The organism is Fulvimonas sp. R45 (assembly GCF_030504985.1).
In the GTDB taxonomy this organism is placed as follows: Bacteria; Pseudomonadota; Gammaproteobacteria; order Xanthomonadales; family Rhodanobacteraceae; genus Rhodanobacter_A.
The window spans coordinates 1-46,897 of sequence record NZ_JASERU010000023.1 but is presented as its reverse complement, the minus strand read 5'-3'; the positions used below and the strand labels follow the sequence as shown (position 1 = coordinate 46,897).

47 protein-coding genes, 1 tRNA gene, 1 pseudogene and 1 riboswitch are annotated in these 46,897 nt (G+C 69.9%); of the genes and pseudogenes, 27 read left to right on the top strand and 22 right to left on the bottom strand.

All coding sequences use genetic code 11. The features are described 5' to 3' along the window. Positions 1–228: 228 nt before the first annotated feature. Entirely contained in the window at positions 229–1,413 is a 1,185-nt protein-coding gene (gene pncB / locus QMK61_RS15965) for a nicotinate phosphoribosyltransferase (protein ID WP_302073226.1), read from the top strand. Between the two features lie 145 nt (positions 1,414–1,558). Here the strand turns inward: pncB and QMK61_RS15960 are convergent, their stop codons facing one another. From QMK61_RS15960 to QMK61_RS15950, 3 genes are all read right to left on the bottom strand, one after another. Further along, positions 1,559–2,362 (bottom strand): MetQ/NlpA family ABC transporter substrate-binding protein, encoded by an 804-nt coding sequence (locus QMK61_RS15960; protein WP_302073225.1) that lies wholly within the window; start codon positions 2,360–2,362, stop codon positions 1,559–1,561. A 64-nt stretch (positions 2,363–2,426) separates the two neighbouring features. Next, entirely contained in the window at positions 2,427–3,113 is a 687-nt protein-coding gene (locus tag QMK61_RS15955; protein ID WP_302073224.1) for a methionine ABC transporter permease, read from the bottom strand. Next, complete coding sequence (locus QMK61_RS15950; protein ID WP_302073223.1) at positions 3,110–4,120, bottom strand: methionine ABC transporter ATP-binding protein; 1,011 nt, start codon at positions 4,118–4,120, stop codon at positions 3,110–3,112. Before QMK61_RS15950 ends, QMK61_RS15955 begins: the two co-directional genes overlap by 4 nt. A gap of 256 nt (positions 4,121–4,376) precedes the next feature. Here QMK61_RS15950 and QMK61_RS15945 point away from each other — a divergent pair, with 256 nt between their 5' ends. Beyond that, a complete protein-coding gene (locus QMK61_RS15945; RefSeq protein WP_302073222.1) occupies positions 4,377–4,853 on the top strand; it encodes a glutathione peroxidase in 477 nt (158 codons plus the stop codon). On the opposite strand, the gene QMK61_RS15940 is transcribed toward QMK61_RS15945, so the two are convergent. The 3 genes from QMK61_RS15940 to QMK61_RS15930 form a co-directional block, all read right to left on the bottom strand. Continuing rightward, on the bottom strand, positions 4,843–6,165 hold the full coding sequence (locus QMK61_RS15940) for a hypothetical protein (protein ID WP_302073221.1): 1,323 nt from the start codon (positions 6,163–6,165) through the stop codon (positions 4,843–4,845). The two genes, QMK61_RS15945 and QMK61_RS15940, sit on opposite strands and share 11 nt — an antisense overlap. A 126-nt stretch (positions 6,166–6,291) precedes the next feature. Next, positions 6,292–7,848: a D-alanyl-D-alanine carboxypeptidase/D-alanyl-D-alanine-endopeptidase gene (dacB, locus tag QMK61_RS15935; RefSeq protein WP_302073220.1), complete on the bottom strand. Its 1,557-nt coding sequence runs from the start codon at positions 7,846–7,848 to the stop codon at positions 6,292–6,294. A 44-nt stretch (positions 7,849–7,892) separates the two neighbouring features. After that, positions 7,893–9,245: an MATE family efflux transporter gene (locus tag QMK61_RS15930; RefSeq protein WP_302073219.1), complete on the bottom strand. Its 1,353-nt coding sequence runs from the start codon at positions 9,243–9,245 to the stop codon at positions 7,893–7,895. A 126-nt stretch (positions 9,246–9,371) separates the two neighbouring features. On the opposite strand from QMK61_RS15930, the gene QMK61_RS15925 reads away from it, so the two are divergent. Together QMK61_RS15925 and QMK61_RS15920 are read left to right on the top strand one after the other, a co-directional pair. Then, positions 9,372–9,854 carry a peptidylprolyl isomerase gene (locus tag QMK61_RS15925; protein ID WP_302073218.1) on the top strand — a complete coding sequence of 161 codons (483 nt, stop codon included), beginning with the start codon at positions 9,372–9,374 and terminating at the stop codon, positions 9,852–9,854. A 25-nt stretch (positions 9,855–9,879) separates the two neighbouring features. Then, complete coding sequence (locus tag QMK61_RS15920; RefSeq protein ID WP_302073217.1) at positions 9,880–11,055, top strand: NAD(P)/FAD-dependent oxidoreductase; 1,176 nt, start codon at positions 9,880–9,882, stop codon at positions 11,053–11,055. Between the two features lie 16 nt (positions 11,056–11,071). Here QMK61_RS15920 and QMK61_RS15915 read toward each other — a convergent pair whose 3' ends face one another. The 3 genes from QMK61_RS15915 to QMK61_RS15905 form a co-directional block, all read right to left on the bottom strand. Next, complete coding sequence (locus QMK61_RS15915; RefSeq protein ID WP_302073216.1) at positions 11,072–11,533, bottom strand: GNAT family N-acetyltransferase; 462 nt, start codon at positions 11,531–11,533, stop codon at positions 11,072–11,074. A gap of 334 nt (positions 11,534–11,867) precedes the next feature. After that, the gene (locus tag QMK61_RS15910) at positions 11,868–12,947 is read right to left on the bottom strand and encodes a phospholipase A (protein WP_302073215.1); all 1,080 of its coding nucleotides are present in this window, start codon (positions 12,945–12,947) and stop codon (positions 11,868–11,870) included. Positions 12,948–13,113: 166 nt separating this feature from the next. Then, positions 13,114–13,470: an EF-hand domain-containing protein gene (locus QMK61_RS15905; protein ID WP_302073214.1), complete on the bottom strand. Its 357-nt coding sequence runs from the start codon at positions 13,468–13,470 to the stop codon at positions 13,114–13,116. Between the two features lie 183 nt (positions 13,471–13,653). Between QMK61_RS15905 and QMK61_RS15900 the strand changes: the two genes are divergently transcribed. Continuing rightward, entirely contained in the window at positions 13,654–14,871 is a 1,218-nt protein-coding gene (locus QMK61_RS15900; RefSeq protein ID WP_302073213.1) for a crosslink repair DNA glycosylase YcaQ family protein, read from the top strand. A gap of 100 nt (positions 14,872–14,971) precedes the next feature. Here the strand turns inward: QMK61_RS15900 and QMK61_RS15895 are convergent, their stop codons facing one another. Further along, entirely contained in the window at positions 14,972–15,370 is a 399-nt protein-coding gene (locus QMK61_RS15895; protein WP_302073212.1) for a hypothetical protein, read from the bottom strand. A 285-nt stretch (positions 15,371–15,655) separates the two neighbouring features. Between QMK61_RS15895 and QMK61_RS15890 the strand changes: the two genes are divergently transcribed. The 6 genes from QMK61_RS15890 to QMK61_RS15865 all read left to right on the top strand — a co-directional run bounded on the left by QMK61_RS15890 (position 15,656) and on the right by QMK61_RS15865 (position 19,935). Continuing rightward, entirely contained in the window at positions 15,656–15,865 is a 210-nt protein-coding gene (locus QMK61_RS15890; protein ID WP_302073211.1) for a cold-shock protein, read from the top strand. A gap of 278 nt (positions 15,866–16,143) precedes the next feature. Further along, the gene (locus QMK61_RS15885; protein ID WP_302073210.1) at positions 16,144–16,353 is read left to right on the top strand and encodes a cold-shock protein; all 210 of its coding nucleotides are present in this window, start codon (positions 16,144–16,146) and stop codon (positions 16,351–16,353) included. A 94-nt stretch (positions 16,354–16,447) separates the two neighbouring features. Continuing rightward, positions 16,448–17,353: an alpha/beta fold hydrolase gene (locus QMK61_RS15880; RefSeq protein ID WP_302073209.1), complete on the top strand. Its 906-nt coding sequence runs from the start codon at positions 16,448–16,450 to the stop codon at positions 17,351–17,353. Between the two features lie 55 nt (positions 17,354–17,408). Continuing rightward, positions 17,409–18,470: an NADH:flavin oxidoreductase/NADH oxidase gene (locus QMK61_RS15875; RefSeq protein WP_302073208.1), complete on the top strand. Its 1,062-nt coding sequence runs from the start codon at positions 17,409–17,411 to the stop codon at positions 18,468–18,470. Between the two features lie 13 nt (positions 18,471–18,483). Further along, the gene (locus tag QMK61_RS15870; protein WP_302073207.1) at positions 18,484–19,359 is read left to right on the top strand and encodes a pirin family protein; all 876 of its coding nucleotides are present in this window, start codon (positions 18,484–18,486) and stop codon (positions 19,357–19,359) included. 273 nt (positions 19,360–19,632) lie between these two features. Next, complete coding sequence (locus QMK61_RS15865) at positions 19,633–19,935, top strand: DUF962 domain-containing protein (protein WP_302073206.1); 303 nt, start codon at positions 19,633–19,635, stop codon at positions 19,933–19,935. A gap of 4 nt (positions 19,936–19,939) precedes the next feature. Here QMK61_RS15865 and QMK61_RS15860 read toward each other — a convergent pair whose 3' ends face one another. Beyond that, entirely contained in the window at positions 19,940–20,329 is a 390-nt protein-coding gene (locus tag QMK61_RS15860) for a cytochrome C (RefSeq protein WP_302073205.1), read from the bottom strand. A 132-nt stretch (positions 20,330–20,461) separates the two neighbouring features. On the opposite strand from QMK61_RS15860, the gene QMK61_RS15855 reads away from it, so the two are divergent. After that, the gene (locus QMK61_RS15855; RefSeq protein WP_302073204.1) at positions 20,462–21,247 is read left to right on the top strand and encodes a tRNA threonylcarbamoyladenosine dehydratase; all 786 of its coding nucleotides are present in this window, start codon (positions 20,462–20,464) and stop codon (positions 21,245–21,247) included. A gap of 168 nt (positions 21,248–21,415) precedes the next feature. Here the strand turns inward: QMK61_RS15855 and phbB are convergent, their stop codons facing one another. The 3 genes from phbB to QMK61_RS15840 form a co-directional block, all read right to left on the bottom strand. After that, positions 21,416–22,156, bottom strand: a complete 741-nt coding sequence (gene phbB, locus QMK61_RS15850) for an acetoacetyl-CoA reductase (RefSeq protein WP_302073203.1) — start codon at positions 22,154–22,156, stop codon at positions 21,416–21,418. 105 nt (positions 22,157–22,261) lie between these two features. Continuing rightward, positions 22,262–23,128 (bottom strand): tRNA glutamyl-Q(34) synthetase GluQRS, encoded by an 867-nt coding sequence (gene gluQRS, locus QMK61_RS15845; RefSeq protein WP_302073202.1) that lies wholly within the window; start codon positions 23,126–23,128, stop codon positions 22,262–22,264. A 59-nt stretch (positions 23,129–23,187) separates the two neighbouring features. Continuing rightward, positions 23,188–23,709 carry a hemerythrin domain-containing protein gene (locus QMK61_RS15840; RefSeq protein WP_302073201.1) on the bottom strand — a complete coding sequence of 174 codons (522 nt, stop codon included), beginning with the start codon at positions 23,707–23,709 and terminating at the stop codon, positions 23,188–23,190. Positions 23,710–23,967: 258 nt separating this feature from the next. Here QMK61_RS15840 and htpX point away from each other — a divergent pair, with 258 nt between their 5' ends. Beyond that, on the top strand, positions 23,968–24,864 hold the full coding sequence (gene htpX / locus QMK61_RS15835) for a protease HtpX (RefSeq protein WP_302073200.1): 897 nt from the start codon (positions 23,968–23,970) through the stop codon (positions 24,862–24,864). Positions 24,865–25,038: 174 nt separating this feature from the next. Beyond that, positions 25,039–26,910 carry a molecular chaperone HtpG gene (gene htpG, locus QMK61_RS15830; RefSeq protein WP_302073199.1) on the top strand — a complete coding sequence of 624 codons (1,872 nt, stop codon included), beginning with the start codon at positions 25,039–25,041 and terminating at the stop codon, positions 26,908–26,910. 335 nt (positions 26,911–27,245) lie between these two features. On the opposite strand, the gene QMK61_RS15825 is transcribed toward htpG, so the two are convergent. Next, the gene (locus tag QMK61_RS15825) at positions 27,246–27,806 is read right to left on the bottom strand and encodes a hypothetical protein (RefSeq protein WP_302073198.1); all 561 of its coding nucleotides are present in this window, start codon (positions 27,804–27,806) and stop codon (positions 27,246–27,248) included. A gap of 162 nt (positions 27,807–27,968) precedes the next feature. On the opposite strand from QMK61_RS15825, the gene QMK61_RS15820 reads away from it, so the two are divergent. After that, positions 27,969–28,430, top strand: a complete 462-nt coding sequence (locus tag QMK61_RS15820; protein WP_302073197.1) for a metallophosphoesterase family protein — start codon at positions 27,969–27,971, stop codon at positions 28,428–28,430. 63 nt (positions 28,431–28,493) lie between these two features. Next, entirely contained in the window at positions 28,494–28,640 is a 147-nt protein-coding gene (locus tag QMK61_RS15815) for a hypothetical protein (protein ID WP_302073196.1), read from the top strand. 33 nt (positions 28,641–28,673) lie between these two features. Here the strand turns inward: QMK61_RS15815 and QMK61_RS15810 are convergent, their stop codons facing one another. The 4 genes from QMK61_RS15810 to QMK61_RS15795 form a co-directional block, all read right to left on the bottom strand. Then, positions 28,674–29,102 carry a nuclear transport factor 2 family protein gene (locus QMK61_RS15810; protein ID WP_302073195.1) on the bottom strand — a complete coding sequence of 143 codons (429 nt, stop codon included), beginning with the start codon at positions 29,100–29,102 and terminating at the stop codon, positions 28,674–28,676. Positions 29,103–29,144: 42 nt separating this feature from the next. Continuing rightward, complete coding sequence (gene pnuC, locus QMK61_RS15805; RefSeq protein ID WP_302073194.1) at positions 29,145–29,714, bottom strand: nicotinamide riboside transporter PnuC; 570 nt, start codon at positions 29,712–29,714, stop codon at positions 29,145–29,147. A gap of 4 nt (positions 29,715–29,718) precedes the next feature. Then, complete coding sequence (locus QMK61_RS15800) at positions 29,719–31,878, bottom strand: TonB-dependent siderophore receptor (protein ID WP_302073193.1); 2,160 nt, start codon at positions 31,876–31,878, stop codon at positions 29,719–29,721. Positions 31,879–31,935: 57 nt separating this feature from the next. Next, positions 31,936–32,031: riboswitch (TPP riboswitch) on the bottom strand. Between the two features lie 143 nt (positions 32,032–32,174). Next, positions 32,175–33,305, bottom strand: a complete 1,131-nt coding sequence (locus tag QMK61_RS15795; RefSeq protein ID WP_302073192.1) for a phosphotransferase — start codon at positions 33,303–33,305, stop codon at positions 32,175–32,177. A gap of 129 nt (positions 33,306–33,434) precedes the next feature. Here QMK61_RS15795 and QMK61_RS15790 point away from each other — a divergent pair, with 129 nt between their 5' ends. Next, the gene (locus QMK61_RS15790) at positions 33,435–34,337 is read left to right on the top strand and encodes an AEC family transporter (RefSeq protein WP_302073191.1); all 903 of its coding nucleotides are present in this window, start codon (positions 33,435–33,437) and stop codon (positions 34,335–34,337) included. Between the two features lie 5 nt (positions 34,338–34,342). On the opposite strand, the gene QMK61_RS15785 is transcribed toward QMK61_RS15790, so the two are convergent. Beyond that, on the bottom strand, positions 34,343–34,606 hold the full coding sequence (locus QMK61_RS15785; RefSeq protein WP_302073190.1) for a hypothetical protein: 264 nt from the start codon (positions 34,604–34,606) through the stop codon (positions 34,343–34,345). Positions 34,607–34,646: 40 nt separating this feature from the next. Here QMK61_RS15785 and QMK61_RS15780 point away from each other — a divergent pair, with 40 nt between their 5' ends. Then, positions 34,647–35,045, top strand: coding sequence for an RNA-binding S4 domain-containing protein (locus QMK61_RS15780; RefSeq protein WP_302073227.1), 399 nt, complete (start codon positions 34,647–34,649; stop codon positions 35,043–35,045). 114 nt (positions 35,046–35,159) lie between these two features. After that, on the top strand, positions 35,160–35,699 hold the full coding sequence (locus tag QMK61_RS15775) for a response regulator (protein WP_302073189.1): 540 nt from the start codon (positions 35,160–35,162) through the stop codon (positions 35,697–35,699). 311 nt (positions 35,700–36,010) lie between these two features. Here the strand turns inward: QMK61_RS15775 and QMK61_RS15770 are convergent, their stop codons facing one another. Next, positions 36,011–36,619 carry a TetR/AcrR family transcriptional regulator gene (locus QMK61_RS15770; RefSeq protein WP_302073188.1) on the bottom strand — a complete coding sequence of 203 codons (609 nt, stop codon included), beginning with the start codon at positions 36,617–36,619 and terminating at the stop codon, positions 36,011–36,013. A 128-nt stretch (positions 36,620–36,747) separates the two neighbouring features. Between QMK61_RS15770 and QMK61_RS15765 the strand changes: the two genes are divergently transcribed. Further along, a complete protein-coding gene (locus tag QMK61_RS15765) occupies positions 36,748–37,377 on the top strand; it encodes a glutathione S-transferase family protein (protein ID WP_302073187.1) in 630 nt (209 codons plus the stop codon). A 42-nt stretch (positions 37,378–37,419) separates the two neighbouring features. On the opposite strand, the gene mutS is transcribed toward QMK61_RS15765, so the two are convergent. Next, positions 37,420–40,008, bottom strand: a complete 2,589-nt coding sequence (gene mutS / locus QMK61_RS15760) for a DNA mismatch repair protein MutS (protein ID WP_302073186.1) — start codon at positions 40,006–40,008, stop codon at positions 37,420–37,422. Positions 40,009–40,086: 78 nt separating this feature from the next. On the opposite strand from mutS, the gene QMK61_RS15755 reads away from it, so the two are divergent. From QMK61_RS15755 to QMK61_RS15725, 7 genes and pseudogenes are all read left to right on the top strand, one after another. Next, a complete protein-coding gene (locus QMK61_RS15755) occupies positions 40,087–40,596 on the top strand; it encodes a CinA family protein (protein ID WP_302073185.1) in 510 nt (169 codons plus the stop codon). Positions 40,597–40,845: 249 nt separating this feature from the next. Continuing rightward, positions 40,846–41,883 (top strand): recombinase RecA, encoded by a 1,038-nt coding sequence (recA, locus tag QMK61_RS15750; RefSeq protein WP_302073184.1) that lies wholly within the window; start codon positions 40,846–40,848, stop codon positions 41,881–41,883. A gap of 43 nt (positions 41,884–41,926) precedes the next feature. Then, positions 41,927–42,418 (top strand): regulatory protein RecX, encoded by a 492-nt coding sequence (locus QMK61_RS15745; RefSeq protein ID WP_302073183.1) that lies wholly within the window; start codon positions 41,927–41,929, stop codon positions 42,416–42,418. Between the two features lie 65 nt (positions 42,419–42,483). After that, entirely contained in the window at positions 42,484–45,138 is a 2,655-nt protein-coding gene (alaS, locus tag QMK61_RS15740; protein WP_302073182.1) for an alanine--tRNA ligase, read from the top strand. Positions 45,139–45,384: 246 nt separating this feature from the next. After that, a complete protein-coding gene (gene csrA, locus QMK61_RS15735) occupies positions 45,385–45,585 on the top strand; it encodes a carbon storage regulator CsrA (RefSeq protein ID WP_302073181.1) in 201 nt (66 codons plus the stop codon). A 68-nt stretch (positions 45,586–45,653) separates the two neighbouring features. Next, positions 45,654–45,746, top strand: a tRNA-Ser gene (locus tag QMK61_RS15730). Between the two features lie 294 nt (positions 45,747–46,040). Then, positions 46,041–46,897 (top strand): annotated as a pseudogene (locus tag QMK61_RS15725) (hypothetical protein); the annotation flags it as partial.

The window sequence follows — 46,897 nt, the reverse complement described above, 5'->3', positions numbered from 1 at the left end:
CCGTCGGCCACGGCCGTCCCCGATTTGTTGCCTAGAGAACAGCAAGTCTGCCGGGTCGGCCGTGCGCCTCTCCCTCGATTGGGAGAAGAACCTTTTTTTGTGCCGGATGCCCGTGCCGCCGGAGGACGCTTGCCGGGTGGCGGCGCATGGATCGCGGCGCTGCCCGGGCGGATAATCGCAGGCTCACCCGTCGGCCAGCCGGCGGTCTTCCGCCTGCATGGACGGTCCATGATCATCGAATCCCTGCTCGACACCGACCTGTACAAGTTCTCCATGATGCAGGTGGTGCTGCACCACTACCCGGCGGCGCAGGTCGAGTACAAGTTCAAGTGCCGTACCCCGGACATCGACCTGGTGCCCTGCCTCGACGAGATCCGCGCCGAACTGGCCAGCCTGTGCAGCCTGCGCTTCACCGAGGCGGAACTGGACTACCTGCGCTCGATGCGCTTCATCAAGAGCGATTTCGTCGACTTCCTGGGCCTGTTCCAGCTCAATGCCAAGTACGTGACGATCGAGCCGGCCGCGTCCGGTAACGGCGAGATCGAGATCCGCATCCAGGGGCCGTGGCTGCACACCATCCTGTTCGAGGTGCCGCTGCTGGCGATCGTCAACGAGGTGTACTTCCGCAACGCGCAGCCGGACCTGGACCTGGCCGAGGGGCGGCGCCGCCTGCAGGCCAAGATCGCGCTGTTGCACGAAACGCCGGACTACGAGCACTGCCGCATCGCCGACTACGGCACGCGCCGGCGCTTCTCGCGTACATGGCACGAGGAAGTGCTGGAAACCCTGCGCGACGGCCTGGGCAAGCAGCTGGCGGGCACCAGCAACGTGTGGTTCGCCATGCGGCTGGGCCTCACCCCGCTGGGCACGCTGGCGCACGAGTACCTGCAGGCGCACCAGGCGCTGGGGCCGCGCCTGCGCGATTCGCAGGTGGCGGCGCTGGAGGCCTGGGCGAAGGAGTACCGCGGCGACCTCGGCATCGCGCTGTCCGACGTGTATGGCCTGGAGGCCTTCCTGCGCGATTTCGACATGTACTTCTGCAAGCTGTTCGACGGCGCGCGGCACGACTCGGGCGACCCGTTCGAATGGGGCGAACGGATGATCGCCCACTACCGCGCCAACCGCGTCGACCCGCGCAGCAAGGTGCTGGTGTTCAGCGACAGCCTGGACATCCCCAAGGTGATGCGGCTGTACGAGCACTTCCGCGGCCGTTGCCTGCTGGCCTTCGGCGTGGGCACCAACCTCAGCAACGACGCGGGGCCGGAGCCGCTCAACATCGTGATCAAGATGATCCGCTGCAACGGCCAGCCGGTGGCCAAGCTCAGCGATTCGCCGGGCAAGAACATGTGCGAGGACGAGGCCTACGTGGCCTACCTGCGGCAGGTGTTCCAGATCCCCGCATCGCAGGGCTGACCCGCGCTTTGGCTCCTTCTCCCCTCCGGGGAGAAGGCTGGGATGAGGGGCCAATCTTGCCTGGACGCCGGCGAGTGCGAGCCTCACCGCAAGCCCGGCCCCTCACCCCGACCCTCTCCCCGGAGGGGAGAGGGAGAAGAGAGGGTCAGAACGCGGGCAGCACCGCGCCGTGGTAGTGCTGCTCGATGTACGCCTTGACCGCGGGGCTGGTCAGCGCCTTCGCCAGCTTCTGCACGCGCGGATCGTCCTGGTTGTCGGGGCGGCCGACCAGGTAGTTCACGTAGGGTGAGTCCTTGTCCTCGATCAGCAGCGCGTCCTTCTGCGGGTCGAGGCCAGCGGCCAGCGCGTAGTTGGTGTTGATCAGCGCCAGGTCCACCTCGTCCAATGTACGCGACAGCATTGCGGCTTCCAGTTCCTTGAACTGCAGGTGCTTCGGGTTGGCGGTGATGTCCTTCGGCGTGGCCAGCCGGTCGGCCGGGTCCTTCAGCGTGATCAGGCCGTGCCTGGCCAGCAGGAGCAGGGCGCGGCTGTCGTTGCTGGGGTCGTTGGGGATCGCCACGGTGGCGCCGTCGGGCAGCTGGTCGATGCGCTTGTACTTGCGCGAGTAGGCGCCGAACGGCTCGATGTGCACGCCCGCGATGGTGACCAGATGGGTGCCGCGCTCGCGGTTGAACGCGTCGAGGTAGGGCTTGGTCTGGAAGTAGTTGAGATCGATGGCCTTCTCGGCCACCTGCAGGTTCGGCTGCACGTAATCGGCGAACACCTTGATCTTCAGGTCCACGCCTTCCTTCGCCAGGATCGGCTGCACCTGCTTGAGGATCTCCGCATGCGGCACGGCGGTGGCGGCCACGGTGAGCGTGTGGGCGTCCTCTTCGTCGTCGTGCGAGGCGCAACCGGCCAGGAGCAGCAGGGCCAGGGTGGCGGCGAAGGCGGCAAGCAGCAGTTTCATGGCAAGTGTTCTCTTGTGCGTCGCACAAGAATAGCCGTCCAGACGGCCAGATGCAAAACCCGCCTCAGTGCCGGGAGAGGCGGGCCACCACGCGGTCGCCGATCGCCTGCAAGGCCTGCACCAGCACGATCAGCAGCACTACCGTCACCACCATGTAGTCGGACTTGTAGCTCAGGTAGCCATATCGATAGGCCAGATCGCCCAGACCGCCGGAGCCGATCGCGCCGCCCATCGCGGTGTAGCCGACCAGGGCGATGGCGGTGACGGTGATGCCGGAGGCGATGCCGGCGCGGGCCTCCGGCAGCAGCACGCGGCGCACGATCTGCCAGGTACTGGCGCCCATCGCCTGCGCCGCCTCGATCACGCCGGGCTGCACCTCGCGCAGCGCGGTCTCCACCAGCCGCGCGAAGAACGGCGCCGCGCCGATCACCAGCGGCGGGATCGCGCCGCGGATGCCGAGCTTGGTGCCGACCAGGACATAGGTGACCGGCATCAGCACGATCATCAGGATGATGAACGGCACCGAGCGCAACACGTTCACCACCAGTGCGGTGAGGCCGTACAGCTTCGGCATCGCGCGCAGCTGGCCCCTGGCCGTAAGGTAAAGCAGCACGCCCAGCGGCAGGCCGATCGCCACGGTGAGCAGCAGCGAACCGCCCAGCATCAGCAGGGTGTCGACGCAGGCCCGGCCCAGTTCGCCCCAGTCGTCGATGTTGGGGAACAGCGTGTGCAGCAGCGGTGCGTCGCTCATCGTGCCACCTCCTCGATCTCGATGCCGGCGGCGCGCAGCGCGTGCAGCGCGGCGTCCACGTTGGCGCCGTCCAGCGCCAGGGTGAGCTGGCCGTAGGGCAGTTGCTTGATGCGGTCGATGCGGCCGGCCAGGATGTTGAAGTCCACCCCGGTCTCGCGCATCACCCGGCTCAGCGTGGGCGTCCAGGTGGCCGCGCCGCGGAAGGACAGGCGCAGGATGCGGCCCGGCACGTGCGCGTAGGGCGCCTGCTCGGCGGCGGCCTCCTCGGGCAGCGCCTCTTCCACGAAGCGGCGCGTGGTCGGGTGCCGCGGGTGCAGGAACACGTCGGCCACCGTGCCCAGTTCCACGATGCGGCCGGCGTCGAGCACCGCCACGCGGTCGCAGACGCGGCGCACCACATCCATCTCGTGGGTGATCAGCACGATGGTCAGCTTCAGCTCGCGGTTGATCTCGGCCAGCAGTTCCAGCACGTCGCCGGTGGTCTGCGGGTCGAGCGCGCTGGTGGCCTCGTCGCAGAGCAGGATGGACGGCCGGTTGGCCAGCGCGCGGGCGATGCCCACGCGCTGCTTCTGGCCGCCGGAAAGCTGCGACGGATACTTGCCCGCATGGGCCTGCAGGCCCACGCGGGCCAGCAGCTCGTCCACGCGGGTGCGGATCTTCGCCGCGTCGCGTTCGCCGGCCAGGCGCAGCGGGAACGCCACGTTCTCCGCCACCGTCTGCGAGCCGAGCAGGTTGAAGTGCTGGAAGATCATGCCGATGCGCTGCCGCTGCGCACGCAGCGCGGCGTCGTCCAGCGCGGTCAGGTCGGTGTCGCCGACCAGCACGCGGCCGCCGCTGGGACGCTCCAGCAGGTTGACCAGCCGCAGCAGGGTGGACTTGCCCGCGCCGGAATGGCCGATGATGCCGAACACCTCGCCGTCGGCGATGTCGAGGCTGAACGACTGCAGCGCGGGGATGTCCCGGCCGTCGACGCGGTAGGACTTGTGGACGTCGATGAAGCGGATCACGGGCGACCGGGGCTGGGGGCGGGACGCCATTCTAGCCGCTGGCGTAGACTTCCATCCGTCCATTTCCCCAATTCGCCGTATCCGTTCGCGTTGAGCGTAGCCCGCGCAGCGGGCGGAGTCGAAACGCTTCGCACCGCTGGTCCTTCGACTCCGGCCCCATCCTTGTTCAAGGACGGGGCCTACGCTCAGGGTGAACGGGGTTTCATCAGGCGAGCGGGTTTCACCTTATCTCTTGCGCATCCTTAGGAACACCGACATGACCAGCGTCTACGATTTCAGCGCCCGCGACATCGACGGCCACGAGCGCTCGCTCGCCGAATGGCGGGGGCACACCCTGCTGATCGTCAACGTGGCCTCGAAGTGCGGCTTCACCCCGCAATACGCGGGGCTGGAGAAGCTGTGGCGCGAGTATCGCGACCGCGGCCTGACCGTGCTGGGCTTCCCCTGCGACCAGTTCGGTCACCAGGAGCCGGGCGACGAGGCGGAGATCCGCAACTTCTGCAGCACGACCTACGACGTCAGCTTCCCGCTGTTCGCCAAGGTCGAGGTGAACGGCGACGGCGCGCACCCGCTGTACCAGTGGCTGAAGCGCGAAGGCAGGGGCATCCTGGGCAGCGAGGCGATCAAGTGGAACTTCACCAAGTTCCTGCTCGGTCCCGACGGCCAGGTGGCGAAACGCTACGCGCCGACCGACACCCCGGAGAAGATCGCGCGCGGGCTGTTCACGGACTGACCGATCCGGCCGCCGGAAGCGCTGCATCGGCCACCATGATGGTTTGCTCGTGCAGGTTGTGGCCGTCGAGGCCGGATGCCCGCAGGCTGTAACGCCCCGGGAACAGGTACAGCGACTCGTGCTCGGAAGCCTTGCCGAACACGTAGCGGTCGGCGGCGGTGGCATCGCCGGACTCGCCCGTGTAGCGCGCCTCCACCACACAGGGGAAGCTGCGCTGGCACAGCGAGGCATCGACCGGATAGGCGTGTCGCCGGCCTGCCAGGTTGAGCCAGGACGGCCGCGGAGGCTTGGTCTTGGCGGCCTGCACCGGAATGCCGCTGAGACCGAAGCTGAGCCATGCAGTGTGCTCCGCGTCCTCCTCCGCGGCCTTGGCGGGCGGCGTGTCGGGCGGCAGGATGATGCTGACGTCGTATTGTTCCGGCGCGGCACTCCAGGCCTTGCCGTCGGCACGCGCGATCAGGGCGACGGGTCGTCGCGGCTGGAATGCCGCGACAAGGTGGTGGTAGGGGTCGAACGCATTGCCCGAGTGCACGTCGCGGAAGGTCACCTGGTCCACGCTCAGGGGTTCGAAGCCGCTGAGTTTCTGCAACTGCATCGCCATCGGCGGCACGTCGCCGAGGCGGCCCTTGGCCTTGTCGACGTGCGCATAGCCGGCGTGCACGAACAGCCGTGCATCCGGATCCTTCCGGAACACGCGCCGGTACAGGTTGCGCGCCTGCTCTTCCTCGCGGGAAGGCGTATCGGTGGATGTGCCGTCGTAGGGCACAAGCACGAAGCCGAGCCTGATCGCGGTGCGCACGATTTCGCCGTACAGCGGTTCGTGCAGGTATTCCGAGCCGCTGGCGATGGTCGGGTAGCCGCGCTTTGCCAGCTCCGGGTCATGGTCGCCCAGCGCCTCGGCCGCGAAATGGGTGAAACCCAACGCGCGCAGGCGTGGCAGCAGGGCCAGGGTCAGTTCGCGGGTGTGGCCATCGTGATGCGCTTCGTTGACCATCACGATGCGCCGCCCGCTGGCAAGCCGGGTGATCACATCGACTGCGTCTTCGGTGCGCCAGGCTTCCGGCTGCGGCAACGACAACCCCAGCGGAACGCGCGGCTTCAACGGGAAGTCCAGGATGGCCTCGTTGTACAAGCCCAGCTCGTCCTCGGTGCCGGCCAGCAGTTGCATGGCAATCGACCGGTCGGCCGGCGCCAGGCGGGACATGGACCGCTGCAGGTAGTCGTAGCGGGCCAGATCGCTGGTCAAGGGCTGCATGCCGTGGAACAGCTCGTCGAGCTTCAGTGAAGGCCTGCAGGCCACGTCGGTGGCCATGGTCAGTGCGAGTGCGAGACACGGCAAGGTTCGAGCCAGCATGAATTCCCCCGGTTGCGGCTGTATGGGGGAACACTACCCAATCGTGCGGACGCTGTATTCATGCAGCGCACCAGCATGGCGCATTCAGCCGCGAAACCCGGCCAGCAGTTCGACGATGGCGTCCAGGTCGGCGCTGGCGCGTGGCGCGTCGTCGGGGCGGTGGTAGTCGTTGAGCATGATCGCGAAGGCCAGGTGTTCGCCGGCGGCGGTGGTGACGTAGCCGGCAAGGCAGTCCACGTAGGTCATGCTGCCGGTCTTGGCGTGCACGTTGCCCGCGGCCGGGGTGTCGCGCAGGCGCCATTGCAGGGTGCCGTCCACGCCGGCCACCGGCAGCGCGTCGCGCAGTTGCGCGGCGTAGGGTTGGGCGGCCAGGTATTGCAGCAGCCGCACCAGCGTGGCCGGCGTGGCCAGGTCCTGCCGCGACAGGCCGCTGCCTTCCTGCAGCAGGACCGTGCCGGGCGCGATGCCGATGCGTTGCAGCCGCTGGCGCAGCGCGCGGAGGGCCCAGTCCGCGCTGCTCGTGAAACCGGCCTGCGGCTCGCCCGCGGCTACGGCGTCGGCCTGTGCGCGCACGCCGGCGACCTGCAGCAGGTTCTGCAGGTAAAGGTTCTGCGAGCGCTTCAGGCCGCGCGCGAGTATCTCGCCCAGCGGTGGTGACAGCACTTCGCCGAGCGGCTGCGCCTGCGCCAGCAGCGCGGCGTCCCGTTGCGGCCAGTGCAGCGTGCGCACGCTGCCGTCCACCCGCACGCCGTGCGCGGCCAGCGCGCGGCGCAGGCGCTCGCCGGCAAGGCGCGCCGGCTCGGTCACCGCCAGCCGGTAGTGCCGCGGCGGCTGGCCGGACGGCATGCTGCCGAAGGCGTACAGGGTATCGCCGCCGGGAGCGCGCCAGAGGTTGATGTCGGCATGGCTGTGCGGCGCGCCGGTGTCCAGCGTGTCCACCAGTGGCGGTGTCGCGTCGGCGGGCTCGAACGCGAGCCGCGCGGGCAGGCCGGCGCGGGCGCCGGGGCTGACGGTGAGCGTCACCGTGTTCTCGTCCACGCTCAGCGCGGAGGCGGGCGCGGCATACCAGGCCTGCAGGTCGCCGGCCTCCCAGCCGGCACCGATGGACGGGCCGGCGAAATAGCTGTCGTCGGCGACCAGGTCGCCATGCACGCGACGCACACCATGGGCCACGAGCTGCGTCGCCAGTCGCTCGGCCCAATCAGGGGTGGCGTCGGCGGCGCCCAGGGTGGGATCGCCCATGCCGTACAGGATCAGCGGGCCGTCCAGGCGGCCATGGCGGAGCGGTCCCGAGCCCAGCAGCCGGGTGGGGATGCGGTCGTCCGCGCCCAGCGTGTCCAGCACCAGGGCGGCGGTGAACAGCTTGGCGGTGGAGGCCGGTTGCAGCAGCCGGTGCGCGCGATGGGCGTACAGCTGACGGCCGCTGTCCAGCGACACCACCTCGATGCCCCAGGCGGCGTGGTCGAAGCGCGGCTGGCCAATGATGGCGTCGATGCGTGCGACGAGTGCCTGCGCAGCGTCGGAAGCCCGGGCATCGGCGCCGCGGGCGGCGGGCAGGATGGCGATGGCCGCGGCGAGGGCGACCGCGGCGCGGATGGCCCGGTGCCGCGGCCGGGTCGTCCGTTTCGTGTTGCATGTCATGCGCCGAGTATCCCGCAGGCAGGCGACGCTCAGCCAGCCGACGCTCAGCCAGCCGAGGGCATGGCGATCCACGCCTGGCGGCGGTGCAGCCTGAACGCGATCAGGCCCAGGCTCAGTCCGCGCATCGCCATGAAGGCGAGAAAGGCGAACCACAGGCCGTCGTTGCCCCAGCCGCGGCAGGACCAGGCCAGTACTGCGAACAGCGCGGTCGACAGCAGCATGCCGTCGCGCATCTCGCGGGCGCGGGTGGCGCCCACGAACAGGCCGTCGAGCAGGTAGCTCCACACGCCCACCAGCGGCAGCACGGCGAGCCAGGGCAGGGCGTGATACGCCACCGCGCGTACCGCGGGCAGGCTGGTCTGCAGGTCCACGAAGAGGTGGCCGCCCAGCGCGAACAGCACGACGAAGCCGAGGCTGCCCAGCCACGCCCAGCCGCCGGCCACCACCAGCGCGCGGCGCAGCGCGGTGGCGTCGCGGGAGCCGATCGCGTGGCCGCACAAGGCCTCGATCGCGTTGGCCAGGCCATCGAGGCCGAACGCGGCGAGCAGCAGGCCGTTCAACAGCAAGGCGTTCGCAGCCACCACCGCATCGCCCAGCCGCGTCCCGAGCAGCGAGACCGAGAAGAACACCGCCTCCAGCGCCAGCGTGCGCAGGAAGATGTCGCGGTTCACCGCCAGCAGCGGGCGCCAGTGCGGCCAGCGGCGCATCGCGGCCCGGTCGACCCGGCCGGATACGCTGCGCAGTGCCTGCCGCGCCCGTGCCAGGCCGAACAGCGTGCCGCACCATTCGCCGGCGACGGAAGCCAGCGCGATGCCGGGCACGCCCAGCTTCAGCCCGGGCACCAGCAACAGGTTCAGCGCGATGTTCGCCAGGTTGGTGACCAGCAATATCGCCAGCGTCGTGCGCGTGTCGTGCTTGCCGATGAACCAGCCGGCCAGCGCGTAGTTCAGCAGGGCGGCCGGCAGGCCGGCGAGGCGCAGGTGCAGGTAGTCCAGGCCCAGCGTGCCGAGCGCGGCGGAGGGATGCATCAGGCCGATCAGCCACGGCAGCAGCGGCCACATCAGGGCACCGACCAGCAGCCCGGCTGCGGCTGCCAGCAGCAGGGCCTGCGCCAGGATGGTGCGCAGCGCCGGGCCGTCGCCCGCGCCGCACGCCTGCGCCGCGAAGCCGGTGGTGCCCATGCGCAGGAAGCCCATGCTCCATACGGGCAGGGCGTATACCGCGCTGCCCACCGCCACTGCGCCCAGGTCGCTGGCATGCGGCAGGTGGCCGGCCACGGTGCTGTCCACCAGCGCCACCAGCGGCACGGTGAGGTTGGACAGGATCATCGGGATCGCCAGCGCCCACACGCGGCGATGCGTGGGACGATGGCGCCAGTCGGCCAGGATCGACGGCATGGCGGGAGCCTCGAGGGACGCCGCATTCTGGCATGGGGCTTCGGGGAGCGGGCCGTGGCGATCTGCTAGGCTGGGCATTCATGCCGGTGCGACGCCCCGGTTCATCCACGCCACCGGGATTTCCACATGCAGATCGCCCCGAACACCGTTGCCGCCTTCCATTACACGCTCACCGACGACGACGGCCAGATCGTCGACAGCTCCGCCGGCCGCGAGCCGCTGACCTATCTGCACGGCAAGGGCCAGATCGTGCCGGGACTGGAAAAGCAGATGGAAGGCCGCCAGGCCGGCGACGCCTTCAACGCCGATGTGGCGCCGGCGGAGGGCTACGGCGAGTTCCAGCCGGAACTGGTGCAGGCGGTGCCGCACGAGGCCTTCCAGGGCGTCGAGGACATCCAGCCCGGCATGCAGTTCCAGGGCCACGGCCCGCAGGGCGTGTTCAACGTCACCGTGACCCGGGTCGAGGACGGCCAGGTGCACATCGACGGCAACCATCCGCTGGCCGGCAAGACCCTGCACTTCGCCATCGAGGTGACCGAGGTGCGCGAGGCCAGCGCCGAGGAACTGGCGCACGGCCACGTGCACGGTCCGGGCGGCCACCACCACTGACGGGCGCGCGAGGCAGGGACGCCGCTTGCGCATCGCCATCGTGGGCTACGGCGCCGCCGGCCAGGCGGCGTCGCTGTTTCTGGCCGGGCAGGGGCACCGGTTGAGCGTGTTCGAGCAGGCGCCGGCACCGGGGCCGGCGGGAGCGGGTTTCCTGCTGCAGCCGACCGGACTGGCGGTGCTGGCGCAGCTCGGCCTGCACGACCGGGCGCTGGCGCTGGGGCAACGCATCGAGGCGCTGCATGGCTGCAACCCTCGCGGCCGCCCGGTGATGGCCATGCGCTATGCCGACCACGCGCCGGACTGCTTCGGCCTGGGCATGACCCGCGGCAGCCTGTTTGCATTGCTCCGCGACGCCTACGCCGGTGCCGGCGGCATCCACGCCGGCATGCGCATGGTCGGGGTGGACGCCGATGCCGGCGTCCTGCGCGACGAGCGGGGCGAACGGCACGGCCCGTTCGACCTGGTCGTGGCGGCCGACGGGGCCGGTTCGCGGCTGCGCACCAGCCTGCCCGGACTGGCGCGGCGCGACGCGGTCTATCCCTGGGGTGCGGCATGGTGCCTGCTGCCCGCCGAGGATTGGGCACATGCCGACACCTTGCAGCAGCGCTACGCCGGCGCACGCGAAATGATCGGCCTGCTGCCGGTAGGGCGCCGGGCCGACCGCGATGGTCGCTGGCTGACCTTCTATTTCAGCCTGCCCGGCGAACAACTGGACCGCTTCGATGCCGCCGCCGTCGCACGCCTGCGTGGGCGGGTCGCCCGGTTGTGGCCCGAGGCCGCACCGCTGCTGGACGGGGTCGAGGCGCCCGAACAGCTGCAGCGCGCGCGGTACCGCGACGTGGTGATGCCGGTGCCGTATCGCGGGCGGGTGGTGTTCCTTGGTGACGCGGCCCATGCGATGAGTCCGCAGCTCGGCCAGGGCGTGAACATGGCCTTGCTGGACGCGCAGGCGCTGGCTACGGCGCTGGCCGCGCATGCCGATCCGGCGCAGGCGCTGTCTGCGCATGCGCGGATGCGTCGCCGACACCTCCAGGTGTACCAGTTCATGAGCCGCTGGCTCACGCCGCTGTTCCAGTCGCAGCACGACCGCCTGGCCTGGCTGCTGCGCGACCTGGCCTTCGGTCCGCTGGGGCGGCTGCCGCTGGTACGCGGGCAGATGCTGCGCATCCTCACCGGCACCAAGCGCAGTTGGTGGCATTGAAAGCCGTTCGGGGCCGTCAGAGAAGCCTGCGGTAGACGACGAAGCCGGATTTCTCGGCCAGCTGGTCGTAGAGCCGCATCGCGGTGGCGTTGGTCTCGTGGGTCTGCCAGTACACGCGCGGCGAGTGGGCTGCCTTGGCGCGTTCGTACACGTGCTCGATCAGCGCGTGGCCCACGCCCTGGCCGCGCGCGGCCGGCGCGGTGAACAGGTCCTGCAGGTAGCAGCTCGGTTCGAGCTGGATCGTGCTGCGGTGGAACAGGTAGTGCGCCAGGCCCAGCAGCACGCCGTCGCGCTCGGCCACCAGCGCATGCACCGGCTCGGCCGGATCGTGGAAGCGCGCCCAGGTCGTTCGACTGACTTCGTCCGGTAGCGCGGTGGGACCGCTGCGGCCGTAGAACGCGTTGTAGCCGTCCCACAGCGGCTTCCAGCCCGCATGGTCGGCAGGCGCCACGGGCCGGATCAGGACCGCATCGTTCACGTCTTCGCTCGCAGGCAGGCGGGGAGGGCGCAGCATGCGCGCTGCGCCGGCATGGCGCCAGTGGCTCAGAGCCTGTTCACGATCCCCGCGTGGCCCGCGTTGCCTTGCTTTGGCCGCCCGGTGGGAGTGCGTGGCGCAGCGCCTGCCTGGCGGGCAGGCCAAGCCACGCGCTGCCGCATGGCGGCCAAAGCAAGGCAACCCGAAGGGCCAGGTCTGTTGGCCCACAGGCCGGCGTCATCGTTCAGTCGTGGACGGACGTCCACTCCCTCACTCTTCCTTGGCCCGCGCGCAAACAGCTCCCGGCGCGGGCTACGCGGAGATCGTGAACACGCTCTCAGTACCAGTCGAGCAGGGAGATACCCAGGCCCAGGTAGGTGGCGTTGTGGTTGTAGTCGATCAGGCTTTCGCCGTAGCCCTTGAACAGCTCCATGTAGCCGCGCACGTTGCCGCCCAGCGGGAAGCTCCAGGTGAACTGGCCGGCGCCGTGGCTGCGGCTGCCGCCGCGCAGCGAATGGCGCAGCATCAGGCCGAATTCCTGGCCGTGCCATTCGTGCACGAGCTGCATGTCGGCGCGGCCCACGTAGTCCTCGATGTCGGGGTTGTTGTCGTCCTTGCGCGACTCGGGGATACGCCACCACGGGCGCAGCATCAGCGTCCAGCCGTCGCGTTCGAAGCCGATGTCGGCGATCACCCGGTTCCAACTGCGCGAATAGGGGTCGGAGCGGCCGTTGGACTGGTGGTTGATGCCGATGCCGAGCATGCGGCCCTCCCACCCGAGCAGGTCGTAGTGGGTGTCGAACACCAGCATCGCCTCGGGCTCGTAGTTGGTCTCGCGGAACGGACGCGAGAGCTTCGAGTTGTAGGCCTGCCATCGCGACGACTGGGTGTAGCCCACCCACAGGTCGCCGGCGTCGCCGAACACGCCCTGCCACACCTTGGTCTTCAGGCTGAGCTGGAACTTCAGCTCGACGTTGTCGAGCTGTTGCGGGGTGGTCACCGTGTTGGCGGGATTGGGGCTGGTGGGGCGGGTGTTCTGGTTGCTGGTGGCGAACACCGGCATGAGGTACACCGGCTTGTAGCCGCGGATGTTGAAGGTGCCGAGCTTGCTTTCCGGCGCCAGTTCCCAGCGGCTGTCGAGCAGCGACAGCGGTGCGCCGACGGCCGGCGCGGCGTGCTCGTGCCCAAACATGTCCGGGTGCGCGGGATGCGCGGTGGCGGTGGCGTTTTCCGCATTGCGCTTGTGCGCCGCCGGCAGGTTCTCGCGGCCGGTGGCCTTGTCGTAGCAGGCCAGACGCTGGGCATCGCTCTCGATCGCGGTGCAGGCGCGGATGTCCATCGGATCGGGGTTCTGCGCGCGCGCTGGCAGGCTCAGCAGGCCGGCGATCATGGCCGCGAGGACGACGGGTTGTTTCATCGGGCAGGGCTCCGCGTGGGCGCGCCGTCGCAGGGCGCGTGGGGGCGGTCAGTCTAGCGGGCGGGCCGCGCGGACGGCGTGCACCCTGCGGCATCCATGAAAACGCGCCGGCCGCGGGTGGGCGGCCGGCGCGTGACGGGGCGGCGGCTTTCCGGGTGTGCCGTCGTCAGTGCATCTTGCTCGCCCAGCGCTGGTATTCCGCCTTGCTGATGTGGCCGTCGCGGTTGCTGTCGGCGTATTCGAAGTCGTTCGCCAGCGGCGGGTAGGCGGCGGCCTGGTCGGGCGTGATCGACTTCTTGCCGCCGGAAAGCTGGGCGAAGTCGGGCGCCGGGCCGGCGTCCTCCACCTTGCCAGGCGCCGAGTTGACCGTCACCTGACCTTTCGCGGTGTTGAAGGTGGCGCTGGTGGTGTCGCTGCCCGAAGGGGGCGGGGTGGCGGCCTGCTGGTCCTGCGCCAGGGCGGCGCCCGCCATCAGCAGGCTGCCGGCAACGAGTGAAGCGAGAAGAGGCTTGCGGAATTTCATCGCGGATACTCCATGCCAGAATCGAACGGTGGAGGCTGCGCGGTGGCGCCTTCGGGCGGTGGGCCGCGCTCGCCGGGTACGCTAGCAAGCGATCCGTCAATGAGGACTCAAGATGGCGACGGTAGTTTCGTGAAGGCGCGGTCAACGTTGGGCGCGCCTTCAGGCGACGGGCGCGCGTTGTCCATGCCGCAGGCGCGCCTGCTGCAGCTGGCCGCGCAGGGACTGCTGGCGGCGCCGCGCCGTCGCGCACGGCGCGAGGACGTGGTGGCCGCGGTCGAGCGGATGCGGCTGTTGCAGATCGATTCCATCCATGTGGTGGCGCGCAGCCCCTACCTGGTGCTGCACGCGCGCCTGGGCGACTACCCGCCCGAATGGCTGGACGAGTCGCTGGAACACGGCCGGCTGGCGGAATGCTGGGCGCACGAGGCCTGTTTCGTGCCGGCGGCGGACGTGGGCGTCCACCGCGCCTGGCGCGGGCAGCGCGCCGGGCACTGGGCGCACCGCCATGCGCAGCGTTCGCGGCGCGAACACCCTGCCGGCATGGAGGCCCTGCTGGAGCGCATCCGCGTCGAGGGGGCGCTGCGTGCGTCCGACTTCGAGAGCCCCCGCCGCGCTTCCGCCGGCTGGTGGGCATGGAAGCCGGAGAAGCGCTGGCTGGAGGCATGGTTCGCGCTGGGTGAGCTGATGGTGGCCCGGCGCGAGCGTTTCCAGCGCGTCTACGACCTGGCCGAGCGGGTGCTGGCCCGGCTGGAGCCGGCACCGGCGGCGGGCGATGCGGAGCTGTCGCATGCGGCAGTGCGTCGGCGCTTCGTCCTCGACAGCGTGCGTGCGCTGGGCGTTACCCAGGCGCGTTGGATCGCCGACTACTACCGCCTGAAGCCCGCGGTCGACGAGCGCGAGCTGGCGCCCCTGGTCGCCACGGGCGAGCTGCTGCGGACGGAGGTCGCCGGCTGGGACGCGCCGGGCTATGTGCACCCCGGGCATGCCGAACTGCTGGAAAAGGCGCGCGCGGGCCGCCTGCGCGCCAGCCGCACCGCGCTGCTCTCGCCGTTCGACCCGCTGGTGTGGGACCGCGAACGCGCCAGCGCGATGTTCGGCTTCGACTACCGCATCGAGTGCTACCTGCCCGCACCGAAGCGCCGCTACGGCTACTACGTGCTGCCGATCCTGCATCGCGGCCGGCTGGTGGGCCGGCTGGACGCCAAGGCACATCGCGCCGAGGGCGTGTTCGAGGTGAAGGCGCTGTACCTGGAAGAGGGCGTGGAGCCCACGCCGGCGCTGCTCGGCGACCTGGCCCGCGCCATCGCGGACAGCGCGGGCTGGCACGGTACGCCTCGCGTGCGGCTGGGACGTTGCCGGCCGGCGTCGATCGCGCCGGCGCTGCGCGCGCTGTGGCGCTGAGAGCCTGCGGGTTCTTCAAACGCTCGGCCCGGCCATGGGTGCCCGGACGCGCCGATGAGGATTTCCACGGGACGTGGAAATCTTCGCAAGCCCTGGGTGTTCAGCCCGGTCCCGGCGGTGTGGTGCCGCAGGATTTGCCGTCCAGCGCTTCGCGCATGCCTTCGGCGAGCACGGCGCAGCGGTTGGGCAGCTGCGGGCGGGTGTCGGGATCGCGCGCGTCGCGCAGCAGGCTGTCGCGCATCGCCTGGTAGCGCTGCTGCAACTGGTCGGGCGCGAAGATGCCGGCCGCCTGGTGGCAGGCGAGGTAGCTGGCGAGATAGGCGTCGCAGGCCGGGATGCCGGTCTGCACGGGCGCAGTCGTCGGGTTCAGGACGTTCGCCCCGGCCGGACCGACGCCGGGCGCGTGGCCGGCGCGGACGGGCGCATGGCCGCAGGCCGCCAGCAGCAGGATGCCGGCCAGCAGCGGCAGCGTGGCGATGGTCGCCGGCGCGGTGTTCATGCGCATTCCCCGGATAGTCGTACCGCCACTCTAGACGACCCGGCGTAAAGGGGAATTGAAATCGGCGCCTGAACCGGCTACGCGCGGACAGTCGCGCCGCGCCACGACTCCGGCTATGCTGTACCCACTGTGTTTGCCGGGGTCACCAGAGTCACGTGACCCGATGCTGCCGATCAAGATCCGCCTCATCGCTCACCCCTAGGGTTCCTTGCACGCCAGTAAGCCGGCTCCGCCATGCGGCAGTCGAGCCTTTATCCAACGTAATAAACCTTAGTGGAGAGTTTCATGTCTGATCGTCAGATCGGTACCGTCAAGTGGTTCAACGACGCCAAGGGCTTCGGCTTCATCAGCCGTGACAACGGCCCGGACGTGTTCGTGCATTTCCGCGCCATCACCGGCAACGGCTTCAAGAGCCTGCAGGAAGGCCAGCAGGTCAGCTTCAAGGTGGTGCAGGGCCAGAAGGGCCTGCAGGCCGACGAAGTAGCCCCGGTCTAAGCCGTCCCGCGACGCGAAAACCGGAAAAGGCCGGGCAGCGATGCCCGGCCTTTTTCATGTCCGGAAGGCGTCGTCGGCCATTTCCCGGAAACTGCGACCTTTCAGCACTTGCATTCCGAAAATCAGTTATGCTGGGGCCACTGTGTCTGCTTGGTCACGTGCGTGCCCCCGGTGCGGTCCGTAACCGTGTCGCTCCACTCGATCCTCAGCATGCCCAGTAAGGCGTCGGCCCGGGCGGGCCGACTGGTCTCATCAGAGTCAATGGATCGGAGTGAGTCATGTCGGATCGTGAAACAGGCACCGTCAAGTGGTTCAACGACGCCAAGGGCTTCGGCTTCATCAGCCGCGAGAACGGCCCGGACGTCTTCGTGCATTTCCGCGCCATCACCGGCAACGGCTTCAAGAGCCTGAAGGAAGGCCAGAAGGTCAGCTTCAAGGTGGTGCAGGGCCAGAAGGGCCTGCAGGCCGACGAGGTGTCGCCGGAGTGAACCGCCGCCGGGCGGGTCCGGGAAAGGCCGGCGCGAGCCGGCCTTTTTCGTGGGCGGCTTCGTGCCGCACACGGCGATTCGCCGGCCTGTGGCCATGACGGTCGATCCTGCCGCCGATCTCCGGGTCGAAGCCGCGTCCGTGGCAGCCGCCGACGGCGCGCGTTCGGAACTGTTGCTGCTGTCGTCCCCGGCTCCGCCGCGTCGGGTGCTGTACTGGCTGCCGGCGATGGGCGTGCCGGCGAAGCATTACCTGGCGCTGGGCCAGGCGCTGGCCAGCCGCGGGGTGGCGGTGGCGCTGCACGAGTGGCGCGGCATCGGCTCGAGCGACCGCCGCGCCGGCCGCGGTTGCGACTGGGGCTATCGCGCGCTGCTGGAGCTGGACCTGCCCGCGGGCCTGGCCGCCGCGCGCGGACGCTGGCCGCAGGCGGAGTTCCGCCTGGGCGGCCACAGCCTCGGCGGCCAGCTCGCCTGCCTGTACGCCAGCCTGCATCCGGCGGCCTGCGTCGGGCTGGCGCTGGTGGCCAGCGGCGCGCCGTACTGGCGCCGCTTCCGCCACGGCTGGGCGATCGGCATCGCCTACGCGCTGGCGCCGGCGCTGGCCGCGCTGTGCGGGCACCTGCCCGGGCGGCGGATCGGCTTCGGCGGCAACGAGGCGCGCGGGGTCGCCGCCGACTGGGCCCGCAGCGGCCGCACCGGCCGCTACGCCGCCGTCGGCATGGCGGCGGACTTCGGCGCGCGATTGGCCGCCCTGCGCCTGCCCGTGCTGGCGCTGCGCCTGCGCGACGACTGGCTGGGGCCGCAGGCGTCGCTGGACTGGCTGCTCGGCACCATGCCGCATGCCCCGCGGCGGGTGGAGACGCTGGCGCCGCCGGCGCTGGAAGGCCAGCCCGCCGACCACTTCGGTTGGATGAAGGCGCCCGGGGCCATCGCCGACCGCATCGCCGAATGGTGCGGAACACCGGACACGGCGTTCGCCGCGTCGCACCCCGCCGCCTCTTGAAGCCGGCGCCGGGCGCAGGCATTTCCGGGGTTCGTTCCACGCACAGGCCGTTCCGATGTCCAAGCTGTTCGATCCACTGCCGCAACGTGACCTCACCCTGCGCAACCGCATCGCGGTGGCGCCGATGTGCCAGTACTCCGCCCGCGACGGCGTGCCCGACCACTGGCACCTGGTGCACCTGGGCAGCCGCGCGGTGGGCGGCGCGGCGGCCGTGCTGGCGGAGGCCACCGCGGTCTCGGCCGCGGGGCGCATCTCGCCGCAGGACACCGGCCTGTGGAACGACGCGCAACTGGCCGCCTGGCAGCCGATCGCCGCCTTCGTCGCCGCGCACGGCGCGGTGCCCGGCGTCCAACTGGCCCACGCCGGCCGCAAGGCCAGCACGCGCCGACCCTGGGAGGGCAGCGGTCCGCTGGAGGCGAGCCAGGACCCGTGGACCACGGTGGCGCCCTCGGCCGTGCCGTTCGACGACGGCTGGCACGTGCCGCAGGCGCTGGACGCGGCGGGCATCCGGCAGGTGGTCGCGGATTTCCGCGCGGCGGCACGGCGCGCGCTGGAGGCGGGTTTCCAACTGGTCGAGCTGCATGGCGCGCATGGTTACCTGCTGCACCAGTTCCTGTCGCCGCTGAGCAACCGGCGCGACGACGCCTACGGCGGCAGCTTCGACAACCGCACCCGGCTGCTGCGCGAGGTGGTCGCCGCGGTGCGCGAGGTATGGCCGGAACGCCTGCCGCTGTGGCTGCGCATCTCCGCCACCGACTGGGCCGAGGGTGGCTGGACGGTCGAGGAAAGCGTGGCGCTGGCGCGGCAGGTGCGGCCGCTGGGCGTGGACCTGGTGGACGTCTCCAGCGGCGGCCTGGTACCGCACGTGAAGATCCCGCTGGGGCCGGGCTACCAGGTGCCGTTCGCGGCGCAGGTACGGCGCGAGGCCGGCGTCGCCACCGGCGCGGTGGGGTTGATCACCGAACCGCGCCAGGCGGCCGGCATCGTGGAACGGAGCGAGGCCGACGTGGTGCTGGTCGCCCGCGAAAGCCTGCGCGATCCGTATTTCCCGCGGCGCGCGGCGCAGGCACTGGGTGCGCATCTCGATGCGCCGGTGCAGTATCAACGGGCCTGGTGAAGGAGGGCACGCCATGAACGCCACGCCGCAACGCATCGACGGACGCCTGCACGACCTGGGCGACGGCTTCACCGTGCGCCGGCTGCTGCCGGTGCTGGACGCGCGCCACGTCGGCCCGTTCGTGTTCTACGACCACATGGGACCGGTGGACCTCGCGCCCGGCCGCGGCATGGACGTGCGGCCGCATCCGCACATCGGCCTGGCCACGGTGACCTGGTTGTTCGACGGCACCATCCGCCATCGCGACAGCCTCGGCAGCCTGGCCGACATCCGCCCGGGCGCGGTGAACTGGATGACCGCCGGCCGCGGCATCGTGCATTCCGAGCGCACGCCGCCGGAAGCCCGCGCGGCCGGCCAGCGCATGCATGGCGTGCAGGTGTGGGTGGCGCTGCCGCAGGCCGACGCGGAGACGGCGCCGGCCTTCCACCACCACGACGCCGATGCGCTGCCGAAGATCGCGCGACCAGGCGCCGAGCTGGTGCTGATCGCCGGCAACGCCTACGGCCAGGTGTCGCCGGTGAAGGTGTTCGCGCCGATGTTCTTCGTCGAGGCGCGGCTGGAGGCGGGCGCCGAGCTGGTCCTGCCGGAAGAACACGCCGAACGCGGCGTGCACGTGGCGGAAGGCGCGCTCGAATGGGGCGGGGTGGAGCTCGCCGCCGGGCAGGTGGCGGTGCAGGCCGGCCCGCCGGCGCCGCCGCTGCACGCCCGCGAAGCAAGTCGCGTGATGCTGTTCGGCGGCGCGCCGCTGGACGGCGAGCGGCACCTGTGGTGGAACTTCGTCGCCAGCACGAACGAGCGCATCGAACAGGCCAAGGCCGATTGGCGCGCGCAGCGCTTCGGCACGGTGGCCGGCGACGAGGAGGAATTCATTCCCTTGCCGGAGCGTTGATGGACGAAGCGGGTCATGTCGGACGCCTTCAACAGGTTTGCCGGGCCTGCCGCCGTCGCGCCTTGGCTCGTCATTCCGGCGAAGGCCGGAGGCGCTTTTCAACAGACGGAGGTCGGGTCATCCAGTGACCGTACTGGCCCGAGCAGGGGTGATCGCTGCTGGATTCCGGCCTTCGCCGGCATGACGCGCTGGTGAGTCGTGTAGCGCAGACTGGGGGCATGGGCACGCCTCGTCGACCCCCTCGTTCAACCCGGACGACCTAGGAGAACCCACATGACCGAGTTCGCCAGCTTCCGCGAGTTCTACCCGTACTACCTCGGCGAGCACCGCGACCGCCGTTGCCGGCGGCTGCACTTCGCGGGCAGCACGCTGGTGCTGCTGGCGGTGGTGCTGGCCATCGCCACCGGCCGGTGGGCGTGGCTGTGGCTGGCGCCGGTGGCGGGTTACGGCTTCGCCTGGGTCGGGCATTTCGCCTATGAGAAGAACCGCCCGGCCACGTTCCGCCATCCGCTCTGGAGCCTGATGGGCGACTGGGTGATGTACTGGCAGGTGCTGCGGGGCAAGGTGAAGCTGTAGCGGTTCAGCGGTATTCGCGGTGGCAGTCCTGGCAGGCGGCGCCGACCGGCTTCAGCGCGGCGGCCAGCGAGGGGCAATCGGTCGGCGCGGCCTGCACGGCCGACTGCAGCGCGCTGCGCAGCTTGGCGGCATGGTCCAGGAACGGTTGCGGCGCGCCGGGGAAGGCGTTGGGGATGTCGCTGGCGATCACCTGCATGTGCTGCAGCTGCTCCTGCACCACCGCGCCTTCGCAGCGCTGCGCCTTCAGCGCGCCCTGCAGCTGGTGCATGTGGAAGCCCATGGTGGTCATCACCGCCTTGGGCATCGGGTTGCGTGCGTCCAGCGCGTTCATCACCGGCACCGTGCCGATGACGCCGATGACCAGGCCGAGCAGGATCAGGAGAGCCGCGCGCATGCAGTTGCCTCGACAGGACGGGACGGTCGAGGATAACCCAGCCGTGCGCGGGGTAAAATGACCGCCCCCTGATTGGCGGCACGCAGAGCCCATGAGCCTTCATCACCCGCATACGGCCCGCGGTGGCCGCGCATGAGCGGCACCGAATCCAACGCCGAACGCTTCGCCGGCGTCGAGCGCCTGTACGGCGCCGGCAGCGTGGCGAGGCTGGCGTGCGCGCACGTGTGCGTGGTGGGCGTGGGCGGCGTGGGCTCGTGGGCGGCCGAGGCGCTGGCGCGCAGCGGGGTGGGGCGGCTCACCCTGGTCGACGCCGACGAGGTGTGCGTGTCCAACACCAACCGCCAGCTGCACGCGTTGGACGGCGAATACGGCAAGCCCAAGGTGGGCGTGATGGCGGCGCGGCTGCACGCGGTCAACCCGGCGCTGCGGCTGGAGGCGATCGAACGCTTCCTCACCACGGCCACGCTGGACGAACTGCTCGACCGGGGCTACGACGCGGTGCTGGATGCCTGCGACGCGTTCCGCGTGAAGCTGGAGATGATCGCCTGGTGCCGCCGGCGCAAGCTGCCCATCGTCACCGTGGGCTCGGCCGGCGGGCGCACCGACCCGACCCAGATCCGCGTGCGCGACCTCTCGCGCACCGAGCACGACGCGATGTTCAGCCTGATCCGCAAGAAGCTCCGCAGCGATTTCAACTTCCCGCGCAGCCCGCAGCGCTACTTCGGCGTGCCGGCGGTGTACTCGCTGCAGAACGTGCAGTACCCGCAGCCCGACGGCACCGTCTGCGGCACCCGCCCGCCCGGCGGCGACGCGCTCAACCTCGCCTGCGGCGGCGGGCTGGGCGCGGCCACCCACGTCACCGGCGCGTTCGCGTTCGCGGCGGTGGGGAAGGTGATGGAGAAACTGCTGCACGATTGACCCCTCTCGCGCTTTTCCTTCTCCCCGCCGGGGAGAAGGTGCCCGCAGGGCGGATGAGGGGCGGGTGCCCGCCTCGCCGCGGGCAAGAGCGTCTGTTTCCGTGAAAGGGGACCGCGAGCTTGGTCCCTCACCCCGACCCTCTCGCCGAAGGGGAGAGGGTGCAAAAGGCTACCAGCCCATGTAATGCCCGCCGTTGATGGCCAGGTTGGCGCCGGTGATCCAGGCGGCTTCCTCGCCCAGGAAGAAGGCCACCGCGTGGGCGATTTCCTCGGGCTTGCCCAGCCGTCCGATGGGGATCTGCGCCACGATCTTCTCGCGCACCTCCTCCGGCACCGCCATCACCATGTCGGTGCCCACGTAGCCGGGCGAGACGGTGTTGACGGTGATGCCGAAGCGGGCGTTCTCCTGCGCCAGCGAGATGGTGAAGCCGTGCATGCCGGCCTTGGCGGCGGCGTAGTTGGCCTGGCCATACTGGCCCTTCTGGCCGTTGATGGAGCTGATCTGCACGATGCGGCCCCACTTGCGCGCGCGCATGCCCTCGATCACCGGGCGGGTGACGTTGAAGCAGGCGTTGAGGTTGGTGTTCACCACGTCGGTCCACTGCTGGTAGCTCATCTTGTGGAAGGTGGTGTCGCGGGTGATGCCGGCGTTGTTGACCAGGATGCCGACCGGGCCGCATTGCTCCTCGACGGCGCGGACCATGGCCTCGCAATCGGCGGGGTCGGAGACGTCGCCGCGCACCATGCACACCGCGATGCCTTCGTCGGCCATCTGCCGCCGCCAGGCCTCGGCGCGGGCGGCATCGCGGAAGTTGGTTGCCACGCGATGGCCTTGGGTGGCCAGCTTGCGCACGATCGCGGTACCGATGCCGCCGGTGCCGCCTGTAATCAATGCCGTGCGCTGCGTCATGCGTGCCTCCTGGGGCTGGCGAAAGGGTGGGATCGTATGGATGGCCATCCATACGACCGGCCGGATCATCATCGCGCGTTATGACCGTCGCGTCGAAGTTTTCTTTCACGATGCCGCGCGGCCGGCCCCGGCGGGCAGGCGGGACGGGTCGAAGCGTTCCAGCGCCTGCGCCAGCAGTTCCTCCGGACGCGTGGCCCCGGCCGGTACCGGCACGTCCAGGAAGGCCAGCGCGCGACGCAGCGCGGGCAGCGGGTCGGCGGGATCGACCGGATGGGCGGCGTCGGACTTGGACAGCTTGCGTCCGGCGGCGTCCAGCGCCAGCGGCAGGTGGCGATAGCGCGGCGTGGGCAGGCCCAGCAGGCGCTGCAGCCAGATCTGCCGCGGCGTGGCGTCGAGCAGGTCGCTGCCGCGCACGACCTCGGTGACGCCCTGGAAGGCATCGTCCACCACGCAGGCCAGCTGGTAGGCGTAATAGCCTTCGACGCGGCGGATCACGAAGTCGCCGACGGCCTCGCGCAGGTTCTGCCGCTGCGGCCCCTGCACGCCGTCGTCGAAAGCGACCTCGACATCGGGCGCGCGCAGGCGCCAGGCCGGCGGCCGGTCCGGCGCGGGCGGCGCCACGCAGCGGCCGTCGCGGTGCAGGCCGCCGGCGGCGGCGAGGTCGCTGCGGCTGCACCAGCACGGGAAGGCGTGGCCGCCGGCCTGCAGGCGGGCGAGGGCGTCGTCGTAGGCGGCGTCGCGGGTGGACTGGTACAGCACCGGCCCGTCGGCTTCCAGGCCGAAGGCGGGCAGCGCGGCGAGGATGCCGGCGGCGGCGCCGGGCACCTCGCGCGGCGGGTCGATGTCCTCCATGCGCAGCAGCCAGCGGCCGCCGGCATGGCGTGCGCACAGCCAGCTGCCGAGGGCGGCGACCAGCGAGCCGGCATGCAGCCGGCCGGTGGGCGAGGGGGCGAAGCGTCCGCGGTAGTCCATCCGCCGCAGTCTGCCCGTCCGCGCGCCGGCTGGCGAGCGGACGGCATGGCGGGCGGCGATCAGTCCGGCTGGTACAGCGGGTAGAGGCTGGCTTCCTCGCGCCCGATGCGCTGGGTGAGCAGCTCGCCCACCGCCGCGTAGTCCTTGGAGAACTCCGCCCGCAGCTGATGGTCGAACACCCCGGGCGCCTGGTACTTCTTGATGAAGTTCACCGCGCCGCGGGCAATGGTGTTCATCTCGCGCCGGAAGTCGCGCATCAACTCGGCATTGTGCGCGTCGTTGGACAGGCTCTGCTCGAGGTAGGTGTAGAAGCGCACGTTCTCGGTGAGGATGTGCGCCTCGAGCCGGGTCTTGAAGTTGACCAGCTCGCCGCGGATCTCATCGTAGTGCTCGATCTGCAGCAGCTTGCCGATGCGCTGGTACAGCGCCACGAGGTCGTTGTGGTCGCGCTTGAGCGAATCGACCAGCGCGGGGTCGTAATGGACGGTGCGATGGGACGCAGAGTCCGCGGAAGGCGCGGCACGGGCATCGCCATCCGCGGCATCGTCTTTCTGTCCGAACAGTTTCCCGAGTATGCCCATGTTGCCCCCTGTGTGTGACGGAACCTGTCACGCGTGCGGCTACTCTACGCGAAGACCTCCGGTCGCCGCTGTGCGATGCATGCGCATTTTCGGCAAATGCCGGAGAATCCCCGAGTGTGGAGGAGACGTGAAGAACGCCTGCGGCCGACCGCGGGACGGGCCGGGAACGCGGTGCCCGGCTCTTGAAACGATGCGCCGCCATCCCCACTCCGGACGGCATTCGTCCGCCCTTTTTCCGTGACTGCCAAAGAGACAGCCATGCGTCGTATCGCGTTATTCATCGGCACCAACCTCGCCGTCCTGTTCCTGCTCAGCATCGTCTGCCACCTGCTTGGCGTGGACCGCTACGCCGCCGTGCAAGGCCTCGGCGGCAGCACCGGGCTGCTGATCTACGCCGCGGTGTTCGGCATGGGCGGCGCCTTCATCTCGCTGGCCATGTCCAAGTGGATGGCGAAGATGTCCACCGGCGCGCGGGTGATCGAACAGCCGCAGAACGAGTCCGAACGCTGGCTGCTCGACATCGTGCGCCATCACGCGCAGAACGCCGGCATCGGCATGCCCGAGGTGGCGGTCTACGACGCGCCGGAGATGAACGCCTTCGCCACCGGCATGACGAAGAACAGCGCGCTGGTGGCGGTCAGCACCGGCCTGCTGCAGCAGATGGACCGCGAGCAGGTGGCCGCGGTGCTGGGCCACGAGGTCGGCCACGTCGCCAACGGCGACATGGTGACCCTGACCCTGATCCAGGGCGTGCTGAACACGCTGGTGATCCTGGCCGCGCGCATCGTGGGGCGGCTGGTGGACAGCTGGCTCTCCGGCGGGCGCGACGACAACCGCGGCGGCATCGGCATCGGCTACTTCGTCACCGTGATGGTGCTGCAGGTGGTGTTCGGCCTGTTCGCCTCGATGATCGTGATGGCCTTCTCGCGTTGGCGCGAGTTCCATGCCGACGCCGCCGGCGCGAAGCTGGCCGGTCGCGGCGCGATGATCTCCGCGTTGCAGCGCCTGCAGGCCGACCACGGCGAGAACACGCTGCCGAAGACGCTGGCCGCGTTCGGCATCTCCGACCGCATGGGCACCGGCCTGCAGCGCCTGTTCATGAGCCACCCGCCGCTGGAAGAGCGCATCGCGGCGCTGCGCAACGCGACAAACTGAGTTTTCGCCCGTCATTCCGGCGCAGGCCGGAGGCGCTTTTCAACAGACGAAGGTCTGGTCATCCAGTGAAGTACTCGTGCGAAGCACACGAAACTTGAGGCGCTACCTCTACTGGATTCCGGCCTGCGCCGAAATGACGGCAGGGCAATCAACGCAAGATCGGATATCACACGCATGAACGCAACCACCGAAACCCGCAAGTTCGAAGCCGAAGTCGCCCAGGTGCTGCACCTGGTCACCCACTCGCTGTATTCGCACAAGGAAATCTTCCTGCGCGAACTGGTCTCCAACGCCTCCGACGCCTGCGACAAGCTGCGTTTCGAATCGATCGCCAACCCCGACCTGCTGGGCGGCGAAGGCGTGCTGCACATCGACGTGAGCTGGGACGAAAAGGCCCGCACCGTCACCGTACGCGACAACGGCATCGGCATGAGCCGCGACGAGGTGGTGGCGAACATCGGCACCATCGCCAGCTCCGGCACGCGCCGCTTCCTGGAGGCGATGAGCGGCGAGCAGAAGGCCGACGCGCGGCTGATCGGCCAGTTCGGCGTGGGCTTCTACTCGGCCTTCGTGGTGGCCGACAAGGTCACCGTGCTCACGCGCCGCGCCGGCGCGGCCACCGACGCGGGCGTGAAGTGGGAAAGCGACGGCAAGGGCGAGTACGCGCTGGAAGCCGTCGAGCTGGCGGAGCGCGGCACCACAGTGATCCTGCACCTGAAGGCCGACGAGGACGAGTTCCTCAAGCGCTGGCAGCTGGCCTCGCTGATCCACAAGTACTCCGACCATGTGGCCTTTCCGATCCGCCTGCCGAAGGAGCAGGACGGCCAGCCCACCGGCGAGTGGGAGACCGTCAACGCCGCTTCCGCGCTCTGGACCAAGCCCAAGGGCGAGATCAGCGACGCGGACTACATCGGCTTCTACAAGTCGCTCGGCCACGACTTCAACGATCCGCTGGCCTGGACCCACAACCGCGTCGAGGGCAGCCAGAGCTTCACCACGCTGCTGTACCTGCCGGCGCAGCCGCCGTTCGACTTGATGATGGGCGGCCGCGACGAGCGCAAGGGGCTGAAGCTGTACATCAAGCGCGTCTTCATCATGGACGCGGCCGAGGAACTGCTGCCGAACTACCTGCGTTTCGTGCGCGGCGTGGTCGACGCCGACGACCTGCCGCTCAACGTCAGCCGCGAGATCCTGCAGCATAACCGCCAGCTCGAGCGGATCAAGGGCGCCTGCGTGAAGCGCGTGCTCGACCTGATCGAGAAGCTGGCCAGGGACGAGCCGGAGAAGTTCGCCACCTTCTACAAGGCCTTCGGCAACACGCTCAAGGAAGGCGTCGTCGAGGACCACGCCAACCGCGAGCGCATCGCCAAGCTGCTGCGTTTCGCCTCCACCCGGGGCGAGGGCGCGAAGCAGGCGGTTTCGCTGGACGACTACATCGGCCGCATGAAGGTCGGCCAGGACGCCATCTGGTACGTCACCGCCGACAGCTACGCCGCCGCCGCCGGCAGCCCGCAGCTGGAAGCCTTCAGGGCGAAGGACATCGAGGTGCTGCTGATGTCCGACCGCATCGACGAATGGATGCTGGGCAACCTCGACGAATACGAGGGCAGGAAGCTCAGGAGCGTGGCCAAGGGCGAGGTGCCGCTGGACGAGGCCGACAAGCAGAAGCAGGAAGAGGCGACCCGGGCCGCCGAGCCGCTGCTGAAGAAGCTCAGGGAGCTGCTCGGCGACCGCGTGGCCGACGTGAAGGTTTCCGCGCGCCTCACCGATTCGCCGTCCTGCCTGGCGCTGTCGGATTACGAGATGGCCCCGCACCTGGCGCGCCTGCTGCGCGAGGCCGGCCAGGAACTGCCCGAGAGCAAGCCCACGCTGGAGATCAATCCCGCGCATGCCCTGCTCAGGCGCCTGGAGGGCGAGGCCGACGAGGGCCGCTCGAAGGACCTGGCCCTGCTGCTGCTGGAGCAGGCCGAGATCGCCGCCGGCGCGGCCTTGCCCGACCCGGCCGCCTTCGTGCAGCGCATGAACCGGGTGTTGCTGGAACGCTGAGAGCCTGTTCGAGATCTCCCCGTAGCTCGCGTTGCCTTGCCCTGGCCGCCCGGTGGGAGTGCGTGGCGCAGCGCCTGCCTGGCGGGCAGGCCAAGCCGCGCGCTGCCGCATGGTGGCCAGGGCAAGGCAACCCTTCGGGCCGGGTCTGTTGGCCCGCATCCCCGCGTCATCGCTCCGTCGTGGACGGACGTCCACGCCTTCGCTCTTCCTTGGTCTGCGCGCAAACAGCTCCCGGCGCGGGCCACGGGGAGATTTTGAACAGGCTCTGAGGCGTGCGGCATCGCGTGGCATCGAAAAGCCCGCCGGATGGCGGGCCTTTCATGGACCACGACGCGTCAACGGTGCGGCGGGGAGGGTGGCGGCGCGGGCGGGGGTGTCCGCATGCCGGCCGTGGCGGGCTGGCGCGGCTGGAAATTGTGCTGCGGCATATAGTCCGGCCGGAATTGCGGTTGCGGCGCGCGGAAGAACCGCGTCGGATACGAGCCGTCCGGGGCGAGCGCGAGGCGACGCCCGTTCAGGTCCACCCAGTGCCACCGACCGGAGGGCACGGGCGTGGTCGACACGTAGGCGAAATGCGCGTCGTATTCGCCGTCCTGGCGGGGCGTGGCACGCAGGTAGAGGTTGATCACGAACTGGCTGCTCACGGCGCGGCCGTGGCTGTGCGCCGGCCCGGTGATCAACTCGTCGAGGTTCCTGCGCAGCAGGCGGTCGAACGCCGGGGGCAATGCCATGGCCGGCGAGGCTTCGGTCACCTTGCCGGACGCATCGACGTTCACCAGCACGGGCAACAGCTTCGGCGGGAACGGGCTGAGCGAGGCGGAGCCGGCCGTGGCCGTGCCCGCGATGGCCAGCGGCAGGCCGAACAGGGCCAGCAGGGATAGTCGTTTCGCTTTCATGAGCCCTCCTTCCGTGCCCGTCGGAGCGGGGCGCGGGCTGTCGATCTCCCACCCGGTCCGAATGTCCGCCGAAGCGGCGGCGCTGTCAATTACCGGCCATCGCATGTCGTCACGGTGCGGTCGCGACCGGCGCGGCACGATCGGCACGCCAACGGAGGAAGCATGCATCGCATCGGCCTGATTTCCGACACCCATGGACTGTTGCGTCCGGCCGCCGTCGATTTCCTGCGCGGCTGCGAACGCATCGTGCACGCGGGCGACATTGGCGATGCGTCGATCCTGGAAGCGCTGGACGTGCTGGCACCGGTGACCGCCGTGCGCGGCAACAACGACCGCGAGCCGCCGCTGGCGCGATTGCCGGAGGCCGTCACGCTCCAGGTGGGCGCGGTGCGGCTGTACGTGCTGCACGACCTGAAGCAGCTGGCGGTCGATCCGGCCGCGGCCGGCGTGCACGTGGTGGTGTCGGGCCACTCGCACCGGCCGCTGGTGGAACAGCGCGGCGGCGTGCTCTTCGTCAACCCCGGCAGCGCCGGGCGACGGCGCTTCGCGCTGCCGATCTGCGTGGGCGAGCTGCGGGTGGACGGGCGCGAAGTGACGCCGCGCGTGGTGGAGCTGGATGGCTGAACCCCGCGGCGGACGGCGCAGGCGCAGCCGTGCTTCGTGCTGCGGGTGCTGTCCAGCAGCGTGATGCTGACCTGGCTGTGCCTGCGCTCGGGCAGCCTGTGGACTTGCGCGGAGATGCACGCCAGCCCCAACCTGCCATCCAGCGCTGTTCACGCCGATGACTTCGTCGCGCGGCACGGCCACGTCCTGGGTATCGACGACTTTCCTTGAGGCGAAGCCTCGGCGCGTGGCCGTGTCGCCGGGTCACTTCGACGGCGGGAACCAGACCTTGGCGATCAGGCCGTCGCGGACCTCGTAGATGGCGAACGCATCGGGCAGGTGCTTGCCGGGCGGCAGGCCGTGCAGGCGCTCCAGGTCGACCACCACCGGACCGGTGGCGGCGCGCCGCACGATCTCCACGTGGAAGGCCTTCGACTGTCTGGCGAGGAAGCCGAACACCTTGCGGATGGCGTCGCGGCCATGGGTCGACGGGTGTTCGCCGTCGAGGAAGGACAGGCTCGCGTCCTTCGCATAGCAGGCGACCAGCCCGTCGATGTCGTGCGCGTTGTAGGCGTCCACCTGGGCCTGGACGACCTGGGCGGGACTGCTCTTGGCATCGGTGGCGCCGCAGGCGGCCCATGCGTGGAGGGGGGCGAGCGTCAGCAGTGCGGCGGCGAGGAGGCGTGGCTTCATGGCGTTTCCCGGGCGCTTGGGGGCGCCCAGCTTAGCGCCTGTTCAACCGGTGGCGCGGCATGCGGCCGCCTTGCGCCAGTCGCGCAGGCCGATCGCCGCCAGCGACACGAAACCGGCGTAGAGCACCGCGGTGATCAGCAGGTGCTTGTAGACGTATTCGCCTACGTAGACCACGTCCACCACGATCCACAGCCACCATGCCGCGACGTGCCGCCGCGCCTGCCACCACTGCGCGACCATGCTGAAGGCGGTGAGCGCAGCGTCCAGCCAGGGCAGGGCGGCGTCGGTCCAGCGGTGCATGAAGGCGCCGAGCAGCACGGCGCCCAGCGCGCCCAGCGCCGCGTGCCATGCCGCCTGCGCGGGCGGCAGCGCGGCGATCCGCACGCGGCCGTCGTCGCCCAGGTGTTGCAGCCAACGCACCCAGCCGTACACGATCATCGCGCCGAAGGCGCCCTGCAGCAGGGCGTCGGAGTACAGCTTCGCGTCGACGAACACCCAGGCGTAGACGATCACCGAGGCCAGCCCCACCGGCCAGCACCATGGCCGCCGGCGCGCGGTGAGCCAGACGCCCCAGGCGCTGAGCACGGCGGCGGCGAGTTCGACCCAGGTCATGCGATCACAGGCCGACGGTGAGCGAGAGCCGCGCCAGCCGCGGCGCGCCGGGGAACAGGTAGCTGTCGCCGTCGGAACTGCCGGTGTCGCGCCAGTAGAAGCGGTCGAACAGGTTGTCCACCGACAGCCGCCAGGTCAGCGCGTGGCCGTTCCACTGCGTGGCGTAGCGCAGGCCGGCGTCGAACACGTGGTACGCGGGCACCCGCACGCGGCCGTCCGGCGTGGCCACGTTGGGCGAGGCGTAGCGCCAGCCGCCGAGCAGGCCCAGCTTCGGCAGGAACGGCAGCGTGTAGTCGAGGTAGACCGCGCTGCGCAGGCGCGGCACGTTGGCGGCCTGGTGGCCGTCGTAGGCGGGCGTGCCGGTGTGCTGCGCGCGGGCGCGGATCAGGCTGGCGCTGGCGTCGATGCGCAGGTGGTCGGTCACCCGGCCATGCGCGGCCAGTTCCAGCCCGGTATGCACTTCCTCGCCGCGCTGCACGAAGGTGAAGCCGGCGGCGGACGCGTCCGGCTGCGCGAACTGGTAGGGCTGGCGGATGCGGTACAGCGCCGCGGTGAGGTCGAGCGCGGCGCTGGCGGCGAACTTCACACCGGTTTCCAGCTGGCGCGACAGGCGCGGCCCCAGCATGTCGCCGTCGTTGCTGGTCCAGTACGGCGCCTCCAGGCCCAGCGACAGGCCCTCGCTGTAGCTGGCGTAGACGGTGAGCGGCGCGCTCGGCTGCCACAGCACCGCGGCCTGCGGCAGCGCCTTGCTCATGCGGGTGTCGCGTTCCGGCGCGCGGGCGTCGTCGTAGGCGCGCTCGTGCAGGCGCACCAGGCGGTCGCCCAGCACGAGCTGCCAGGCGTCGCCCAGGTGCAGGCGGTCCAGCGCGAACGCGGAACGCTGCCAGCTGGTGAGCCGCCGCGCCGACGGGCCGGGCTGGTTGGGCGAGGGCGCGAAGTACGGCGGGTCGATGTCGGCGATGTTGGCGGTGCCCACGTAGTCGTACACCTCGACGCGGCGGTCGATGGTGCGGCGGAACGCTTGCGCGCCGAAAGTCAGGTCCTGGCCGATCGCGCCGGTCTCGAGGTGGCCTTCCAGCGTGGCGCGCGCCTCGTCGCCGACGCGGGTGTCGTCGGGGCTGCGGTAGTCGTAGACGTCGTAGTCGCCGTCCGGGGCGAAGAAGTTGCCGGGCGTGGCGCCGCTGGCGCAATCGGGCGAGTAGAAGCAACCGTAGGCGAAGGCCACGTTGTCGTCGATCACGCTGCGGCTGTGGCCGGCGGCGAGGCGCAGGCGCCAGGCATCGTCGAAGGCGTAATTGAGGCGCGCGCTGGTGTTCGACGCATGCACGCTCACCGGCTGCTGCCACGGCTCGTAGCCGAGCATGCGCGTGGTGCTGGCGTGTCGGGGGATGAGGTCGCCGCCCAGCAGCTGGTAGCCGGAGACCGAGCGCTGCGCGCTGGCCTGGTAGTCGCTGTCCAGCTCCAGCGTGGCCTTCGGCGTGATGCGCCAGTCGGCGGCGATGGCGTAGAAGTTGCGGCGGCCGTCGGCATGCCGCACATACGAGTGCGTGTCTTCCCATGCGAGGTTCGCGCGCAGGCCGAAGTCGGGCGTGAGCCAGCCGCCCACGTCGAGCGCGCCGTAGCGCGAGCCGTGCGAATCGGTGCCGAGGGTGACGGTGTGCACGTCGGCCGGGCGCTTGCTGACGTAGTTCACCACGCCGCCCGGTTCCATCACGCCGGCCTGCAGGCCGGCCAGGCCCTTCAGCACTTCCACCCGCTGCTTGTCCTCCAGCGCCACTTCCTGTTCGCCGGTGATGGTGAGGTTGTTCGTGCGGAAGCCGGTGGCGAGGTCGAGCGGATAGCCGCGGATGGCGATGTCCTGGTAGTAGCCGACCGGGGCGTAGTTGTCGCCCAGCGAGGCGTCCTCGCGGGCCAGCTCGCTGAGCGTGCGGATCTGGCGGTCGTCGAGCTGCCGGCGCGCGACCACCGTCACCGAGGCAGGCGTGTCGCGCAGGGAGGCGTTGCCGTAGGCATCGATCGCGGTGCCGTGGTGGTCGTCGTGGACCTTGGCCTTGACCTGCACCGGGGCGAGGTCGGTGGTCTGCGGCGCGGCGTCGGCGGCTCGTGCGGCAGGACTCAGGGCGGCGAGCAGGGCGAGCAACAGGGAGGTGCGGGGAAGGTTCATCGTCGTCGTTCGTCGGGAGTGGACGAAGCGACGGCGGAACGCGTGCCCGGACGGGATGCGATTCCGAATCAAGCTCCCTACGCCGGTGCGAACCGGATCAGGTTCCAAGGGACTCTCTCAGCCCGGCCATGCCGGGCACCCCCGCTTCAAGCTGTGTATTGAAGCACGGACGGACGTCCAGACCCAAGCCGTTCGTCCTGAGCGTAGGCCGCAGGCCGGAGTCGAAGGACTCCCGCACGCCAGTCGCTTCGACTTCGCCCGCTGTCGCGGGCTACGCTCAGCGCGAACGGTGACGGTCACGCCAGTGCGCGGATGCCATCCAGCAACGCCTGTCCATGCGGCGAGGCGAACCACGCGGCATGGCCGCGCAGGAAGGTGTGCCAGGCCACGTCGGCGTTGGCCTGCGAGCCGGTGATGGCGCTGAAGTACTCCACTTCGGACAGCGCGAAGTCGACGTGCACGATGGGCAGCAGGTCGGCCAGCAGGGCGAGGTCGTCGCGGCCGAGCGGGCGTCGTTCGCGGTAGCCGGCGAGCAGGGCCCACGCGGTGTCGGGGCGGGCGATGTCGCCGATGCCTTCCAGCCATGCGATGGCATTGCGCTCGATCGCGGTGGCGAGGTCGAACAGCGCGAACGTGCGGGCGGCCAGGCCGAAGTCGAGCACGGCGGTGATGCGCGCGTGCGGGCCGGCGCCGCTCCAGCACAGGTTGGAGACGTGCCAGTCGCCGTGGGTCCACAGGCGTGGCTGGCGGGCGATGCGCGGCTGTACGGCGGCGTGGAACGGCGCCAGCGCCCCGGCCAGCTCGCGGCGCCAGTCGCGCTGGCGCAGGTAGCCGGCCAGGCCGGGGCGTGTGGGCAACTGCGCCTCCAGTGCGGCCACCGGGTCGGCGGCCTCGATCAGTTCGCTGCGCGCGACGAGGAGGTGCGTATCGCGTTGGAAAGCGGCATGGTCTTCGGCCGCGTCGTGCACGCGCGCCAGCATGGCGCCGGCGGTGCGGGCGTGGTCGAGGTCGCGCAGCGGCGTCCACGACATCGTGTCGCGGTAGAGGTCGAGGCCGTCGGCGGTTGCGTGCACCTCGCAGGTCCAGTCGCCGAGCGCGACGGCGGTGCGGCCTTCGGCATCGGCCAGCACGGCGGGCACCGGCACGCCGGCGCCGCGCAGGTGCGCCATGAAGGCGTGCTCCTCGGCCAGCACGGCGGCATTGCGCACGGAGCGATGGTGGCGCTTGACGAACACGCGGCCGCCGGCGGTGTCGACCAGCGCGGCGGCGGACAGCGGGCGCGGGCTGTGCCAGCGGATCGCGCGCGGCGCGTCCAGGCCCGGGTAGCGGCCGAGCAGGCGCGATACGTCGGCGTCGGCGAGCGGAGGCCAGTCGGGCGGCACTTCGTCGGCGGCGAGGCCGTGCACGCGGTGGTCGTGGGTGGTCATGAAGAAGGAGGCGGGGCGGAGGCGTGATTATCCCCGATGCGTCGTTGTCGATTCGACTTGGGTCGGGATGACGGCGCGGACCGCATCGCGTCTAATGTCGCGCATGGTTTCCCGCCCCCCGTCGCGCCGATGAGCGCCCTGTTGCTGCTGTTCGCCTGCCTGGTGCTGGGTGCGCTGGTGGCGCGTTTCGCGCGCCCGCCGGCCGGCCTGGCGCATGGCCTCAACTGGTGGGTGATCAACGTGGCACTGCCGGCGCTGGTGCTGCAGCTGATCCCGCAGGTGAAGCCCGATCCGGCGCTGTGGTTCCCGGTGGCGGCGATGTGGCTGGTGTTCTTCGGCGCGTGGCTGCTGTTCGGCCTGCTCGGGCCGAGGCTGGGCTGGTCGCGCCGGCGCATCGGCGCGCTGGTACTGGTATGCGGGCTGGGCAACACCTCGTTCATGGGCTACCCGATGATGCAGGCGCTGCACGGGCAGGCGGGGCTGTCGCTGGCGGTGGTGGCCGACCAGCTCGGCTGCTTTCCGCTGCTGGCCTCGGCGGGCATCGTGGTGGCCTGCCTGTACGCGGGACGTGCGCCGCAGCCGCGCCTGATCGCGCGCAGCATCCTCACCTTTCCCGCCTTCGTGGCGCTGCTGGTGGGCATCGTGGCGGGGGCGCTCGGCGGCTGGCCGCGCGCGCTGGACGGCGTGCTCGCCCCGATCGGCGCCACCTTGACGCCGCTGGCGCTGTTCTCGGTGGGCCTGCAGTTCCGTTTCCGGCCGGAAGGCGGCCAGCTGGGCGCGATGGGCTGGGGCCTGGGCTGGAAGCTGCTGGCCGCGCCGCTGCTGTGCTGGGGCCTGGGCGTGGCCGCCGGCGTGGGCGGGCTGGTGCTGACCGTCGGCGTGCTGCAGGCGGCGATGGCGCCGATGGTGTCGGCCGCCATCCTGGCCGACGAGTACGGGCTGGACGCGCCGCTGGCCAACGCCGTGCTCGGCGCCGGCATCGTGCTGTCGCTGCTGACCGTGCCGCTGGGCAACCTGTGGTTGCCGGGATAGCCGTCTCAGTCGATCAAGCCCTTGCGGCGGGCGAGGTCGTCGATGGCTTCCTTGGCTTGCCGCAGATCGCAGGCGTAGCGTCGACGATACAGGCGCAGCGCCTCGACGGTTCGGCCGGCGCGCACCTCGGCCTCGATTTGCGCGTCGCCGATGCTTTCGTCCGGTGGCGGCGCCTGGGGGGCTGGGCGTCGCTGGAACAGCCGGGCCGTGGCGAAACCGAGCAGGAAGGCACCCGCGCAAGGAGCGATCGCATGCAGCAACGTGTCCATGTTGGCGTATTCCGATGAGAATGGAGCGATCATGCCATCGATGAACGAGGCAGGCGATACCGGCCTGGCCGAAGTCCGCGTGGACGTGTGGCTGTGGGCCGCGCGCTTCTTCAAGACCCGCAGCCTGGCGAAGCAGGCCATCGTGGGCGGCCATGTCGACGTGAACGGCGGCGGCTGCAAGCCGGCGAAGACGCTGCGCGCGGGCGACCGGTTGCGGATCGCCCGCGGCGAAGAGCGGCTGGAGGTCGAGGTGCTGGCGCTCTCCGAACGGCGCGGCCCGGCCAGTGTGGCGCAGGCGCTGTATCGCGAGACCGACGCCAGCCGGCTGGCGCGCGAGACGGCGCGTGCCGAGCGCCGCATGGTCGGCGCCACGGCACCGCCGAAGCGCCCGGACAAGCAGGCGCGGCGGGAACTCAGGCGACTCAAGGATGGCGGTTGAGCATTGCTTCGCAGATTTGACGCGATGCTTGCCGGAACATGACGACCAGCCGGGTGGCGTGCCGATGCCAGCCTGCAGGGACGGGGACCGACTGGGGATTGCGCCGTGAACGGAATGGGATTCTTCAAACGCCTGCTCGGCCATGCGGCCGACGGGGAACATGGCGGTGTCGCCTGCCGGCAGGCGGCGGCGGGCACGCGGATGCTGGTCGTCGACGATTCGCCCACCATCTGCGCCGTGCTCGGCCGCATGCTGGAGAGGGACGGCTACGTGGTGCAGAAGGCCGCCGACGGGGAGGGTGCGCTGGAACTGGCACGCGCCGCGCTGCCCGAACTGATCTTCCTGGACATCGTGCTGCCCGGCATCAATGGTTTCGCCGTGCTGCGCGCGCTGCGCCACGACCCGCTCACCGCGCACATCCCGATCGTGATGATCAGCGGCAACCCGCAGGCCACCGAGCAGTTCTACGTGCAGCGCTTCGGCGCCGACGACTTCATCAAGAAGCCGTTCGGCCATGCGGAGGTGGCGGCCTGCATCCACAAGCTGACCGTGGCCGGACGCCTGCCGGTGCGCGAGGTGGTGCTCGAAACCGTCGCGCCGTCCGTGCCGGAAGAGCGCACGGTGCCCGGGCCGGTGGCCGGCATCGCCGCCTGAGAGCCTGTTCAAAATCTCCCCGTGGCCCGCGCCGGGAGCTGTTTGCGCGCAGGCCAAGGAAGAGCGAGGGAGTGGACGTCCGTCCACGACGGAGCGATGACGCCGGCCTGTGGGCAAACAGACCCGGCCCGAAGGGTTGCCTTGCCCTGGCCGCCATGCGGCAGCGCGCGGCTTGACCTGCCCGCCAGGCAGGCGCTGCGCCACGCACTCCCACCGGGCGGCCAGGGCAAGGCAACGCGAGCTACGGGGAGATCTTGAACAGGCTCTGAGGGGCGTCGGAATCCTGCGCTTTCCGGGCCATCGCCACCGCCTCACGGCGTTTCCGCGGGCTCGGTGGCGATCAGCTCCAGCGCGATGGTGTGCGCGGCGCGGCGGATCTCGTCGCCGAACCGCGCATCGTCGAGGGTGCGCGCCAGCACCATGCCGCCCACGCACAACGCGGTGATGGCCAGCCCGCGTTCGCGTGCCTGCGTCCCGGCCTGTTCCTCCGTGCCGGCGGTCATCACCGCCGCCATGCGCTCGACCAGCCTGCGATAGGCCTCCCGCACGCGCGGACCCGCGCGTGCGGTGTCCGAGGGCAGGGCGATCAGCGGACAGTGCCCTTCGATGTCCTCCAGGTGCGCGGCCGACAGGTAGATGTTCACCATCTGGCACGCGGCCTCGACGCCGCGGGCGCGGGCGTCGAACTCGATGCCATGCCAGCGTTGCGAGGGGTCGAAGTCCAGGTAGATGGCGACCGCCTCCGCGTAGAGCTCCTCCTTGGCCTTGAAGTGGTTGTAGAAGCCGCCGCGGGTCAGGCCCGCGCGCTGCATGATCTCGTCGATGGAGACGTCGGCGAAGCCGCGGTGGTTGAACAGCTCGCGCGCGCACTCGACGATGCGTTGCCGGGTTCTCTGCTTGTGCTCGGCGGTATAGGGCATGGCGGCGGTGGCGGAGTGACGGGGGCGCCCAGCGTATCCCGGGTGCTGAATATGTTCTTGAACATATGTAGCCCGCGTGGACACTGCGTATCGCCCAATGGCAGCACCCTCACCCAAGGAGCAGCGACATGAAGCTGTATTACGCAGAGACGATGAACCCGCGCAAGGCCTGCGCGGTGGCGAAATACCTCGGCTCGCCGGTGGAATACGTCAGGATCGACCTGGGCCGCGGCGAGCAGCGCACGCCGGCCTTCCTGGCCGAGAACCCGAACGGCAAGGTGCCGCTGCTCGTCGACGGCGGGCTGCGCCTGTGGGAGAGCACCGCGATCATGGCCCACCTCGCGGTGAAGGCGGGTTCCGACCTGTGGCCGGCCGACGCCGCGAGCCAGGTCGAGGTGCTGCGTTGGCTGTCCTGGGACATCGCGCATTTCTCGCGGCATGGCGGTGCGCTGTATTTCGAGCACATGATCAAGCCGAATCTCGGCCTGGGCGAGCCGAACGCGGCGGCGGTGGAAGAGGCGACCGCGTTCTTCCGCCGCTTCGCCGCCGTGCTGGATGCGCACCTGGAGGACCGCGACTACCTGGTGGGCGGCAAGCTCAGCATCGCGGACTTCGGTGTCGCCGTGCTGCTGCCGTGGGCGGAGCAGGCGCGCCTGCCGGTGGGGGAGTTCGCGCACATCCGGCGCTGGCACGAGCGGATGATGGCCTTGCCTGCGTGGCGCGAACCTTTCCCCGAACCGTTGCCGCAGGCCGCGTAGGCCAAGGGATCCGGCTGCGCCCGGGGCGCGGCCGGTCGGCTTTCAGAGCAGGGCCTTCAGGCGGTAAAGCGCCTCCAGCGCCTCGCGCGGCGCGAGCGCGTCGGGGTCGATGTCGGCCAGGGCGCGTTCCGCGGCGGAAGGTTCCTGCGGCGCGAACAGGCCAAGTTGCGGCGAGGCGTCGGCCTGGGGCCTGGCGGTCGGGGCGTGCTGGTGCATGCCGCGCTCCAGTTCCGCCAGCGTCCGCCGCGCGTCGGCGATCACCGCCTTCGGCAGGCCGGCCAGCGCGGCCACCTGCAGGCCGAAGCTGCGATTGGCGGGGCCGTCCTTCACCGCATGCATGAAGACGAGCTGGTCGCCCCGCACCTGGTCGTGAAGCTCGACCGCGTCCAGGTGCACGTTGGCGATGGCCGGGTATGTGCCGGCCAGTTCGGTCAACTCGAAGTAGTGGGTGGCAAACAGGGTGAAGGCGCGGCTGGCAGTGGCCAGGTGCACCGCGGCCGCGCGCGCCAGCGCCAGGCCGTCGTAGGTGCTGGTGCCGCGGCCCACCTCGTCCATCAGCACCAGGCTGTGCTCGGTGGCGTTGTGCAGGATGTTGGCGGTCTCGCTCATCTCCACCATGAAGGTGGACTGGCCGCGCGAGAGGTCGTCGCCCGCGCCGATGCGGGTGAAGATGCGGTCGACCGGGCCGACCACGGCGCGCGTCGCCGGCACGTAGCTGCCGACGTGGGCGAGCAGCACGATCAGTGCGTTCTGCCGCATGTAGGTGCTCTTGCCGCCCATGTTGGGACCGGTGATGACCAGCATGCGGCGGGCGTCGTCGAGCTTCAGGTCGTTCGGCTCGAACGGCTCATCGCGCACCTTCTCCACCACCGGGTGGCGGCCGCGCTCGATGGCGATGCCGGGTTCGTCGACCAGTTCCGGCGCGCTCCAGTCCAGCGTCTCGGCGCGCTCGGCCAGGGTGGCCAGCACGTCCAGCTCGGCGATGGCGGCGGCGGCCCGCTTCAGCGGCTCCAGTGTGGCGGTGAGCGTGTCGAGCAGCGCCTCGTACAACGCGCGCTCGCGCATCAGCGAGCGTTCCTTCGCGCTGAGCACCTTGTCCTCGAACTGCTTGAGCTCCTCGGTGATGTAGCGCTCGGCGTTCTTGGTGGTCTGGCGGCGCGTGTAGTGCGTGGGCGCCTTGTCCGACTGCGCCTTGCCGATCTCGATGTAGTAGCCGTGCACGCGGTTGTAGCCCACCTTCAGCGTGGGGATGCCGCTGGCGGCCTTCTCGCGCTCCTCCAGTTCCACCAGGTACTGGTCGGCGTGGGTGGACAGCCGGCGCAGTTCGTCCAGCTCGGCATCGTAGCCGTCGGCGATGACGCCGCCGTCGCGTTGCAGAACCGGCGGCTGCGGCACGATGGCACGCGCCAGCAGCGCGGCGCTGCCGGCATGGTCGCCGATGCGGCCGACCAAGGCGTGCAGCAATGGGCTGTCGAGTTCCGCGATGCGCGATCGCAGCTCGGGCGCTGCCAGGAGGCCATCGCGCAAGGTGGAAAGGTCGCGTGGCCGCGCCGAGCGCAGCGCTACGCGGGCGAGGATGCGCTCCAGGTCGCCGATGCCGCGCAGTTGCTCGCGCAACGGCTCGTAGCGGCGGTTGTCGATCAACGTGCCGATGGCCTGGTGGCGGGCGCGCAGCACCTCGCGCGAGCGCAGCGGGCGGTTCAGCCAGCGGCGCAGCAGGCGCGCGCCCATCGGCGTCACCGTCTCGTCCAGCACGCCGAGCAGGGTGTGCTCGGTGCGGCCGCTGGGGTGGGTGTCCAGCTCCAGGTTGCGGCGGGTGGCGGCGTCCAGCGCGATGGTCTCGCTGGCGGCTTCCACCGCCATGCCGGACAGGTGCGGCAGCGCGCTCTTCTGGGTTTCCTCCACGTAACCGAGCAGGCAGCCGGCGGCGCCGATGGCCAGCGGCAGGCCGTCGACGCCGAAGCCGTCCAGGCCGCGGGTGCCGAAGAAGCGGTTCAGTTCGCGCCGCGCCGCGTCGCCATCGAAATGCCAGGGCGGGCGGCGGCGCAGGCCGGGCAGGGCGGCGACCAGCTTCGGCCAGGCCACGCTCTCGTCCACCAGCGTCTCCGCCGGCTGCAGCCGCGCCAGTTCCGCGGCCAGCGCCTCGGCGTTCGCCGCCTCGCTGAGCAGGAAGCGGCCGCCGGCGAGGTCGACCCAGGCCAGGCCGTAGTCGCCACGCGGCCCGGCCGCGATCGCCAGCAGCAGGTTGTCGCGGCGCTCCTCCAGCAGGGCCTCGTCGGTGATGGTGCCGGGGGTGACCACGCGCACCACCTTGCGCTCCATCGGGCCCTTGCCGCTGGGGTCGCCGATCTGCTCGCAGATCGCCACCGACTCGCCCAGCCGCACCAGCTTCGCCAGGTAGTTCTCCACCGCGTGGTAGGGCACGCCGGCCATCGGGATAGGCTGGCCGGCGGACTGGCCGCGCTGGGTCAGCGTGATGTTGAGCAGCCGCGCCGCCTTGCGCGCGTCGTCGTAGAACAGCTCGTAGAAATCGCCCATGCGGAAGAACAGCAGCACGTCGGGGTGCGCGGCCTTGGCGGCCAGGTACTGGCGCATCAGCGGGGTGTGCTGGGAAAGCTCGTCGAGGCTCATGCAGCTGCGGGGTGTCCGGAGGGTGGAACGAGTCGCGGCTCCGCGTTAACGTGCCGGGTCCAAGACCGGGAGTCTCGCATGGAGTCGCCATCCGTTCCTACCGATGCCGAACTGCGCGCGCTGGCGCGGCAGGTCGCCGACGAGGTGCAGCGGCAGAAGCTGATGCTGGTGACGGCCGAGTCCTGCACCGGCGGCTGGATCGCCAAGGTGCTCACCGACCTGCCGGGCAGCTCGGCCTGGTTCGACGCCGGCGTGGTCACCTACAGCTACGAGGCGAAGGAGGCCCTGCTGGGCGTCAATCCACGCACGCTGGAGCACGACGGCGCGGTGAGCGAGGAAACCGCGCTGGAAATGGTTTCCGGCGCGCTGGCCCGTTTCGGCGCGGGCGTGGCGGTGGCGGTCACCGGCATCGCCGGGCCGTCCGGCGGCACGCCGGAGAAACCGGTGGGCACGGTATGGATCGGCTGGAAGCGGCGCGGCGGCTACGCCCACGCACGCTTGTACCGTTTCGACGGCGATCGCGAGGCGGTGCGCCGGCAGACCGTGGCGGCGGCGCTGGACGGGCTGCGGAAGACGCTGGCGGAGTGAGCGGGCCGCCCCCGGGCATGCCTGCGCATGGCACGCGGCCCGTGGCCGGATGGGGCGTGTCCGGGCGCGTCGCCGGCTGGCGGCGCGCGGCGGCGCCCACCCGCGCCCGGCATCGGCGGAGGCCGACGCGCCGCGGCGTCGCCGACCGGCAGGCCGGCTTGACCGATGTGGGATACTCCAACGCATCGCAGCCCGTGAGACGCGCTCCGGGCATCATGCCTCCCATCACCACCAACCGGAACCAAGACGATGGATGACAACAAGCGCAAGGCGCTCGCCTCCGCCCTCGGCCAGATCGAGAAGCAGTTCGGCAAGGGAGCCGTCATGCGCCTGGGCGACCGCACCGACGATGCCATCGACACCGTGTCCACCGGCTCGCTGGGCCTGGACATCGCGCTGGGCGTGGGCGGCCTGCCGCGCGGCCGCGTGATCGAGATCTACGGCCCGGAATCCTCCGGCAAGACCACGCTGACCCTGCAGGTCATCGCCAACTGCCAGAAGAACGGCGGCACCGCGGCCTTCGTCGACGCCGAGCATGCGCTCGACCCCAGCTACGCCCAGAAGCTGGGCGTGAACGTGGACGACCTGCTGGTCTCCCAGCCGGACACCGGCGAGCAGGCGCTGGAAATCGCCGACATGCTGGTGCGCTCCGGCGCGGTGGACGTGGTCGTGGTCGACTCGGTCGCCGCGCTGACCCCGAAGGCGGAAATCGAGGGCGAAATGGGCGACTCCCACGTCGGCCTGCACGCCCGCCTGATGAGCCAGGCGCTGCGCAAGCTCACCGCCAACATCAAGAAATCCAACTGCCTGGTGGTCTTCATCAACCAGATCCGCATGAAGATCGGCGTGATGTTCGGCAGCCCCGAGACCACCACCGGCGGCAACGCGCTGAAGTTCTACGCCTCGGTGCGCCTGGACATCCGCCGCATCGGCGCGGTGAAGAAGGGCGACGAGGTGATCGGTTCCGAGACCCGCGTCAAGGTGGTCAAGAACAAGGTGGCGCCGCCGTTCCGCCAGACCGAGTTCGAGATCCTCTATGGCGAGGGCACCTCGCGCGAGGGCGAGATCATCGAGATGGGCGTGGCGCAGAACCTGATCGACAAGTCCGGCGCCTGGTACAGCTACAACGGCGAACGCATCGGCCAGGGCAAGGAAAACGTGCGCCAGTACCTCAGGGACAACCCGGCCATCGCCGACGAGATCGACCGCGAGCTGCGCGCACGCCTGCTCGTCCAGGGCGGCAAGGGCGCCACCGCCGCCTCCGAGGAAGCGCTGGAAGAGGCGTGATCGCCGCGCTCCGGCCATCTGCCCACGGGGGTGGAACCCTCCCGTGAGGCGCAGGCGCGAAGATGCCGACAAGCCACGCCCTAGCGCCTACGACAAGGCGCTGGGGCTGCTGGCACGGCGCGAGCAGTCCCGGCGCGAGCTGCGGCGCAAGCTCGACCGTGGCGGCTACGGCGGCGACGAGGCCGAAGCCGCGCTGGACCGCCTCGGCAAGCAGAATTACCAGGACGACGAGCGTTTTGCCGCCATGCTGCTGCGCAACCGCGCCGGGCAGGGCTACGGTCCGCTGCGCATCCGCATGGAGCTGAAGACCCACGGCCTGGCCGACGCCACGATCCGCCGCCTGCTCGACGAGGCCGAGGTGGACTGGCAGGCCCACGCCGCCGCCCAGCTGCGCCGCCACTACGGCGGCAAGCCCGCCGCGGACCGCGCCGAACAGGGCCGGAGGGCGCAATTTCTCTTGCGCCGCGGCTTTGCCGCCGCCACAGTAAGATATGTGACCCACGCCGAAGTGGACGACGCCGACGAGGAAAGCTGATCGCGGCGCGTCGTGGCGTGGCTTATCCGCAGCCCTCCCGCCACGACAGCATGACCCAGACCCGCATGAAAACGGCCGACATCCGCTCGACCTTCCTCGATTTCTTCCGCTCGAAGGGGCACACCATCGTGCCGTCCAGCTCGCTGGTGCCGGCCAGCGATCCCACGCTGCTGTTCACCAACTCGGGCATGGTGCCGTTCAAGAACGTGTTCCTGGGCAGCGAGAAGCTGCCGTACGTGCGCGCGGCCGACGTGCAGCGCTGCCTGCGCGCCGGCGGCAAGCACAACGATCTGGACGCCGTGGGCTACACCGCGCGCCACCACACCTTCTTCGAGATGCTGGGCAACTGGTCGTTCGGCGACTACTTCAAGCGCGATGCGATCGTCTGGGCATGGGAGCTGCTGACCGGCGTGTTCAGGCTGCCGGCCGAGAAGCTCTGGGTCACCGTCTACCACACCGACGACGAGGCCTACGACATCTGGCACAAGGACGTCGGCGTGCCGGCCGAACGCATCGTGCGCATCGGCGACAACAAGGGCGCGCCATTCGCTTCCGACAACTTCTGGCAGATGGCCGACACCGGCCCTTGCGGCCCGTGCACCGAGATCTTCTACGACCATGGCGCGGATGTGGCCGGCGGTCCGCCCGGCTCGCCCGACGAGGACGGCGACCGCTACATCGAGATCTGGAACCTGGTGTTCATGCAGTTCGACCGCGCGCCCGACGGCACGCTCTCGCCGCTGCCCGCGCCCTGCGTGGACACCGGCATGGGCCTGGAGCGCCTCGCCGCCGTGTTGCAGCACGTGCACTCCAACTACGAGATCGACCTGTTCCAGCACCTGATCAAGGTGGCGGCCGAGCTCACGGCCACGAAGGATCTGGCCAACCAGTCGCTGCGCGTGATCGCCGACCATATCCGCGCCTGCTCGTTCCTGATCGTCGACGGCGTGCTGCCGTCCAACGAAGGCCGCGGCTACGTGCTGCGCCGGATCATCCGCCGCGCGTTGCGGCACGGCTGGATGCTGGGCGTGCGCGGCGACTTCTTCTGGAAGATGGTCGCGCCGCTGGTCGAGGAGATGGGCGAGGCCTATCCCGAGCTGGCGCAGAAGCGCGCCTTCGTCGAGGACGCCCTGCGTACCGAGGAACAGCGCTTCGGCGAGACGCTGGAGCACGGCATGCGCGTGTTCGACGAGGTGGCCGGGAAGCTTTCCGGCACGACCATCGCGGGTGCCGACGCGTTCCGCCTGTACGACACCTACGGCTTCCCGGTCGACCTCACCGCCGACATCGCGCGCGAGCGTGGCCTCGAGGTGGACATGCCCGGCTTCGAGCGGGCGATGGACGAGCAGCGCGAGCGCGCCCGCGCCGCCGGCAAGTTCGAGGCCAGGGGGCAGATGCCGGCGGAGCTCGCCAGCCAGCTGGCGCCCACCGCCTTCCTAGGCTACGAGACGCTGGCAGCGACCGGCTGCAAGGTGTTGGGCATCGTGCGCGACGGCCGCGAAGTCAAGCAGCTCGCAGCAGGCGAGGAAGGCTATGTGATCCTCGATCGCACCCCGTTCTACGCCGAGTCCGGCGGACAGGTGGGCGACACCGGCGTGCTGTCGAACGGCAGCGGCCGTTTCGCCGTGGCCGACACGCTGAAGATGGGCGGTGTGTTCTTCGGCCACGTCGGCAGCTGGCAGGGCGCGCAGCCGCTCAAGACCGGCGACGTGGTGGAGGCGCAGGTGGATGCCGCGCGCCGCCAGGCCATCGTGCTCAACCATTCCGCCACCCACCTGCTGCACGCCGCGCTGCGCAAGGTGCTGGGCACCCACGTCACCCAGAAGGGCTCGCTGGTGGCGCCCGACCGCCTGCGTTTCGACTTCGCCCATCACAAGCCGCTGAGCCGCGAGGAGTTGGCCGAAGTGGAGGCCATGGTCAATGCTGAGGTGCGCGGCAATGCCGCCGCCGACGTGCGCCACATGGCCTACGACGACGCGATCGCGTTCGGCGCGATGGCGCTGTTCGGCGAGAAATACGGCGACGAGGTGCGCGTGCTCCGCATGGGCGACTTCTCCACCGAGCTGTGCGGCGGCACCCATGTGGGACGCACCGGCGACATCGGCCTGTTCAAGATTGTCGCCGAGTCCGGCGTGGCCTCCGGCGTGCGTCGCATCGAGGCGGTCACCGGCAACGGCGCGCTGGCCTTCGTGGCCGACGAGGAGCGTCGACTGGGCGAGCTGTCGCACCTGCTTTCCAGCAGCGGTGACGACGCGGTGGAGAAGCTGCGCCAGCTGTTCGATCGGCAGAAGAAGCTGGAACGCGAGCTGGAATCCCTGCGCAGCAAGGCGGCCGGTTCCGCCATCGCCGACCTGGCCGGCGCGGCGCAGGCCGTCGACGGCGTCAAGCTCGTCGCCGCGCGGCTGGAAGGGCTGGATGCCAGGGCCCTGCGCGATGGCGTCGACCAGCTCAAGCAGGCGCTCGGCGACTGCGTGGTGCTGCTGGCCGGCGCGGCCGACGGCAAGGTCGCCCTGGTCGCTGGCGTGCACGGCGCCGCGCTGGGTCGCATCAAGGCTGGAGAGGTGGTCGCGCAGCTGGCCCGGCAGATCGACGGCAAGGGCGGCGGCCGCCCGGACATGGCCCAGGGTGGCGGCACGGACGTGCCGCAACTGCCTGAATTGCTGGCCGCAACGCGGAACTGGGTCGCCACGCAGCTGTCAAATGCCAGACAGGATGCCTAGGCCGTTTGTCACGCCGCGGACGCATTGCCCCGTGGCGGACGCTCGGCTACCATCCGGTGGATGTCGTGCCGGCGTGAAGGCGGCGGCACGGAGGCAAGGCGTCTTTCGGATCAGCAAGATGTAGTATGGCCCGGGAAGGCGGCAAGGCCTTTCGGACGCTGTAGCCGAACTGCAGGTGGTCGTGCTCAGGGGTGAGGCACCGCTACGCAGAGGCCTGTGACCACTCGTATTCAATGGAGTAGCGATATGTTGATTCTGACCCGCAGGGTCGGCGAAACCCTGATGATCGGCGACGAGGTGACCGTCACCGTTCTCGGCGTGAAGGGCAACCAGGTGCGTATCGGCATCAACGCCCCCAAGAACGTCGCGGTGCATCGCGAGGAGATCTACCAGCGCATCAAGGGCGAGAACGACGGCGGCGCGTCCGACGAGTCGGGCGAGCACTGATCCAGGCTTTACCTCGAGCCCGCCGGCAAGTATCCTTGCCGGCTCCGCCAAAGCGCGGAAGCAAATCCGGAGAGATGCCCGAGAGGCCGAAGGGGCTCCCCTGCTAAGGGAGTATAGGGTCAAAAGCCTTATCGAGGGTTCGAATCCCTCTCTCTCCGCCAGCACTGCTAAGCCCCTGTTTTTACAGGGGTTTTTGCTTTTCTGTGGGTGGGTTTGTCGTTCCACATATCGCTCCACAGGAACGATATGCGCATCCCCAACTATCTGCGGTTGGCACCCTCAGGCATCTGGCACTTTCGCCAACGACTGTCTTCGCATCAGGCGACAGGTAAGCACGAGGTCACTCGAAGCCTTCGTACACGCGATTTGTTGACCGCGCAGCAACGTGCGTTAGACCTTGTTCAAGCGTATGCTCGAACCTTCACACAGGTTGGGGACTGGGTGTGTCTGTAGCTATGGATGGCGTACCTTCTGTTGAGGAAATCGCCAGGGCGATTGCCTTGGGGTACAAGGTCATCCGTCACCCGGATGGCACCGTCGAAATTGAGGCCAACGGCAAGTCGGATCATCAGTTCGCGATGGATGCGGTCGACCGTATCGGACGGTTGGATCAAGAGCCGTACTACCAAGAGTTCATGCAGGCAGCTCGTGCTGCTGCATCTTCTGCTCCTACCCCTGACCCCGCATCCAAGATTCCGGTCATCCAAATTGCGAAGGCCGTGTCCTCGTGGTTGGCTGAGATCAAATCCAGCACCCGCCCCAAGACCTTCGAAATAAAAACAACAGCGGTCGAAGGTTTCGCTCGTCACTATGGCGAGAAGAGCTCACTCAAGGACGCTGGCCGCGTTGACGTGGGCAACTGGGTTCAGGCGCTTCGTGCTGGCGGTCTGCAAACCCCAACTATCGTGAACAAATGCGGCTACTTGCGCGGCTTTTTCGACTGGGCCAAGGCCCGTGGGTACTACCCGGCCTTCGCCAAAGACGACAATCCGGCAGCAGGCCAAGTTGTGTATGGCACCAGGGAAAAGCGCAAGCGTCGCGCCCTCGGCTTCAAGCCTTTCACCCAAGAGCAAATTCAGGCCTTGTACTCACCGGAAACCTTGGAAGGGCTCAGTAAAGCGGCACGCTGGGGCGCTTGGATTGGGTTGTATACCGGCGCCCGTGTGGCTGAGGTTGGGCAGCTTACTTTGGCTGACTTCGTGGAGGTCGATGGCGACGTCCCCCCGGTTTTGAGTAGCACGGCCGTTTGGAGTCCAATCCCCCAACCGAAGGAGATTGGACGTGAAGAAGCGCTTTTCCGGAGAACAGATCA

What these genes read in the sequence shown, in the direction of transcription:
- QMK61_RS15910 (WP_302073215.1), bottom strand. Translation starts at nt 12,947, where the DNA reads ATGAAACAACCCGTCGTCCTCGCGGCCATGATCGCCGGCCTGCTGAGC.
- QMK61_RS15765 (WP_302073187.1), top strand. Translation starts at nt 36,748, where the DNA reads ATGAAGCTGTATTACGCAGAGACGATGAACCCGCGCAAGGCCTGCGCG.
- htpG (WP_302073199.1), top strand. Translation starts at nt 25,039, where the DNA reads ATGAACGCAACCACCGAAACCCGCAAGTTCGAAGCCGAAGTCGCCCAG.
- QMK61_RS15860 (WP_302073205.1), bottom strand. Translation starts at nt 20,329, where the DNA reads ATGCGCGCGGCTCTCCTGATCCTGCTCGGCCTGGTCATCGGCGTCATC.
- QMK61_RS15875 (WP_302073208.1), top strand. Translation starts at nt 17,409, where the DNA reads ATGTCCAAGCTGTTCGATCCACTGCCGCAACGTGACCTCACCCTGCGC.
- pnuC (WP_302073194.1), bottom strand. Translation starts at nt 29,714, where the DNA reads ATGACCTGGGTCGAACTCGCCGCCGCCGTGCTCAGCGCCTGGGGCGTC.
- QMK61_RS15855 (WP_302073204.1), top strand. Translation starts at nt 20,462, where the DNA reads ATGAGCGGCACCGAATCCAACGCCGAACGCTTCGCCGGCGTCGAGCGC.
- QMK61_RS15960 (WP_302073225.1), bottom strand. Translation starts at nt 2,362, where the DNA reads ATGAAACTGCTGCTTGCCGCCTTCGCCGCCACCCTGGCCCTGCTGCTC.
- QMK61_RS15795 (WP_302073192.1), bottom strand. Translation starts at nt 33,305, where the DNA reads ATGACCACCCACGACCACCGCGTGCACGGCCTCGCCGCCGACGAAGTG.
- QMK61_RS15870 (WP_302073207.1), top strand. Translation starts at nt 18,484, where the DNA reads ATGAACGCCACGCCGCAACGCATCGACGGACGCCTGCACGACCTGGGC.
- QMK61_RS15955 (WP_302073224.1), bottom strand. Translation starts at nt 3,113, where the DNA reads ATGAGCGACGCACCGCTGCTGCACACGCTGTTCCCCAACATCGACGAC.
- QMK61_RS15865 (WP_302073206.1), top strand. Translation starts at nt 19,633, where the DNA reads ATGACCGAGTTCGCCAGCTTCCGCGAGTTCTACCCGTACTACCTCGGC.
- dacB (WP_302073220.1), bottom strand. Translation starts at nt 7,848, where the DNA reads ATGACATGCAACACGAAACGGACGACCCGGCCGCGGCACCGGGCCATC.
- QMK61_RS15895 (WP_302073212.1), bottom strand. Translation starts at nt 15,370, where the DNA reads ATGAACACCGCGCCGGCGACCATCGCCACGCTGCCGCTGCTGGCCGGC.
- alaS (WP_302073182.1), top strand. Translation starts at nt 42,484, where the DNA reads ATGAAAACGGCCGACATCCGCTCGACCTTCCTCGATTTCTTCCGCTCG.
- pncB (WP_302073226.1), top strand. Translation starts at nt 229, where the DNA reads ATGATCATCGAATCCCTGCTCGACACCGACCTGTACAAGTTCTCCATG.
- QMK61_RS15755 (WP_302073185.1), top strand. Translation starts at nt 40,087, where the DNA reads ATGGAGTCGCCATCCGTTCCTACCGATGCCGAACTGCGCGCGCTGGCG.
- QMK61_RS15880 (WP_302073209.1), top strand. Translation starts at nt 16,448, where the DNA reads ATGACGGTCGATCCTGCCGCCGATCTCCGGGTCGAAGCCGCGTCCGTG.
- QMK61_RS15775 (WP_302073189.1), top strand. Translation starts at nt 35,160, where the DNA reads ATGGGATTCTTCAAACGCCTGCTCGGCCATGCGGCCGACGGGGAACAT.
- QMK61_RS15800 (WP_302073193.1), bottom strand. Translation starts at nt 31,878, where the DNA reads ATGAACCTTCCCCGCACCTCCCTGTTGCTCGCCCTGCTCGCCGCCCTG.
- QMK61_RS15825 (WP_302073198.1), bottom strand. Translation starts at nt 27,806, where the DNA reads ATGAAAGCGAAACGACTATCCCTGCTGGCCCTGTTCGGCCTGCCGCTG.
- QMK61_RS15885 (WP_302073210.1), top strand. Translation starts at nt 16,144, where the DNA reads ATGTCGGATCGTGAAACAGGCACCGTCAAGTGGTTCAACGACGCCAAG.
- recA (WP_302073184.1), top strand. Translation starts at nt 40,846, where the DNA reads ATGGATGACAACAAGCGCAAGGCGCTCGCCTCCGCCCTCGGCCAGATC.
- QMK61_RS15785 (WP_302073190.1), bottom strand. Translation starts at nt 34,606, where the DNA reads ATGGACACGTTGCTGCATGCGATCGCTCCTTGCGCGGGTGCCTTCCTG.
- QMK61_RS15930 (WP_302073219.1), bottom strand. Translation starts at nt 9,245, where the DNA reads ATGCCGTCGATCCTGGCCGACTGGCGCCATCGTCCCACGCATCGCCGC.
- QMK61_RS15815 (WP_302073196.1), top strand. Translation starts at nt 28,494, where the DNA reads ATGCTGACCTGGCTGTGCCTGCGCTCGGGCAGCCTGTGGACTTGCGCG.
- QMK61_RS15945 (WP_302073222.1), top strand. Translation starts at nt 4,377, where the DNA reads ATGACCAGCGTCTACGATTTCAGCGCCCGCGACATCGACGGCCACGAG.
- mutS (WP_302073186.1), bottom strand. Translation starts at nt 40,008, where the DNA reads ATGAGCCTCGACGAGCTTTCCCAGCACACCCCGCTGATGCGCCAGTAC.
- QMK61_RS15900 (WP_302073213.1), top strand. Translation starts at nt 13,654, where the DNA reads ATGCCGCAGGCGCGCCTGCTGCAGCTGGCCGCGCAGGGACTGCTGGCG.
- QMK61_RS15840 (WP_302073201.1), bottom strand. Translation starts at nt 23,709, where the DNA reads ATGGGCATACTCGGGAAACTGTTCGGACAGAAAGACGATGCCGCGGAT.
- QMK61_RS15790 (WP_302073191.1), top strand. Translation starts at nt 33,435, where the DNA reads ATGAGCGCCCTGTTGCTGCTGTTCGCCTGCCTGGTGCTGGGTGCGCTG.
- QMK61_RS15925 (WP_302073218.1), top strand. Translation starts at nt 9,372, where the DNA reads ATGCAGATCGCCCCGAACACCGTTGCCGCCTTCCATTACACGCTCACC.
- QMK61_RS15905 (WP_302073214.1), bottom strand. Translation starts at nt 13,470, where the DNA reads ATGAAATTCCGCAAGCCTCTTCTCGCTTCACTCGTTGCCGGCAGCCTG.
- gluQRS (WP_302073202.1), bottom strand. Translation starts at nt 23,128, where the DNA reads ATGGACTACCGCGGACGCTTCGCCCCCTCGCCCACCGGCCGGCTGCAT.
- QMK61_RS15780 (WP_302073227.1), top strand. Translation starts at nt 34,647, where the DNA reads ATGAACGAGGCAGGCGATACCGGCCTGGCCGAAGTCCGCGTGGACGTG.
- htpX (WP_302073200.1), top strand. Translation starts at nt 23,968, where the DNA reads ATGCGTCGTATCGCGTTATTCATCGGCACCAACCTCGCCGTCCTGTTC.
- QMK61_RS15770 (WP_302073188.1), bottom strand. Translation starts at nt 36,619, where the DNA reads ATGCCCTATACCGCCGAGCACAAGCAGAGAACCCGGCAACGCATCGTC.
- QMK61_RS15890 (WP_302073211.1), top strand. Translation starts at nt 15,656, where the DNA reads ATGTCTGATCGTCAGATCGGTACCGTCAAGTGGTTCAACGACGCCAAG.
- phbB (WP_302073203.1), bottom strand. Translation starts at nt 22,156, where the DNA reads ATGACGCAGCGCACGGCATTGATTACAGGCGGCACCGGCGGCATCGGT.
- csrA (WP_302073181.1), top strand. Translation starts at nt 45,385, where the DNA reads ATGTTGATTCTGACCCGCAGGGTCGGCGAAACCCTGATGATCGGCGAC.
- QMK61_RS15810 (WP_302073195.1), bottom strand. Translation starts at nt 29,102, where the DNA reads ATGAAGCCACGCCTCCTCGCCGCCGCACTGCTGACGCTCGCCCCCCTC.
- QMK61_RS15940 (WP_302073221.1), bottom strand. Translation starts at nt 6,165, where the DNA reads ATGGCCACCGACGTGGCCTGCAGGCCTTCACTGAAGCTCGACGAGCTG.
- QMK61_RS15820 (WP_302073197.1), top strand. Translation starts at nt 27,969, where the DNA reads ATGCATCGCATCGGCCTGATTTCCGACACCCATGGACTGTTGCGTCCG.